This is a genomic window from Herbihabitans rhizosphaerae (assembly GCF_004216555.1).
Classification (GTDB): Bacteria; Actinomycetota; Actinomycetes; order Mycobacteriales; family Pseudonocardiaceae; genus Herbihabitans; species Herbihabitans rhizosphaerae.
In genome coordinates this window covers 672645-728968 of the sequence record NZ_SGWQ01000003.1, presented here as the reverse complement: position 1 = coordinate 728968, position 56324 = coordinate 672645, and the positions used below count along the sequence as shown (strand labels likewise).

General features: G+C 70.1%; 59 protein-coding genes and 1 pseudogene (1 of these 60 only partly in view). 43 read left to right on the top strand and 17 right to left on the bottom strand.

The window, feature by feature from the left end; genetic code table 11:
• Window positions 1–226: 226 nt before the first annotated feature.
• Both EV193_RS33265 and EV193_RS13215 read left to right on the top strand, forming a co-directional pair.
• Complete coding sequence (locus tag EV193_RS33265; protein ID WP_165401335.1) at window positions 227–397, top strand: hypothetical protein; 171 nt, start codon at window positions 227–229, stop codon at window positions 395–397.
• 71 nt (window positions 398–468) lie between these two features.
• Window positions 469–1335: a potassium channel family protein gene (locus EV193_RS13215; protein ID WP_130344321.1), complete on the top strand. Its 867-nt coding sequence runs from the start codon at window positions 469–471 to the stop codon at window positions 1333–1335.
• Here EV193_RS13215 and EV193_RS34740 read toward each other — a convergent pair.
• Together EV193_RS34740 and EV193_RS13205 are read right to left on the bottom strand one after the other, a co-directional pair.
• Window positions 1282–1410: pseudogene (locus tag EV193_RS34740) on the bottom strand (arginase family protein); the annotation flags it as partial. The gene EV193_RS13215 and the pseudogene EV193_RS34740 overlap by 54 nt on opposite strands.
• Window positions 1411–1656: 246 nt before the next feature.
• Window positions 1657–2667 carry a threonine aldolase family protein gene (locus EV193_RS13205; RefSeq protein WP_165401334.1) on the bottom strand — a complete coding sequence of 337 codons (1011 nt, stop codon included), beginning with the start codon at window positions 2665–2667 and terminating at the stop codon, window positions 1657–1659.
• A gap of 187 nt (window positions 2668–2854) precedes the next feature.
• Here EV193_RS13205 and EV193_RS13200 point away from each other — a divergent pair, with 187 nt between their 5' ends.
• The 9 genes from EV193_RS13200 to purB all read left to right on the top strand — a co-directional run bounded on the left by EV193_RS13200 (window position 2855) and on the right by purB (window position 9907).
• Entirely contained in the window at window positions 2855–3385 is a 531-nt protein-coding gene (locus EV193_RS13200; protein WP_130344319.1) for a SigE family RNA polymerase sigma factor, read from the top strand.
• Between the two features lie 556 nt (window positions 3386–3941).
• Window positions 3942–4193, top strand: coding sequence for a hypothetical protein (locus EV193_RS13195; RefSeq protein WP_130344318.1), 252 nt, complete (start codon window positions 3942–3944; stop codon window positions 4191–4193).
• 22 nt (window positions 4194–4215) lie between these two features.
• A complete protein-coding gene (locus tag EV193_RS13190) occupies window positions 4216–4794 on the top strand; it encodes a TetR/AcrR family transcriptional regulator (protein ID WP_130344317.1) in 579 nt (192 codons plus the stop codon).
• 58 nt (window positions 4795–4852) lie between these two features.
• Window positions 4853–5401: an RNA polymerase sigma factor gene (locus EV193_RS13185; RefSeq protein WP_130344316.1), complete on the top strand. Its 549-nt coding sequence runs from the start codon at window positions 4853–4855 to the stop codon at window positions 5399–5401.
• A complete protein-coding gene (locus EV193_RS13180) occupies window positions 5398–6201 on the top strand; it encodes a hypothetical protein (RefSeq protein WP_130344315.1) in 804 nt (267 codons plus the stop codon). The genes EV193_RS13185 and EV193_RS13180 overlap by 4 nt, the downstream gene beginning before the upstream one ends.
• A gap of 58 nt (window positions 6202–6259) precedes the next feature.
• The gene (locus tag EV193_RS13175) at window positions 6260–6805 is read left to right on the top strand and encodes an RNA polymerase sigma factor (protein WP_130344314.1); all 546 of its coding nucleotides are present in this window, start codon (window positions 6260–6262) and stop codon (window positions 6803–6805) included.
• On the top strand, window positions 6802–7593 hold the full coding sequence (locus EV193_RS13170; protein WP_130344313.1) for a hypothetical protein: 792 nt from the start codon (window positions 6802–6804) through the stop codon (window positions 7591–7593). Before EV193_RS13175 ends, EV193_RS13170 begins: the two co-directional genes overlap by 4 nt.
• A gap of 60 nt (window positions 7594–7653) precedes the next feature.
• Window positions 7654–8403 carry a sigma factor gene (locus EV193_RS34735; protein ID WP_130344312.1) on the top strand — a complete coding sequence of 250 codons (750 nt, stop codon included), beginning with the start codon at window positions 7654–7656 and terminating at the stop codon, window positions 8401–8403.
• A gap of 58 nt (window positions 8404–8461) precedes the next feature.
• The gene (purB, locus tag EV193_RS13160) at window positions 8462–9907 is read left to right on the top strand and encodes an adenylosuccinate lyase (protein ID WP_242613340.1); all 1446 of its coding nucleotides are present in this window, start codon (window positions 8462–8464) and stop codon (window positions 9905–9907) included.
• Between the two features lie 164 nt (window positions 9908–10071).
• On the opposite strand, the gene EV193_RS13155 is transcribed toward purB, so the two are convergent.
• Complete coding sequence (locus EV193_RS13155) at window positions 10072–10899, bottom strand: sigma-70 family RNA polymerase sigma factor (RefSeq protein WP_130344310.1); 828 nt, start codon at window positions 10897–10899, stop codon at window positions 10072–10074.
• Between the two features lie 72 nt (window positions 10900–10971).
• Here EV193_RS13155 and EV193_RS13150 point away from each other — a divergent pair, with 72 nt between their 5' ends.
• The 5 genes from EV193_RS13150 to EV193_RS13130 all read left to right on the top strand — a co-directional run bounded on the left by EV193_RS13150 (window position 10972) and on the right by EV193_RS13130 (window position 14707).
• Window positions 10972–11415 (top strand): SRPBCC family protein, encoded by a 444-nt coding sequence (locus EV193_RS13150; protein ID WP_130344309.1) that lies wholly within the window; start codon window positions 10972–10974, stop codon window positions 11413–11415.
• A 146-nt stretch (window positions 11416–11561) separates the two neighbouring features.
• Window positions 11562–12368, top strand: coding sequence for an ABC transporter substrate-binding protein (locus tag EV193_RS13145; protein WP_130344308.1), 807 nt, complete (start codon window positions 11562–11564; stop codon window positions 12366–12368).
• Window positions 12365–13153 carry an amino acid ABC transporter permease gene (locus EV193_RS13140; RefSeq protein WP_130344307.1) on the top strand — a complete coding sequence of 263 codons (789 nt, stop codon included), beginning with the start codon at window positions 12365–12367 and terminating at the stop codon, window positions 13151–13153. The genes EV193_RS13145 and EV193_RS13140 overlap by 4 nt, the downstream gene beginning before the upstream one ends.
• On the top strand, window positions 13137–13862 hold the full coding sequence (locus EV193_RS13135) for an amino acid ABC transporter ATP-binding protein (protein WP_278044175.1): 726 nt from the start codon (window positions 13137–13139) through the stop codon (window positions 13860–13862). The genes EV193_RS13140 and EV193_RS13135 overlap by 17 nt, the downstream gene beginning before the upstream one ends.
• Window positions 13863–13879: 17 nt before the next feature.
• The gene (locus tag EV193_RS13130; RefSeq protein ID WP_130344305.1) at window positions 13880–14707 is read left to right on the top strand and encodes an MOSC domain-containing protein; all 828 of its coding nucleotides are present in this window, start codon (window positions 13880–13882) and stop codon (window positions 14705–14707) included.
• A gap of 67 nt (window positions 14708–14774) precedes the next feature.
• Here the strand turns inward: EV193_RS13130 and EV193_RS13125 are convergent, their stop codons facing one another.
• A complete protein-coding gene (locus EV193_RS13125; RefSeq protein ID WP_130344304.1) occupies window positions 14775–15569 on the bottom strand; it encodes an SAM hydrolase/SAM-dependent halogenase family protein in 795 nt (264 codons plus the stop codon).
• 202 nt (window positions 15570–15771) lie between these two features.
• Between EV193_RS13125 and EV193_RS13120 the strand changes: the two genes are divergently transcribed.
• On the top strand, window positions 15772–16662 hold the full coding sequence (locus EV193_RS13120; protein WP_130344303.1) for a phosphoribosylaminoimidazolesuccinocarboxamide synthase: 891 nt from the start codon (window positions 15772–15774) through the stop codon (window positions 16660–16662).
• Between the two features lie 109 nt (window positions 16663–16771).
• On the opposite strand, the gene EV193_RS13115 is transcribed toward EV193_RS13120, so the two are convergent.
• Window positions 16772–18529, bottom strand: coding sequence for a S8 family peptidase (locus EV193_RS13115; protein WP_242613339.1), 1758 nt, complete (start codon window positions 18527–18529; stop codon window positions 16772–16774).
• 200 nt (window positions 18530–18729) lie between these two features.
• Between EV193_RS13115 and EV193_RS13110 the strand changes: the two genes are divergently transcribed.
• Window positions 18730–19485 carry a DUF2334 domain-containing protein gene (locus tag EV193_RS13110; RefSeq protein WP_130344302.1) on the top strand — a complete coding sequence of 252 codons (756 nt, stop codon included), beginning with the start codon at window positions 18730–18732 and terminating at the stop codon, window positions 19483–19485.
• On the opposite strand, the gene EV193_RS13105 is transcribed toward EV193_RS13110, so the two are convergent.
• Window positions 19407–20048 (bottom strand): MBL fold metallo-hydrolase, encoded by a 642-nt coding sequence (locus EV193_RS13105; protein WP_130344301.1) that lies wholly within the window; start codon window positions 20046–20048, stop codon window positions 19407–19409. The two genes, EV193_RS13110 and EV193_RS13105, sit on opposite strands and share 79 nt — an antisense overlap.
• A gap of 149 nt (window positions 20049–20197) precedes the next feature.
• Here EV193_RS13105 and EV193_RS13100 point away from each other — a divergent pair, with 149 nt between their 5' ends.
• Entirely contained in the window at window positions 20198–21709 is a 1512-nt protein-coding gene (locus tag EV193_RS13100) for an aldehyde dehydrogenase family protein (RefSeq protein WP_130344300.1), read from the top strand.
• A 92-nt stretch (window positions 21710–21801) separates the two neighbouring features.
• On the opposite strand, the gene EV193_RS13095 is transcribed toward EV193_RS13100, so the two are convergent.
• Window positions 21802–23376, bottom strand: a complete 1575-nt coding sequence (locus EV193_RS13095; protein ID WP_130344299.1) for a GMC family oxidoreductase — start codon at window positions 23374–23376, stop codon at window positions 21802–21804.
• A 65-nt stretch (window positions 23377–23441) separates the two neighbouring features.
• On the opposite strand from EV193_RS13095, the gene EV193_RS13090 reads away from it, so the two are divergent.
• Entirely contained in the window at window positions 23442–24686 is a 1245-nt protein-coding gene (locus tag EV193_RS13090) for a YeeE/YedE family protein (protein ID WP_242613338.1), read from the top strand.
• 60 nt (window positions 24687–24746) lie between these two features.
• Here EV193_RS13090 and EV193_RS13085 read toward each other — a convergent pair whose 3' ends face one another.
• Window positions 24747–25733, bottom strand: a complete 987-nt coding sequence (locus tag EV193_RS13085; protein ID WP_130344297.1) for an NAD-dependent epimerase/dehydratase family protein — start codon at window positions 25731–25733, stop codon at window positions 24747–24749.
• Window positions 25734–25858: 125 nt separating this feature from the next.
• Between EV193_RS13085 and purS the strand changes: the two genes are divergently transcribed.
• Window positions 25859–26098, top strand: a complete 240-nt coding sequence (purS, locus tag EV193_RS13080; protein WP_130344296.1) for a phosphoribosylformylglycinamidine synthase subunit PurS — start codon at window positions 25859–25861, stop codon at window positions 26096–26098.
• Window positions 26095–26769, top strand: a complete 675-nt coding sequence (gene purQ / locus EV193_RS13075; RefSeq protein WP_130344295.1) for a phosphoribosylformylglycinamidine synthase subunit PurQ — start codon at window positions 26095–26097, stop codon at window positions 26767–26769. The genes purS and purQ overlap by 4 nt, the downstream gene beginning before the upstream one ends.
• Window positions 26770–26911: 142 nt before the next feature.
• On the opposite strand, the gene EV193_RS13070 is transcribed toward purQ, so the two are convergent.
• The gene (locus EV193_RS13070) at window positions 26912–28609 is read right to left on the bottom strand and encodes an ABC transporter ATP-binding protein (protein WP_130344417.1); all 1698 of its coding nucleotides are present in this window, start codon (window positions 28607–28609) and stop codon (window positions 26912–26914) included.
• Window positions 28610–28647: 38 nt separating this feature from the next.
• The gene (locus EV193_RS13065; RefSeq protein WP_130344294.1) at window positions 28648–30264 is read right to left on the bottom strand and encodes an ABC transporter transmembrane domain-containing protein; all 1617 of its coding nucleotides are present in this window, start codon (window positions 30262–30264) and stop codon (window positions 28648–28650) included.
• 94 nt (window positions 30265–30358) lie between these two features.
• On the opposite strand from EV193_RS13065, the gene purL reads away from it, so the two are divergent.
• The 5 genes from purL to EV193_RS13040 all read left to right on the top strand — a co-directional run bounded on the left by purL (window position 30359) and on the right by EV193_RS13040 (window position 35902).
• Window positions 30359–32686 (top strand): phosphoribosylformylglycinamidine synthase subunit PurL, encoded by a 2328-nt coding sequence (gene purL / locus EV193_RS13060; RefSeq protein ID WP_130344293.1) that lies wholly within the window; start codon window positions 30359–30361, stop codon window positions 32684–32686.
• Window positions 32687–32802: 116 nt separating this feature from the next.
• On the top strand, window positions 32803–33198 hold the full coding sequence (locus tag EV193_RS13055) for a hypothetical protein (protein ID WP_130344292.1): 396 nt from the start codon (window positions 32803–32805) through the stop codon (window positions 33196–33198).
• Entirely contained in the window at window positions 33198–33830 is a 633-nt protein-coding gene (locus EV193_RS13050) for a DUF3558 family protein (protein ID WP_130344291.1), read from the top strand. The genes EV193_RS13055 and EV193_RS13050 overlap by 1 nt, the downstream gene beginning before the upstream one ends.
• 692 nt (window positions 33831–34522) lie before the next feature.
• A complete protein-coding gene (locus EV193_RS33260; protein ID WP_165401332.1) occupies window positions 34523–35125 on the top strand; it encodes a hypothetical protein in 603 nt (200 codons plus the stop codon).
• Window positions 35126–35134: 9 nt separating this feature from the next.
• Window positions 35135–35902, top strand: coding sequence for an ESX secretion-associated protein EspG (locus EV193_RS13040; protein WP_130344290.1), 768 nt, complete (start codon window positions 35135–35137; stop codon window positions 35900–35902).
• A 14-nt stretch (window positions 35903–35916) separates the two neighbouring features.
• Here the strand turns inward: EV193_RS13040 and EV193_RS13035 are convergent, their stop codons facing one another.
• Entirely contained in the window at window positions 35917–36186 is a 270-nt protein-coding gene (locus tag EV193_RS13035) for a hypothetical protein (RefSeq protein WP_130344289.1), read from the bottom strand.
• Between the two features lie 90 nt (window positions 36187–36276).
• On the opposite strand from EV193_RS13035, the gene EV193_RS13030 reads away from it, so the two are divergent.
• The 3 genes from EV193_RS13030 to EV193_RS13020 all read left to right on the top strand — a co-directional run bounded on the left by EV193_RS13030 (window position 36277) and on the right by EV193_RS13020 (window position 37864).
• The gene (locus tag EV193_RS13030) at window positions 36277–37125 is read left to right on the top strand and encodes a helix-turn-helix domain-containing protein (protein WP_130344288.1); all 849 of its coding nucleotides are present in this window, start codon (window positions 36277–36279) and stop codon (window positions 37123–37125) included.
• A gap of 8 nt (window positions 37126–37133) precedes the next feature.
• On the top strand, window positions 37134–37313 hold the full coding sequence (locus EV193_RS13025; protein ID WP_130344287.1) for a DUF397 domain-containing protein: 180 nt from the start codon (window positions 37134–37136) through the stop codon (window positions 37311–37313).
• 146 nt (window positions 37314–37459) lie between these two features.
• Complete coding sequence (locus tag EV193_RS13020) at window positions 37460–37864, top strand: hypothetical protein (RefSeq protein WP_130344286.1); 405 nt, start codon at window positions 37460–37462, stop codon at window positions 37862–37864.
• A 12-nt stretch (window positions 37865–37876) separates the two neighbouring features.
• On the opposite strand, the gene EV193_RS13015 is transcribed toward EV193_RS13020, so the two are convergent.
• From EV193_RS13015 to EV193_RS13000, 4 genes are read right to left on the bottom strand one after another with little or no spacing between them, the layout of a single operon-like run.
• The gene (locus tag EV193_RS13015) at window positions 37877–38704 is read right to left on the bottom strand and encodes an alpha/beta hydrolase (protein WP_130344285.1); all 828 of its coding nucleotides are present in this window, start codon (window positions 38702–38704) and stop codon (window positions 37877–37879) included.
• Entirely contained in the window at window positions 38701–39399 is a 699-nt protein-coding gene (locus EV193_RS13010) for a hypothetical protein (protein ID WP_130344284.1), read from the bottom strand. Before EV193_RS13010 ends, EV193_RS13015 begins: the two co-directional genes overlap by 4 nt.
• A 41-nt stretch (window positions 39400–39440) precedes the next feature.
• Window positions 39441–40595 carry a pentapeptide repeat-containing protein gene (locus EV193_RS13005; protein ID WP_423202161.1) on the bottom strand — a complete coding sequence of 385 codons (1155 nt, stop codon included), beginning with the start codon at window positions 40593–40595 and terminating at the stop codon, window positions 39441–39443.
• Between the two features lie 27 nt (window positions 40596–40622).
• Window positions 40623–41519 carry a lysozyme gene (locus tag EV193_RS13000; protein ID WP_207222601.1) on the bottom strand — a complete coding sequence of 299 codons (897 nt, stop codon included), beginning with the start codon at window positions 41517–41519 and terminating at the stop codon, window positions 40623–40625.
• 302 nt (window positions 41520–41821) lie between these two features.
• Between EV193_RS13000 and EV193_RS12995 the strand changes: the two genes are divergently transcribed.
• Complete coding sequence (locus EV193_RS12995; RefSeq protein WP_242613336.1) at window positions 41822–43948, top strand: putative bifunctional diguanylate cyclase/phosphodiesterase; 2127 nt, start codon at window positions 41822–41824, stop codon at window positions 43946–43948.
• Between the two features lie 173 nt (window positions 43949–44121).
• Here EV193_RS12995 and EV193_RS12990 read toward each other — a convergent pair whose 3' ends face one another.
• Window positions 44122–44682, bottom strand: a complete 561-nt coding sequence (locus EV193_RS12990; RefSeq protein WP_130344281.1) for a type VII secretion system-associated protein — start codon at window positions 44680–44682, stop codon at window positions 44122–44124.
• A gap of 137 nt (window positions 44683–44819) precedes the next feature.
• Here EV193_RS12990 and EV193_RS12985 point away from each other — a divergent pair, with 137 nt between their 5' ends.
• The 5 genes from EV193_RS12985 (at window position 44820) to EV193_RS12965 (ending at window position 48492) form a co-directional block, all read left to right on the top strand.
• A complete protein-coding gene (locus tag EV193_RS12985) occupies window positions 44820–45467 on the top strand; it encodes a DUF3558 family protein (protein ID WP_130344280.1) in 648 nt (215 codons plus the stop codon).
• 135 nt (window positions 45468–45602) lie between these two features.
• Window positions 45603–45977 carry a hypothetical protein gene (locus tag EV193_RS12980; RefSeq protein WP_130344279.1) on the top strand — a complete coding sequence of 125 codons (375 nt, stop codon included), beginning with the start codon at window positions 45603–45605 and terminating at the stop codon, window positions 45975–45977.
• A 27-nt stretch (window positions 45978–46004) separates the two neighbouring features.
• Window positions 46005–47306 carry a PPE domain-containing protein gene (locus EV193_RS12975; protein WP_130344278.1) on the top strand — a complete coding sequence of 434 codons (1302 nt, stop codon included), beginning with the start codon at window positions 46005–46007 and terminating at the stop codon, window positions 47304–47306.
• Window positions 47303–48112 (top strand): ESX secretion-associated protein EspG, encoded by an 810-nt coding sequence (locus tag EV193_RS12970; protein ID WP_130344277.1) that lies wholly within the window; start codon window positions 47303–47305, stop codon window positions 48110–48112. Before EV193_RS12975 ends, EV193_RS12970 begins: the two co-directional genes overlap by 4 nt.
• Before the next feature lie 50 nt (window positions 48113–48162).
• Window positions 48163–48492, top strand: a complete 330-nt coding sequence (locus EV193_RS12965) for a sterol carrier family protein (protein ID WP_207222626.1) — start codon at window positions 48163–48165, stop codon at window positions 48490–48492.
• A 206-nt stretch (window positions 48493–48698) separates the two neighbouring features.
• Here the strand turns inward: EV193_RS12965 and EV193_RS33255 are convergent, their stop codons facing one another.
• Entirely contained in the window at window positions 48699–49523 is an 825-nt protein-coding gene (locus EV193_RS33255; protein ID WP_165401331.1) for a helix-turn-helix transcriptional regulator, read from the bottom strand.
• Between EV193_RS33255 and EV193_RS33250 the strand changes: the two genes are divergently transcribed.
• The 7 genes from EV193_RS33250 to arfB form a co-directional block, all read left to right on the top strand.
• Window positions 49499–50308 (top strand): Lrp/AsnC ligand binding domain-containing protein, encoded by an 810-nt coding sequence (locus EV193_RS33250; protein ID WP_165401330.1) that lies wholly within the window; start codon window positions 49499–49501, stop codon window positions 50306–50308. The genes EV193_RS33255 and EV193_RS33250 overlap by 25 nt on opposite strands.
• 91 nt (window positions 50309–50399) lie before the next feature.
• Window positions 50400–51860 (top strand): peptide MFS transporter, encoded by a 1461-nt coding sequence (locus EV193_RS12950; protein WP_130344273.1) that lies wholly within the window; start codon window positions 50400–50402, stop codon window positions 51858–51860.
• Window positions 51861–51984: 124 nt separating this feature from the next.
• Entirely contained in the window at window positions 51985–53547 is a 1563-nt protein-coding gene (gene purF, locus EV193_RS12945) for an amidophosphoribosyltransferase (protein ID WP_130344272.1), read from the top strand.
• 33 nt (window positions 53548–53580) lie between these two features.
• Window positions 53581–54660, top strand: coding sequence for a phosphoribosylformylglycinamidine cyclo-ligase (gene purM / locus EV193_RS12940; RefSeq protein ID WP_242613333.1), 1080 nt, complete (start codon window positions 53581–53583; stop codon window positions 54658–54660).
• Window positions 54661–54803: 143 nt separating this feature from the next.
• Window positions 54804–55310: a SigE family RNA polymerase sigma factor gene (locus EV193_RS12935; protein WP_130344271.1), complete on the top strand. Its 507-nt coding sequence runs from the start codon at window positions 54804–54806 to the stop codon at window positions 55308–55310.
• A complete protein-coding gene (locus EV193_RS12930; protein WP_130344270.1) occupies window positions 55307–56017 on the top strand; it encodes a hypothetical protein in 711 nt (236 codons plus the stop codon). The genes EV193_RS12935 and EV193_RS12930 overlap by 4 nt, the downstream gene beginning before the upstream one ends.
• Before the next feature lie 17 nt (window positions 56018–56034).
• Window positions 56035–56324: the 5' portion of an alternative ribosome rescue aminoacyl-tRNA hydrolase ArfB gene (gene arfB, locus EV193_RS12925; RefSeq protein ID WP_242613332.1), read on the top strand. It continues 136 nt past the right edge of the window; only the first 290 of its 426 coding nucleotides appear in the window; the start codon lies at window positions 56035–56037; its stop codon lies beyond the right edge, outside the window.

The window sequence follows — 56324 nt, the reverse complement described above, 5'->3', positions numbered from 1 at the left end:
TCAACTCACCTTCACCGGTAGGGGACGATGGGTCGAGGGTGCTTTCTGTCTGGTTGGGCAGACACCGACGTTCGTCGGGACGCGTCACCTACTTTTGCGGACCCGGCGGCTACCTAGTGAAACCCTTACCGCTGAGCCGGCAGGCCGACACCGATACAGTCCGCCTGGAACCCGGTGCGCGGGTTGATCGTTGAAGGGCCAGAGTTTCGCTAGCCGGGGAGGTTCGATGCTCATCAAGATCATTGGGGCGCTGGTCGTGGTCTGGCTGGCGTTCATGCTCATCGGCTGGGTGGTGAAGGCGATCGGCACACTGGTGATCATCGGCGTGGTGGTCACCGCCGGTGTGGTCGCCTACGGCGCGATCAAGGGCAAGAGCAACAAGCAAATCCGCTCCTAGCCTCCGTTCGGGTGAGACCGGTTCGTCCGAACCGGTGGAAGATCGCGGCTTGACGCGTCACGATTGCGCCCATGTCCCAGGGACTACTGGCAGATCGCCTCCGCGACGACCCCGACGAGCCGCGCCTGTCCGCGTGGGAACGGCGCACGGACTGGCCGCTGACCGGCCTCGCCATCGCGTTCCTGTTCGCCTACGGGTGGCAGGTGCTCGACACGGCCAAGTCACAGGGCGTGCACCAGTTCCTCGAGCTGGTGATGTGGGCCGTCTGGGCGCTGTTCTCGGTCGACTACCTGATCAGGTTCTACCTGTCCCGCCGCAAGGGCCGGTTCCTCTGGACGCACCTGTTCGATTTGCTGATCGTGCTGCTGCCGTGGGTGCGCCAGCTTCGGGTGCTGCGCCTGGTGACCGTGGTCCGGGTGCTCAACCGGCGAGTGGCGACGTCCGTGCGCGGGCAGGTCGGGGTGTACGTGGCCGGCGTGACGCTGCTGGTCGGCCTGTGCGCGTCGCTGGCCGTACTGGACGCCGAGCGGCACAACCCGGACGCGAGCATCACCAGCTTCGGGGAGGCGATGTGGTGGACCATCACCACGATCTCCACGGTCGGTTACGGCGACCGGTACCCGACGACGGCCGAGGGGCGAATGGTCGCCGCGGGTCTGATGATCGGCGGGATCGCGTTGCTCGGTGTGGTCACCGGTGTGATCGCGTCCTGGTTCGTGGAGAAGATCCAGGGGGTCGAGCAGTCCATCGAGCACATCACGCGCGAAGAGGTGCGGGCGTTGCGCGGGGACCTGGCGGCGCTGCGCGATCAGCTAGCCACCGATCGCGGCCCCCAGACGACGAATCACGTCGGCCTCTCCGGCGGTGGGCGCGTACTCGGTGATGGCCCCGCCGACCACGTCGTCCGGCCCGGAGATCAGCTCGGCGAGCAGAAGTGACGACGCGCCGCCCGGCACCGGATAGCCGACCGACGAGAACTCCCCCGGATCGAGTACGTCCAGGTCGACGTGCACGTACACCGGCCGGCGACACAGTCACGCCCGCCTCGAACTTGACAACCGCACAACCCCGCTTCGCGTACTTTAGCCCGCTAAAGTCTCCGAGCGGCTGTAAAAGTGCAGGTCAGAGAGGTTGCGTGGGTCGCGGAGAACATGAGGGTGTTCCGCGTACGGGGTGCGCGCGATGGTGGGTCACCCTGACGCGCCGGTTGCTCAGGTGCGCCATCGATCCCTGCCACTGGGGTACGGACAGCACTGTCGTCACGTCGCCACCGTGGCTCCGATCCGCTCGAGCACCGTGCGAATGTCCACTGTGGACACGTCGCGGTGGGTCACGAACCGGATGCCGGTGCCGGACGGGCTGGCCAGCACTCCGGCGCGGGCAAGCGATTCCAGTGTGGCGGCCGCGTCCGGAACCTCGGCGCGCACGATGTTGGTCTCCGGCGGTGTCACCCGCCAGCCACGCTCGACGAGCCCGTCGGCCAGGAGCCGGGCGTTCTCGTGATCGACTGCCAGGTCCGGGATTCGTTGTAGCGCAACGATTCCGGCTGCGGCGAGCACGCCACCCTGGCGCACCCCGCCGCCGAGCATCTTGCGCAGCCGGCGCGCCCGCGTGACGAACTCCGTGGTACCGGCGACCACCGAGCCGACCGGCGCGCCGAGCCCCTTGCTGAGGCACACCTGTGCGGTGTCCACGCCGACGGTGAGCGCCGCCGGTGGCACGTCGAGCCGCACCGACGCGTTCCACAGCCGCGCGCCGTCCAGGTGCACCCGCAGCCCGGCGGCGCGTGCCGCGGCGACGAGCCGGGCGTGCCGGTCCGGCGCGGTGACCGTGCCGCCGGACGCGTTGTGGGTGTTCTCCAGACACAGCAGCGTGGTGCGCAGGTCGAAGTACGGCCGGGTGCCGCCGGCCGCCGCGCGCACGGCGTCCTCGGTGATCGGCGTCGGCAGCGGGTGCGGCATGCCGCCGGCGAGCCACGCGGGCGCGCCGAGCTCGTCGCTGAGCACGTGCGCGCCGGCCGGCGCGAGGAACTCGTCGCCGCGCTCCAGGTGCGCGCACAGCGCGATCACGTTGCCCATGGAGGCGGTCGGCACCCACAGGGCGGCGTCGAGGCCGAGCAGATCGGCGACCCGCTCCTCGAGCCGGCGCATGGTCGGGTCGTGGTCGAGTACGTCGTCGGCGACCTCCGCGGCGGCCATGGCCGCTCGCATGACGTCATCCGGTCGGGTGATCGTGTCGGAGCGGAGGTCCACGGGAGGTGAGGTGGTCACGATCCGATCACATCACAGTGGGTAGTGGTGCGCACGTGAGGGCGCACCTTCGTGTGTCCCCGGCGGGGGCCAAGGCCACCTTCGCCCCGCTCGAAGCGTCTATCGGGTGATGGCGTAGAAACTCGGCAGCGGTTCGTGCAACCGTGGCGGCCAGTCGTTCCGTCTTGCCAACGAAGAGAGAGTCCGCGTGGATCAGCGCCACGAACAGGAGTTCGCGGAATACTTCGCCGCACGCCGGGACGCGGTGCGGCGAACCGCCTTCCTGATGTGTGGCGACTGGCACCGGGCGGACGATCTCGCACAGACCGCGTTCATCGCACTGCACCGCAGATGGCGAAAGATCCGGGACAAGGGAGCCCTGGACGCTTACGTACGCAGGACCGTGGTGCGGTCGATGATCGACGAGTCCCGCCGTCCCTGGCGGCGGGAGCGGTACGTCGAGCAGATGCCGGAGTCGGCGCACAGTGACGGCTCCGGTGGTGATCGGGTCGCCGACTCGGTCGCCACCAGGTCCACCCTGGTGGAGGCGCTGCGCGAGGTGCCGCCACGGCAGCGGGCCGTGCTCGTGCTGCGGTTCCTGGAGGGCTTGGACGTCACGGCCACCGCCGAGGCGCTCAAGTGCTCGGAGGGGACCGTGAAGAGCCAGACCGCGCGCGGGCTCGCGGCGCTGCGGGATGTGCTCGGCGATGCGCTGGACGACCTGAGGTCGCCGTCGTGATCGTGGTACTGGTTGAGAAGAAGAGGAGGTGGCCGTGATGGACGAGCAGAAGATCTCTGATGTGTTCCGGGATGCAGTGCGTGACGTGCCACCCGCCTCATTCACCCAGTCGGATGTGGCCGCCGCATCACACCGCGCGACTATTCGGCGCAGGAACGGTATCGTGGCGGCGTCGGCATTCGGGGTCGCGCTACTTGCCGGTGGTGTGGTGGTAGGCACTACCGTCTGGGGTGACGGCTCGAACGGCAGTGGTGACAGTGCCGCTGTCGCCGCGGCACCGAGCGTTACGACGAGTAACAAGTTCTCGCCGCGTGGCGAGAACAGTGGCAAACCCCCGGGGCAGACCCGGGCGGTTCCCGAAGGACTCCCGCAGTCGTCGCCTAAGCAGGGAGGCGACGGAAGCGGGACCGCCGGCCCCTCGGCCGGCAGCACCCTTAGCGGGTGCGACCAGGCGGCGGACGGTGAGCTTGCTGCAGCCCTCGCGGGCGAGCTCCCGTCCGTCGCCGGTTCCCAGCCTCTCCGCGCGGACATCTCCTGTCCGCTCGGCTCCCGGTCCGTGGCGCTGGCCGTCGGCGACGACGGCACCGGCGCGCGCGGCACGGTCTCCGTCGTGGTCACCCGCCCCGGCACCGCGCTCGGCGCGCCGCCGTGGGAGGGCGCGCTCAGCCCCGGCTCGACGACCGCCCAGGCCAGGACACACTCTGGTGGCAACGTGTTCATCGCCAGCGAGCCGATGAAGGGCACCAACCGCGCGCCGTTCGCCGGCCAGGTGACGGCCGTCGCACAGCGTCTCGGCGCGAAGCTCTGAGCCACCTGTCACCATTTCTCGCATGACCACGGCGAGCACTCCCAAGGGCGAACGACGCCGCAAGGCACTCGTGGACGCCGCCGCAGAGCTGCTCGTGGAGGGCGGGTTCGACGCGATCAGGCATCGCGCGATCGCCGAGCGCGCCGGCCTGCCGCTCGCCTCGACCACCTACTACTTCGACTCGCTCGACGATCTGATCACCGCCGCCGCCGAGGCACAGGGCCGCGCCGAACTGGCCGACGGGCGGCGCAAGCTCGAGGAGCTGGCCACCCGGCAGCGCGGCGTGGACACCCTCGTCGACCTCGTGCTGGACCAGTTGCTCGGCGAGGACAGCGATGCCGAGGCCGTGCTGCTGCGCTACGAGCGGCTCGTCGCCACCGGCCGCAGGCCCTATCTCCGTCCGCTGATGCGCACGTTGGGCGCCGAACTGCGCGGGCTGCTGCGCGACGTCTTCGAACGCTCCGGCATGCCGATGGACGCCACGCGCCTCGAGCAGATCATCGCGCTCGTGGACGGCGCCGTGGTGAACGCGTTGATCGAGGTGAACCCCGATCCCCGCGCGGCGGCCGCCCGCATGTTGCGCGACGCGCTGGTGGACTGACGCAACCGTTCCGGTCCGCTCGTCGTGTGTAGACGGCGACGAGCGGAAGGAGGGCCACGTGGATTCCGCTGACGAAGAGTCCTACAAGGCGTTCGCGTCGACCAACGCGCTGAGCCTGCGTCGCTGTGCGTACTTGTTCTGCGGCGACTGGCATCTCGCGGAGGACCTGATGCAGGCGGCCTTGATCAAGATTTACCGGGCTTGGCCGAAGATGAAGCACCGGCACGCGGTGGGCGCCTACGCCCGCACGGTGCTGCTGCGTACCTGGATGGACGAACGGCGCCGGCCGTGGCGGCGTTCGGAGACCCAGCACGCGGACGTGCCGGACATCGAGCAGGTGGGTGCCGACCCGGCCGACGCGGCAGGGCGTGCGTGGACACGCGACACCGTGCACCGGGCGCTGCTCATCCTGCCGGCGAGGCAGCGGGCGGCACTGGTGCTGCGGTACTTCGAGGAGCTGTCGGTCGCCGAGACGGCCGAGGTGATGCGCTGCTCGGAGGGCAACGTCAAGAGCCAGACCGCACGCGGGCTGGCGTCGCTGCGCAAGGCCGTCGGTGCGATCGCGCCACGTTCCGGTCCGAACAGTTTGGGAACGGTGACATTGTGAACGAGTTCGACGTGAAGGAAGGCTTGCGGCACGCCGTGCTGACCGAGCCGCCGCTGGCGTTCGACGCGGACCGGCTGGTGACCACCGCGCGCAAGCAGACCGCGCGCCGGCGCGCCATGATCGGCGCGACACTGACCACCGTGGCGATCGCGGCCAGCGCGGTGGCCGTCACGAGCGCGATGCCAAGCGGCGCAACGGATTCCGTCGCGCCCGCCAAGCCGCGACCGAAGGAGCCGGTGCCGATCATCGGTACGAAGCCGGTGCGGCAGCAGAACGGGTGGCCACCGGCCGGCACCATGCCGCGCGGCTACAACGAGGCGGACCTCTACACGATCGCGGAGCGGCTGCGCCCCGTGCTCAAGCGCGCGTTCGAGCGGGCCGGCGCCACCAACGTGGAGGTGTCGCCGCTGTCCAAGGAGACCTACGACTCCGGCAAGGACGTGCAGCACATGCTGCAGGGCTTCGTCGGCCTCACCAAGGACGACCACCGATACGAGGTGCGCAAAGCCGCGTCCGACCAGAACGCCGGGCCACAATTCATTCTCGGCTCGCCCGGCGTCGAGGGGCCCAGCGGTCCGTGTGTGAAGGGTGGCCTTGGCTGCAAGCGGATCGAGCGGCCGGACGGTGTCGTGACCGTGGACACCATCACCGAGAGCGGCCCGGCCATGTCACACGTCGTCCACTACCGCAACGACGGCGTGGTCGTGCAATTGTCGCTCTACGCTGGTGCGGAAGCTCCGATGCCGCTGACCGAGGAGCAGGTCGTGGCCATCGTGACCAGCCCGGAGCTGACCATGTGACGGTGGTGCAACCGCCAGGGACGCGGCGTCGTGGGCAGTCTGTGGAAGGGAGAAAACCATGGGCAGTGCCGACGACGCCGCGTTTCGCGATTTCGCCAGCTCGCAGGCGATCCCGTTGCGCCGCAACGCTTTCCTGCTCTGCGGCGACTGGCACCTGGCCGACGACCTGATGCAGCGCACGCTGATCAAGGTCTACCGGTCGTGGTCCAGGATCGACGAGCGGGAGCACCTCGGCAGCTACGCGCGCACCGTGCTGTTGCGCACCTGGCTGGACGAGAGGCGAAGACCGTGGCGGCGACGCGAGCGGTCCGAGCGCGACGTGCCGGACACGGCCGACCCCGGGCCCGACCCGGACGCGCTGGCCGGTCGCCGTGCCGAGCACCAGCGGGTGTACCGGGCGCTTCGGGAGGTGCCGCCGCGTCAGCGCGCCGTGTTGGTGCTGCGCTACCTCGAGGAGCTGTCGGTCGCCGAGACTGCCGAGGCGATGCGCTGCTCCGAGGGAACCGTCAAGAGTCAGACCGCGCGCGGGCTCGCCGCCATGCGCCAGCACCTCGCTGGCGACGACGTGATGTGGCCCGCCGAACCCGAAGGGATGAGCAGATGATCGAGCAACGGATGAGGAACGCGTTCGATGCCGTCGGAGACTACGAGCCGGCACTGCCGTTCGACGCGGATCGCCTGATCACCAAGGCACACAAGGAAACCACGCGCCGGCGCGCGTTGGTGGGCGCAGGTGTCGGCGTGGTGGCGATCGCCGCTGGCGCGGTCATGGTCACCGGTTCCGGCACGCCGGCCGGTGGCGGCTCGATCGACGTCGGCAGTTCGTCGCCGACGCCGCCAGGCCTCCGCCCGATCGGCGGCGGTGACGGGCCGCGCCGCGAGCCGATCAAGGACTGGCCACCGGCCGGTGTTCGACCCAAGCATTACACCGCCGAGCAGTTGCGTGCGATCAGTGAGCGGACCAGGGCGTACTTCGGGACCAGGCTGGGCACGATCGTGCCGGGTGCCACCCAGGTGTCGGCCACTTCGTTCGGCACCAACCGGGTGCCCTACGGCCAGGTGATCGACGGCCAGCGGCACCTGATCGGGTTCGTCGATCTCACGGTGGACGGCCGGCGGTACGAGCACGGCCTGCAGGTCCTGCTCAACGGACCGGGTGATCCGGCGCAGGGTCTCGACTGCGGCATGGACCGGTCGACGTGCACGCGGATCGCCCGGCCGGACGGCAGCTTCGTGACCGTCGAGCGCGAGGGCGGGATGATGTTCGTGACGCACTACCGCAACGACGGCGTCCAGGTGCGCGTGTGCGGGTACGTCAAGCAGCACGGAACCCCACCGCTCACCGAAGGGCAGGCGATCGCCGTCGCGACCGATCCCATGCTCACCATGTGACCGTCGTGCAACCCTTTTCGCGCGGGCACCGTAGGTATCGGCAGTGCGAAGGCGGTGCCGATGCGGCAGGCCGACGAGGACCGGTTCAGGGAGTTCGCCGCGGAGCAGGCGCGGCCGCTACGGCGTGCCGCGTACCTGCTCTGCGGTGACTGGCATCTGGCCGACGATCTCACCCAGACCGCGCTGGTCAAGCTGTACGGCGCGTGGCACAAGGTGGCGTGCGCCGCAGGAAACCGTGGCGCCGCAAGGAAAGTCGAACGACGCGGTGCCGGAGCCGTTGGACACCGGAGCCGATCCGGCCGAGATGCACCTGCACGGCGACCTGCGTGCCGAGTTGTTCACCGCGTTGCGGTACCGGAACGACTTCCACAGCTCAGCCTGCCGCAGGTGTGGGTCAATCCCGCGACCACCTCGGAGACGGTTCGCTGGAACACGTTCGTGGTACGAATTGTCGGCTATGACTCGGTCGGCAAGGCGCTGGTCGAAATGAGCACCACCACAGTCGATCCGGCGATCGACAACCCGGATACGGCATGCGCCTCGAACAGAGTCGGCGAGAACGTCACGTGCGTCCGGATGACACCCCGGCCGGACGGTTCGACGGTCGTCATCCTGGAGATCGACTACCGGCCGGAGCACACGATCAGGTACCTCACGAGGTTCGCGGTGCACTACCGCACCGACGGCACGATGGTGTCGGTGTGGACCGACCGCCTGAGGAGCACCGACGGCGTGCCGGACCGGCCGACGTTCGCCCTCACCGACGACCAACTCATCGCCCTCGCGACCGACCCGCAGGTACACCCCTGAAGAGGTCACGCGGACTGGGCAAATGCCTGCATCCGCGCAACCTCTAAGCTGGGCAAACGTGACCGGTTCTGAGAAGCCCTCCATTCCGAACGTGCTCGCCGGGCGGTACGCGTCCGCCGATCTGGTGACCGTGTGGTCGCCAGAGCACAAGGTGATCGCCGAGCGGCGGCTGTGGCTGGCCGTGCTGCGTGCGCAGACCGAGCTGGGCGTGCCCGTCGGTGACGCCGACGCGGTGCTCGCCGACTACGAGCGCGTGGTGGAAACCGTTGACCTGCAAGGGATCGCGGCGCGCGAGCGGGTAACCCGGCACGACGTGAAGGCGCGCATCGAGGAGTTCAACGCGCTGGCCGGCCACGAGCACGTGCACAAGGGCATGACCTCCCGCGACCTCACCGAGAACGTCGAGCAGCTCCAGGTGCGTGGCTCGCTGGAGCTGATCCGCGAGCGCGTGGTGGCCGTGCTGGCGCGCCTGGCGAACCTCGCCGCGCAGCACGCCGACCTGGTGATCACCGGGCGCTCGCACAACGTCGCCGCGCAGGCCACCACGCTCGGCAAGCGGTTCGCCACGGCCGCCGACGAGCTGCTGGTCGCGTTCCGGCGGCTGGACGAGCTGATCGAGCGGTACCCGCTGCGCGGGATCAAGGGGCCGGTCGGCACCGGGCAGGACATGCTGGACCTGCTCGGCGGCGATCCGTCCACTTCGGACTCGCTGGAGCGGAAGGTGGCCGGCCACCTCGGGTTCTCCACCGTGCTGACCAGCGTCGGCCAGGTGTACCCGCGGTCGCTGGACTTCGACGTGGTGTCCGCACTGGTGCAGATCGCCGCCGCGCCGTCCAGCCTGGCCAAGACGATCAGGCTGATGGCCGGCCACGAGCTGGTGACCGAGGGTTTCAAGCCCGGCCAGGTCGGCTCCAGCGCGATGCCGCACAAGATGAACACGCGCTCCTGCGAGCGGGTGAACGGGCTCGCGGTGATCCTGCGCGGATACGCCTCGATGACCGGCGAGCTGGCCGGCGACCAGTGGAACGAGGGCGACGTGTCCTGCTCGGTGGTGCGCCGGGTCGCCCTGCCGGACGCGTTCTTCGCGCTGGACGGCCTGCTGGAGACGCTGCTGACCGTGCTGGACGAGTTCGGCGCGTACCCGGCGGTCGTGGCTCGCGAACTGGACCGGTACCTGCCGTTCCTGGCCACCACGAAGATCCTGATGGCCGCCGTGCGCGCCGGCGTCGGGCGGGAGACGGCGCACGAGGTGATCAAGGAGCACGCGGTCGCGGTCGCGCTGGCCATGCGTGAGCAGGGCATCGAGCGCAACGACCTGTTCGACCGGCTCGCCGCCGACGACCGGCTGCCACTGGGCAAGTCCACTTTGGACGGTCTGCTGGCCGATCGGTTGACCTTCACCGGGGTAGCCGGCGCGCAGGTCGCGGCCGTGGTCAAGCGGGTCGAGGACATCGCCGCCCGGTTTCCCGACGCCGCCAAGTACACACCCGCCCCCATCCTCTGAGCCACCGAAGCTTGACAAACCGCGCCGCTACCCCATGCGTACTTTAGCCCGCTAAAGTCCCACGGGCCGGACAAAGGCGCAGGTCAGAGGGGTGCGGCGGGACGTCGAAAACGTGAAGGTGGTGCACGAAAGGCACTGTGCGCCGGCGAGGTCACTCTCACGGGCTAGGCGATCTCCAGTGTGCGCAGGCGATCAGGGTCGGCGCACACGTCGATGTGCGCGATCTTGTCGCCGGCGATCGTGAACAGCAGCGCGATCACCGGCGTGCCCTGCGGCTCGACCACGATCCCCGGCGCGCCGTCCACCATCGCGGTCCGCGCGGCGCTGGCGCGCGTCATGAAGGTGAGCGCCTGCCGCGCGACCGCCTCGGCGCCACGAATCACCAGCGAGTCGGCCCGCACCACGGCGTCTGGGGCGAGCACCGCGAGCAGCGCTTCGAACTCGCCGTCCCTCGTGGCTGCCAGGAATGCCTCGACGAGTGCCCGCCGGCGACCCGAATCGGTGAGGGGGATCTCGGCGGCCTCCCGCACCCGCCGGCGCGCCCGGCTGGCCAGCATCTTCGCCGCGTTCGGCGAACGGTCCACGATCGTGGCGATCTGCTCGAACGGCACCCCGAACGTGTCGTGCAGCACGAACGCCAGGCGCTCGGCCGGGGTGAGCGTGTCCAGCACGATGAGCAGCGCGATGCCCACCGAGTCGGCCAGCACGGCCTCCCGCTCCGGGTCGGCGCGGTCCTCGGGGTCGTGCTCGCCGAGCGGCTCCTCGCGCCGGGATCGCTTGGTGCGCAACATGTCCAGGCACACGCGGCCGATCACCGTGGTGAGCCACGCGCCCAGACTGCGCACGTCGGCGGCCCCGGCGCGGCTCAGCCGCAGCCACGCCTCCTGCACGGCGTCCTCGGCCTCGGCGGTCGACCCGAGCATCCGGTAGGCCACCGCGCGCAGGTGCCCTCGGTGCTCCTCGAACCGCCGGGCCAACCACTGGTCGTCCATGGTTACCTTCCCGCCCTCGAATCCGTCATAGCAATGACGAACCACAACCGGCAGACGTAACGAGGAGCAGTCATGGCACCCATCGTGACCACGATCGAGATCGCCCGCTCGCCGCGCGAGGTGTTCGCCTTCGTCGCCGATCCGACGCTGTTCGCGGAGTGGCAGGACGACGTGGTGAGCGTGCGCATGGAGGACGGCGCATCGCCGGGCGTCGGTGCGCGGTTCGCCACCACGCGGCGCATGGGCGGGGCGGAGCGCACCACCGTCCAGGAGATCACCTCGTTCGAGGAGCCGACGACCTGGAGGGCTCGCGGCGTCGACGGGCCGATCAGGCCGGATGCCGCCATCACCGTCGAGCCGGTGAACGGCGGCGCGGGCTCGCGGATCACCTTCTCGCTGGACTTCCAGGGCACCGGGCCCGGCGTCGCGCTGGTGCCGCTGGTTCGCCGGCAGGCCAGGAAGTCGGCGCCGGTCAGCTACGAGCACCTGCGGCGGCTGCTCGAGGGTGGTGCCTGAGATCCGTCAAGCCGTCTCACGATTCGGGAGAATCGTCGGCGATTAGCGAGCATGCCCATGTTTTCGTAGCCTCGATCGCGTACACGCCGAACGACTGTGGTCCAGTCCAGTCCAGTCGTGGCGTGCTCATCGAGAGGTTTCGGAACATGAACAGGTCATTGCGTCGTACGTTCGCGCTCGCGCTGGCGGGTGCCGCCACCGCCATGCTCGCCGCGTGCGGCAGCGGTGACGCGGCCGGCGGCTCCGGCGACGTGCTCAAGGTCGGCACGCTGACCGACGCGCCCCCGGTGGTCTACCTCAAGGACGGGCGGTTCACCGGGTTCGACAACGAGCTGCTGCGCGCCGTGGCCGACCGGCAGGGCATCAAGCTGGAGTTCGTCGGCGTCGAGTTCTCCACGCTGCTGTCCAAGGTGGCCAACAACCAGGTGGACATCGGCAGCTCGCAGATCTCGGCCACCGACAAGCGCCGGCAGACCGTTGACTTCACCAACGGCTACGAGATCAGCTACACCTCGATCGTGGGCAAGGCGGACACCTCGATCTCCGGCATCGAGGGGCTGGCCGGCAAGCGGGTCGGCGTGGTCCAGGCGACCGTGCAGGACGAGTACGCCAGCGGCAAGATCCCCGGCGCGAACGTCGTCCGCTTCCCCGACTACAACTCCGCGTTCGCCCAGTTGCGCAACGGAAACCTGGACGTGTGGATCGTGCCGCTGGACATCGCGGACAAGTACATCAAGAACACGCTGGACTTCCCGCAGAAGGTGGTCGTCCAGCGTGCCGACCGGGAGTCGCCCGCCGCGTGGGCGGTGCGCAAGGGCAACGGCGCGCTGCGGGACAAGCTGAACACCGGGCTGGTGTCGGTGATCGAGGACGGCACGTACGCCAAGCTGCACCAACAGCACCTGCCGGGTAGTCCGCTGGACGACTCGTTCAAACCGAAGACGGCGAAGTGAACGGCGTCGGCGACACGTTCTTCGACTGGCAGCACATTCGGGACGTCCTGCCCGAGCTGATCGGCACCGGGCTCGCCAACACGCTGATCCTGGCCGTCTCCTCGGCCCTGATCGGCACCGTGCTCGGGCTCGGGCTGGCGATGATGGGCCTGTCCCGGCGGCGGTGGCTGCGCTGGCCGGCCCGGGTGTACACGGACATCTTCCGCGGCCTGCCCGCGATCGTGACGATCCTGCTGATCGGGCAGGGCCTGGTGATCGTGGCGCGGCCGGTGGTCGGCACCGATCCGTACCCGCTCGGGATCCTGGCGCTGAGCCTGATCGCGTCCGCCTACATCGGCGAGATCTTCCGCTCGGGCATCCAGAGCGTGGAGGCCGGCCAGTTCGAGGCGGGCCGTGCGCTCGGCATGAGCCACCTGGCCACGATGCGCAAAGTCGTTGTGCCACAAGGGATCCGGCGAGTGCTGCCGGCGCTGGTGAACCAGTTCATCACGCTGGTGAAGGAATCCAGCCTGGTGTACTTCCTCGGCCTGCTGGTCGACCAGCGCGACCTGTTCCGCATCGGCCAGGACGCGGCGGCCAACTCCGGCAACCTGTCGCCGCTGGTCGCCGCCGGCCTGGTGTACCTGCTGATCACCGTGCCGCTGACCCATCTGGTGAACCACATCGATCGCCGGTTGCGCACCGGCCGCGAGGTTCGAGGAGGTGACGATGATCTTGGAGACGACTTCGACGAGCCAACCGTCGACCGGCGAGCCGACTCACCCGTCCGTGTCGCAGGGTCTTGAACTGCGTGAGCTGAGGCTGTCCTACGGCACTACGGAGGTGCTCCGCGGCGCCGACCTGTCCGTCCCGAGTGGACAGACGGCGTGCGTGATCGGCCCGTCCGGTTCCGGCAAGTCGACGCTGCTGCGGTGCGTGAACCGGTTGGCCGAGCCCGAATCCGGCGAGGTGCTGCTGGACGGCGAGAGCATCCTGCACGCGAACCCCGACCGGGTGCGGCAGCGGATCGGCATGGTGTTCCAGCACTTCAACCTGTTCGGCCACCGCACGGTCCTGGACAACATCACGATGCCGCTGCGCACCGTGCGCGGATTGTCGAAGGTGGACGCTCACCACACCGCACTCGCTCGATTGGGTGAAGTCGGCCTCGCCCACAAGGCGCAGTACCGGCCCTCGGCGCTGTCCGGCGGCCAGCGGCAGCGGGTGGCGATCGCCCGCGCGCTGGCCATGGAGCCCGAGGTGATGCTGTTCGACGAGGCGACCAGCGCGCTGGACCCCGAGCTGGTCAAGGGCGTGCTCGAACTGATCGCCGAGCTGGCCGAAGGCGGCATGACGATGATCGTGGTGACCCACGAGATGGGCTTCGCGCGGCGGGTCGCCGACCAGGTCGCGTTCATGGATCGCGGGCGCGTGCTGGAGGTCGGCACCCCCGAGCAGATCTTCGACTCGCCGGAAACCCTTCGCCTGCAACGGTTTCTGGATCAAGTGCGCTGATCGGGTAACTTGGCGGCATGGCTGAGGTGGTCGAGCTGACCTACTACCCGATCAAGGGCTGCACCGGTGTGCCGGTCGAGCGCGCGACGGTCACCGAGACCGGCCTGCGGCACGACCGGTCGTTCATGCTCGTGGACGGCGACGGCGCGTTCGTCAGTCAGCGGGGCGTGCCGGCGATGGCGGCGATCCGGGTCGCGGTGCACGACGGCGGCGCGCGGCTGGCGCTGTCCGCGCTCGGCGCCGACGACGCGTCGCTGGACGTGCTGACCGACGGTCCGCGGCGGGACGTGAGCATCTTCAACAAGTGGTTCGGGTCCGGGGTCGACCAGGGTGACGTGATCGCCAAGTGGTTCTCCTCGGTGCTCGACGCGCCCTACCGGCTGGTGCGCGTGCCGCCCGAGCATGACCGGGACGGCTGGGGCGTGCACCCCGGCAAGGTGGGTTTCGCCGACGCGCACGCTGTCCTCACCACCTCGGTGTCGTCCTTGGACGGGTTGAACGCGCGGATGGCCGAGACGGGTGGGAAACCGTTGCCGATGAACAGGTTCCGGCCGAACATCGTGGTCTCCGGCTGGGCCGAGCCGCACCTGGAGGACCGGGTGCGCGGCTTCTCGGCCGGCACCGTCCACTTGGGACACAGCACCCGCGCGGCCAGGTGCGCGGTGCCGACCGTGGATCAGGCGACCGGCCTCAAGGACGGCCCAGAGCCGACCAGGACGCTGGCCGGCTACCGGCGTGACCCCGACTTGAAGAACAAGGTCACCTTCGGCGTGAAGATGGCCGTGCTGCGCGGCGGCGAGATCGCCGTGGGTGACGAGATCACCGTGCACGACTGGCTGGACTAGTTTGGTGGTCTTCAAGACCGGCAAACCCGGGGCCGGCGCGTCTCCAATGACGGCAAACCCGTGGCGCCTAGCTGATCGTGATCTTCTTCGGGTCACCGAGGAGCTTGGTGGCCGAGCCGCCGTTGACCGCGATCGCCACGTGGCCGGCCGAGTCGGTGATCACCACCGGATCGCCGTCCGGCACGTCGGCGAACGTGTCGCCGAGGTAGGCGATCTTCTCGATGGTGCCGGCCCGGATGGCCAGCCGGTCGCCGTCGTGGAAGCCGGCCTTGGTGAGATCGGCCGGGCGCGCGGCGAGCTGGACGTTGCCGAACCGGTCGGTCGCCACCACCTCGCTCACCAGTTTGCCTTGGGCCACAACGACTTCCAGGCTGGGTAGCCGTTTCAGCGCGCGGATGTCGAGCGCCTGTCCGAGCTTGGACGGCGCGACGCCGGTGGCCAGGTGTGCGGCGGCCGGCGCGAAGATGTCGCGGCCGTGGAAGGTCGAGGACACGGTCGCCAGCCGGTACTCCGGGGTGGACAGCTCGTAGGCCTCGCGCACGCCGCCCAGGGTCTCGGCGGCGGGGAGCAGCACGCCGTTGTCCGGGCCGACCAGCAGCCCGTCGTCCACCACGACGGCGATCGCCCGGCGGGCGGTGCCGACGCCGGGATCGACGACCGCGAGGTGCACCGCCGGCGGGAGGTAGGCGACCGTCTGCGCGAGCGTGGTGGCGGCCTTGCGGACGTCGCCGGGCGTGACGGTGTGGGTGACGTCGAGGACCCGCACGTGCGGCGCGATCTTCGCCATCACGCCGTGGCAGGCCGCCACGAACCCGTCGTCCAGGCCATAGTCCGTGGTGAAGCTGATGCAGTCGAACCACACGCGCTCAGTGTGCCGCCCCGCCACCAGCGCGGCGCGCCACCCCCGTGGTTATCCACAACCGCCGTTTCATCCACAAGTCGATCTTCACCACCCCACCGCGCCCGCTGCCTCGGTACGCTGGACTCGGGGCCGCCCCCGGGATCGGGTGGGGGTTGGGGTGCGGGCGTGGCGAGATCGCCGTCAGGACGTAGGCTCGCCAGACGTGGTGACTCTCGCTGACTATCCCAAGATCGCGGCCGGCAAGGTGCGCGAGCTGTACGCCGTGGACGACGAGCATCTGCTGCTCGTCGCGTCGGACCGGATCTCCGCGTTCGATCATGTGCTCACCACGCCGATCCCGGACAAGGGCCGCGTGCTCACCGCGATGAGCGTGTTCTGGTTCGAGTGGCTCGCGCGCACCGCCGGGGTCGATCACCACATGGTCGCCGCGGACGACGGCCGCATCCCCGCCGACGTGCGCGGCCGGGCCCTGCTCGTGCGGCGGCTGACCATGCTGCAGGTCGAGGCCGTCGCGCGCGGATACCTTGCCGGATCGGCGTTCTCCGACTACCAGCGCGCCGGTTCGGTGTGCGGTGTGCCGCTGCCGGACGGGCTCACCCAGTCGGCGCGGCTGCCGGAGCCGATCTTCACCCCGGCCAGCAAGGCGCCGATCGGCGAGCACGACGAGAACATCGATTTCGCCGCCGTGCAAGGGAAACTGGGCGAACGGGACGCCGAACGGGTGCGCGAGGCGACGCTGCGGATCTACTCCACGGCCGCCGAGCACGCCGAGCGTCGCGGCATGATCCTGGCCGACACCAAGTTCGAGTTCGGGCTGGACGCGGAGCACAACCTCGTGCTCGGCGACGAAGTGCTCACACCCGACTCGTCGCGCTACTGGCCGGCCGACGGGTACGCACCGGGCAAGCCGCAGCCGGCGTTCGACAAGCAGTACGTGCGCGACTGGCTCACCTCCCCGGCCTCAGGGTGGGACCGTGCGTCGGATACGCCACCCCCACCACTTCCGGATGACGTCATTCGGGCGACCCGCGACCGGTACGTGCAGGCCTACGAGCTGATCACCGGCCTGTCCATGGACGACTGGATCCGCTGAACCCGTTGTCACACAAGAGAAAAGGCCGCCTCTCGCCGAGGCAGGGTTCTCGGCGAGAGGCGGCCACTCACCCGCGCTCCCCAGGGGCGCGGCCCAGGCCCGGACCTCCTCAGAAGGAGAGGTTCCAGGCGTCCACGTACCCGGTGTCCGCGCGGTACACGTCCTGTACTCGCAGCTTCCACGTGCCGGCCGCGGTCTCGGCACTCGCGTTCACCGTGTACGTGGTGATCACGTTGTCCACCGAGTCGCCGCTGCTGGCGTTCTTCAACCGATAGGCCGTCCCGTCCGGCGCGACCAGGTCGATCACCAGGTCACCTCGGTAGGTGTGCTTGATGTCCACACCCACCTTGAGCGTCGCCGGGGCACTGCCGGTGATCCCGGTGACGCCCAGCGACGAGGTCACCGTCGCGCCGGCGTCCGGGATGTTCACGTTGTCCGTGCTCTCGAAGAACTTCGACGGCGGCGGGGTCGTCCCGCTCACCGCCTCCAGCGCGTCGGCCTGGCCCTCGCCGTAGAACGAGTTGCGGGCCGCCGTGCCGGTGCACCGGCTGTCGCCGCTCGGGCAGGCGAGGTCGTTCGCCTGGACCGCGAGCTTCTCCGCCAGCTGTGCCGGCGTCGCGTCCGGGTTGGTCGACGCCAGCAGCGCCGCGACTCCCGCCACGTGCGGGGACGCCATCGACGTGCCGTTCTTGTTCCCGTACCCGCCACCCGGCACGGTCGAGTACACGCCGGTGTCCTGGGCCGAGTCGCCGCCAGGCGCGGCGATGTCGATCTTGTCCGCGCCGAAGTTCGAGTACCCGGACTTGCGGTCCTGGTCACCCACGGCCGCCACGGTCACCACGCCCGGCAGTTCGGCCGGCACGTCGACGCAGTCGTTGGTGATCTGTCGGCTCACCGGCGTCGAGTCGTTCGGGCTCGTCGTGTCGGTGGTCTTGTTCGCCAGGTCGTAGTTCTCGTTGCCGGCGGCCGCCACGTGCAGCACGCCTTTGCCCTCGGCGTACGCGGTGGCGCGCTTGACGCCCTCGACGATCGCGGCCTGGTCCGGGTCGCTCGGGCAGTTGAACAGCCACGGATCCGTGTAGTAGCTGTTGTTGGTCACCTTGAAACCCTTGTCGCCCGCGAAGACGAACGCGCACACCGTGTTCTCCGCGAAGAACAGGCCGCTCGGGTTCTCGGCGACGCGCACCGACGCGATCTTCACGCCCGTCGCGACACCGACCATGCCCTTGTTGTTCTTGGTCGCCGCGATCGTGCCGGCCACGTGCGTGCCGTGCGTGCCGGTGTCCCGCCACGAGCCCTCGCGGATGTCGAGCTTGCCGTAGGCGCACGACCCGGACTTGCTCGCGTCGAAGTTCGCCGCCAGGTCGGCGTGCTTGTCGTCCACGCCGGTGTCGAGCACGCCGACCGTGACCGACGCCGAGCCCGGGTTGACCGCCCATGCCTTGTCCGCGCCGATCTGCGCCATGTCCCAGCGGACCGTCTCGGCCACGTTGCTCGGGTTCTGGGTCGGCGACGGCGGGATCGGCGGGTTGTTCACCTGAGACGGAAGATCCGACGTCCGGGTCGCGCCGACCTGCTGCACGCCGGCCACCTTGCGCACGTCCGCGGCGAACGTCGCCGACGCCGAGTGCGCCACGACCACGCCGATCGCGTCGTAGGAGGTGTACACCGTGCCGTTGTTGTCCGTGACGCCCTTCTTGGCCGCCGCGGTGTCGTTCGGCGCGCTGATCACCAGGTAGGAACGCAGTCCCGTGAAGTCGGCCGACGGTGGCGCGGCGGTCGCGGTGACGGCGGGGCCGGCGATGGCCAGCCCGGTGCCGACGGCGACCGCGATCGCGGCACGCCGCACTGACAGGCGTCTGGACACGTGTCCTCCGATGGTCCGAGGGGCGGGTGCGCCGGTTCGGCGCGGTGCAGGGAGAGCCCCGGTGCATTGAGAAGAGGGCCGCGACGGCGATTCGGGACGCGTGGGCGAGAAAATGCCGTAGTCGAATCCTTCGCGGTATGGGCGTCCACACGTCACCTCGCGGTCAGGCCACTGTCATGCCGGTGCCGTCCCATAGAGTCGTGAACGCTCGACTGGTGGTGTCGCTGTCCGGGACCAACGCCCGGACCTTGGACCGGTGCGCCGAACTCGCCGCGGACCTCGATCAGCGCGGAGTTCCGTTGTCGCTGCTGGTCGCGCCGAGGGCTGAGACCGAGGCCGTCCTCGACTGGGTGCGCGAGCGCGCCGGCCGGGGCGACGCGCTGCTGCTGCACGGCTACGACCACACCGCCGAGCCGCGCATGCGCACGGTGGCGTTCGGCCGCAAGGCGGAGTTCGCGGCACTGCCCGCACACGAGGCCGGACTGCGCCTGACCGCGGCCACCCGGGCGTTCGAGCGGCTCGGGCTGACCGCGGACGCGTTCGCACCGCCGCGCTGGCTCGCCTCACAGGGCACGCTGACAGCCTTGCGGCGCAAGGGTTTCTCGGTCTGCGCCGATCTGCTCGCGGTGCGCGATCTGCGATTCGACACCGTCCACAAAGGACGGGTGCTCGGCTTCGGCAGCAGCGACCGGGCCGAGCCGTGGTGGTGCTTCACGGTCGTACTCGGCGCCGCGCGCCTGGCCCGCCGCGGCGGGTTGATCCGGCTCGCCGTGGACGCGGCCGATCTGGCCAGGCCCGGGCCGAGGCAGGCGGTGCTGGACGCCGTGGACGTCGCGCTGCACCACGGCGCCGAGGCGATCACCTACCGGCGGTTCGGTCAGACCTCGACCGGGATGGCCGTCTCCAGCGGGCGCACCGAGGTGCCCTTCGGCGCCAGCCGCTCGAACCAGGCGTAGGTGCCCTTTCGGCCGACGTCGCTGAGCAGTGCCTCGTGGATCGGCACGGACACCCGCGGATTGACCGAGCGCTGGAACTCGATCGCCTCGCCGGTCTTCAGCCACGGCGCGCCGGCCGGCAGTCCGAGTACGTCGATTCGTTGTTGTGGCAGGAAAAGCGAGTCGCCGGGGTGGTAGAAGGCGCCGTCGTCCACCAGGTATCCGACGTTCGGCACGATCGGGTAGTCGGGATGGATCACCGCGTGGTCGCCGCCGACCACCTCCACCCGCGCGCCGCCCAGCTCCAGCGTCTCGCCGGGGCGCACGGTGCGCGCGGTGAGCTGGTGGTCGATGATCTCGTCCTCGGAGCCCGGATCGATGATCAGCTCGGCGTCGGGGTTCGCGGCGAGCAGCGTGGGCAGCCGCTCGAGGTCGAGGTGGTCGAAGTGCTGGTGCGTGATCAGCACAGCGTCGAGGTCGGTCACCGACTCGAAGCCCGAGGCGAAGGTGCCGGGATCGATCAGCAGCCGGGCCGATCCGGTGTCGATCAGCACGCACGCGTGTCCGAAGTGGACGATCTGCATTGGTCGCCCTCCGAGAGAGTGGTTTCGAGGTTTCCCAACCTACGCCGGTTCGGTCGGTAAACACTGTTAACGAAAGTCCGCGTACCCCTCGCGTCAGGCGTTACTCCTGGGTAGCGTGCTAAAGGCAGTCGACCTCGGAGGAGACCCGAATGACCACCGTGGAACAGCGGAAGACCGGGGGCGCCACCGGCACCGCGAAGACGTTCGACTCGCTGAACCCGGCGACCGACGAGGTGGTCGGCACCCATCCCGTGCACTCCGCCGACGACGTGGACAACGCCGTCGTGCGCGCCCGTGCCGCCGCCGTCTGGTGGGCCGACCTGGACTTCTCCGGGCGCGCCGACGTGCTGGCGCGCTGGAAAGGTGTGATCACCCGGCGGGCCGGCCAGCTCGCCGAGGTGGTGCACGCGGAGACCGGCAAGCCGCACAGCGACGCGATGCTGGAGATCGTCCTGGCGATCGACCACCTCGCCTGGGCGGCGAAGAACGCGCGCAAGGTGCTCGGTCCGCAGCGCCGCGCCGCCGGCCTGCTGATGTCGAACCAGGCCGCCACGGTCGAGTATCAGCCGTTCGGGGTAGTCGGGGTGATCGGGCCGTGGAACTACCCCGTGTACACCCCGATGGGGTCGATCGCCTACGCGCTCGCGGCCGGGAACGCGGTGGTGTTCAAGCCGAGCGAGTACACCCCGGGCGTGGGCAAATGGCTCGCGGACACGTTCGCCGAGGTGGTGCCGGAGCACCCGGTGTTCCAGTTGATCACCGGATTCGGTGAAACGGGTGCGGCGCTGTGCCGAGCGGGTGTCGGAAAGATCGCCTTCACCGGATCGCCCGGCACCGGCAAGAAGATCATGGCGGCGTGCGCGGACACGCTCACGCCGGTGGTGATCGAGGGCGGCGGCAAGGACGTCCTGCTGGTCGACTCGGACGCCGACGTCGAGGCGGCCGCGGACGCCGCGGTGTGGGGCGGCATGGCCAACGCCGGGCAGACCTGCACCGGCACCGAGCGGGTGTACGTGCACGAGAAGGTGTACGACGAGTTCGTCGCCACGGTGGTGGACAAGGCCAAGGCGCTGCGCCCCGGATTCGACGGCGAGGCGAGCTACGGGCCGGCCACGATGCCCAAGCAGCTCGCGATCATCAAGCGGCACATCGACGACGCGTTGAGGCGTGGCGGCCGGGCGCTGCTCGGCGGCAAGGACGCGGTCGGTGAGCGGTACGTGCAGCCGACCGTGCTGGTGGACGTGCCGGAGGACTCGGTGGCCGTGCGCGAGGAGACCTTCGGGCCGACGCTGGTGATCGCGAAGGTGCGTGACATGGACGAGGCGATCGCGAAGTCGAACGACTCGACCTACGCGCTCGCCTCCGCGGTGTTCGCGAAGAAGCGGGGCATGGAGCTGGCGCGGCGGATCAGGTCCGGCATGACGTCGGTGAACTCGGTGATCAGCTTCGCGGCGATCCCGTCACTGCCGTTCGGCGGTTCGGGCGACTCCGGGTTCGGCCGCATCCACGGGCCGGAGGGCTTGCGGGAGTTCGGCCGGGCGAAGGCGATCGCGCGGCAGCGGTTCCGCCCGCCGATGCTGCTCACCACGTTCAGCCGCACCGCCAAGACCGACGCCCGCGTGGCCAAGCTGATCACCCTGCTGCACGGCAAGCGCTCCTGATTTCGCGAGTCCCGCGCCCTGCACCGGTGAGTCCCGCGCCCTGCACGTGCCTGAGCGCGGGACTCGCTGAGGCACAGCGCGGAACTCGCGCGTTAACCACGGATCAGGTCGGCGGCTTTCTCGGCGATCATGATGGTCGGGGCGTTGGTGTTGCCCCGGGCGATGGTCGGCATCACCGAGGCGTCGACCACCCGCAGGCCCTCGGCGCCGTGCACCCGCAGCTCGGGGTCGACGACGGTGCCCATGGCGCACGTGCCGACCGGGTGGTACAGCGTCTGCGTCATCGCGCGGATGTGATCGGCCAGCTCGTCGTCGCTGAGGTTGTCCACTGTGGACGGTAGGTAGGGCTTGTCCAGGAACCGCGCGATCGCCGGCATGCCGGCGATCTCCAGCAGCGTGCGGCAGCCGGCCACCATACTGTCCATATCGGACTGTTCGGCGTAGTATGCGGGGTCGATCTCGGGGCGCCACAAGGGATTCGCCGACCGAAGCCGCAGCCGGCCGCGGCTCGCCGGGCTCACCAGCGTCGCCGCCGAGGTGAACCCCGGCACGTTCGGCTCGTGCAACCCGTTGTCGTAGAAGATCGTCGGCGCGACGTGGAACTGCATGTCCGGCGCGGCCAGCCCGTCGCGCGTGCGCGTGAATCCGCCGGCCTCGCCCACATTGGACGCGAACGGCCCGCCGCCGGTGAGCTTCCAGCGCAGCATGTTCGGCACGGTCGCCAGATCCACCAGATCGGTGGTGTCCTTGGTGGTCCAGATGATCCCGGCAGCCGGGTGGTCGTGCAGGTTCTCGCCGACGCCCGGCAGATTCACCGCCACGTCGATGCCGTGCTCGCGCAGGTGCTCGGCGGGCCCGATGCCGGACAGCATCAGCAGTTGCGGCGAGTTCACCGCGCCACCGGCCAGGATCACCTCACCGTCCACTGTGGACACGTGCGCCTCGCCGCGGTGGAGATAGCCCACACCGGTCGCCCGCGTGCCGTCCATGATCACCGCGTACGCCTGGCAATGCGTGCGCACGGTCAGGTTCGGCCGGTCCATCGCCGGGCGCAGGTACGCGTCCGCGGTCGACCATCGGTTTCCTCGGTAACAGGTGACCTGATAGTGCCCGGCGCCCTCCTGCGAGGCGCCGTTGAAGTCGTCGGTCTGCTTGAGCCCCGCGGCCACCGCGGCGTCCACCCACGCGGTGCTCAACTCGTGAGTGTAGCGCCGGTCCTCTACCCGCAACGGGCCGTCGGCGCCGTGATAGCGCCCGGTCAGCCGCGTGTTGCCCTCGGCGCGCATGAAATACGGCAGCACGTCGTCGTAACCCCAGCCGGTCGCGCCGTGCTCGTCGCGCCAGCCGTCGTAGTCCACGGCGTTGCCCCGGATGTAGATCATCGCGTTCATCGACGAGCAGCCGCCGAGCGCCTTCATCCTCGGCCAGTACGCGGTCCGTCCGCCCATGTGCTTCTGCTCGACGGTCTCGTAGTCCCAGTCCCACCGGGTCTTGAACAGTGCGGAGAACGCGGCCGGCATGCGGATCTCGTCGGCGTCGTCCTCGCCGCCCGCCTCGAGCAGCAGCACCGTGGTTCCGGGGTTCTCGGTCAGCCGGGCGGCCAGCACGCATCCCGCGCTGCCGGCACCGACCACGATGTAGTCGAACGTGTCCCGTTCTGCCGCCATCGTGAAATCGTCGCACATTCTGGGAGCCGGTGCGCCGTCGTCGATCGCCGCTCTACCGTCGGCGCGTGGCCGATTTCCCGCAGCGATCACCGACCTCGTGCGCACCCCCGCCGGCGGCACCCGAGCAGCCCGTGCGGGTGGTGCCGCTGGCCGTCGCCGGCGCGCTGGGCGCGGTGCTGACCTGGTACGTCTGGTCGCGCTACGGCAACACATCGGGCGCCCTGCTCGCGGTCGGACTCGGCCTCGGGTTCGCCTTGTTCCACTCGCGGTTCGGGTTCACCTCGGCGTGGCGGCAGCTGATCTCGGTCGGCAACGGCGAGGGGCTCCGGGCGCACGCGCTGCTGCTCGGCACGGCCGCCACGCTGGTCGCGCTGATCGCGTCCGGTGGGCTCGGGCTGTTCGGCGCGACACCGCAGATCAGCGCCGGCCCGATCGGCCTCGGCCTGTTCGCCGGCGCGATCGTGTTCGCGATCGGCATGCAACTCGGCGGGGCGTGCGCGTCCGGCACGCTGTTCGCCGTGGGCGCCGGTCAGTCGACGATCGTGTTGACGCTCGGCGGGTTCATCGCCGGCTCGGTGCTCTACACCGGTGCGTTCCCGATCTTCGACGGCTGGCCGCAGGTGCCGGGCGTGCTGCTGTCCGCGCACGTCGGCTGGCTCGGCTCGCTGGCGATCACGCTCGCGGTGCTGTTCGGCGTGGTGCTGCTGACCAGGATCGTGCAGGCGCGCCGCACCCCGCCGCCGGTCGGTACGGTGCCGACCGCGCGCGGGCTCGCCCGGATCGTGCGCGGCTCGTGGCCGCTGCTCGCCGGCGCGGTGGTGCTCGGCGTGCTGGCCGCCGCCGTGCTGCTGGTGTCGGGTACGACGTGGGGCGTCACCTACGCGTTCGGGCTGTGGGGCGCGAAGCTGCTCCAACTGTTCGGCCTGCACCCGGAGACCTGGGAGTTCTGGACGGCGCCGCGCAACGCGAAGGCGCTCGCCGGTTCGGTGTGGACGGACAAGACCACGCTGACCAACGTCGGCATCATGATCGGCGCGGCCGTCGCCGCCTCGGCCGCCGGCGCGTGGAAGATCCGCGCCGAGATTCCGTGGCGCACCGCCGTGGCCGCGGTCCTCGGCGGGGTGCTCATGGGCATCGGCGCGCGGCTGGCCGGCGGGTGCAACATCGGCGCCTACCTTGCCGGGATCTCCACCGGCAGCCTGCACGGCTGGCTGTGGGGAATCTTCGCGCTGGGTGGCACGTGGATCGGCCTGAAACTGCGGCCGCTGTTCGGCCTGGCCAACCCGAAACCGTCGGACAGCGCGTGCTGAGCGCGGGGTTCACCGGTGCACAGCGCGGGACTCGCGGGTGCAGGGCGCGGGACTCGCGAGTCAGCCGAGCACCTCGGCCTCCTCGTCCGGGGTGAGGCCGGCCTTGCGCTCGCGGTCGAGCCCGAGGGCGCGTTCGTGGTCCAGCGCGCCGGCCACCGCGTCGGCGAGCGGGCGCACCTTGAGGCCGGCGGCGAGCGCGGGCTCCGGGTCGTGCGCGCACATGCCGAGGTGTGTCTCGGGCAGCCACAGCGGCAGTGACTTCGGGCCGGCCCACGGTGAGACACCTTGTGCCACAAGGGTTTCCGGTGACACCGGGACAAGCTCGTGGTCGACGCCGACCGCTTCGCCGATCTCCGCCAGCAGATCGGGCAGCGGCTGTGCGGGGCCGATCGCGTCCAGCGTGCCGGTGAGCCGCCGCTGTGCCGCGTCCACGATCCACGCCGCGAAGTCGCGCACGTCGATGTAGTTCGCGAGCTGGCCGACCTCGGGCACCAGCACCCGCCCGCCGCGGGCGAACCGGGCCGGCCAGTAGCCGAACCGGTCGGACAGGTCGCCCGGTCCGGTGATCAGGCCCGGCCTCGGGATGAACGCACGCTCGCCAAGCCGGTTGCGCACCGCGTTCTCGCTGGCCACCTTGATCGCGCCGTACAGGTCCGGGTCGACCATCCGGTTGTCCAGATCGCCGTGCTCGGCGCGCGGCGCGAGTGTCGGCGCGTCGGCGGTCTGACCGAGCGTCGCCGTGTCGGAGTACACGCTGATCGTGGACACGAACGTCCAGTGCTCGATCTCGTCGGCCAGCGTGCCGAGCGCGTGCTCCACCCACGAGTGCGACATCGGCGCGATGTCCACCAGGGCGTCGAAACCCTTGCCCAGCAACGGGTTCAGCCCGTCCGGCTGATCCCGGTCCACCTTGACCAGGGTGGCGCCATCCGGCACCGCGCCGGAGGCCCCTCGGGCCGCGCACACCACCTCGTGCCCGCGCCGCACCGCGTCGGCCGCGACCGCGTGGCCGACGAACTTCGTTCCACCGAGAACCAGGATTCGCATGCGTTCCACAGTGGCGTGACCCGGCTCTCCCCGCCAGTACATCGGCCGGCCTTCCGCGCAGGGCGAACACGCAGCTCAGGTACGCTGCCGTCGTACCGCCGACCCCTCGCTTCCGGAGCGCACCAGTGCCTCGAGTCGTTGTCGACGTCATGCCCAAACCGGAGATCCTCGACCCGCAGGGCCAGGCCGTCGCGCGCGCCCTGCCGCGGCTCGGGTTCGCCGGCGTGTCCGATGTCCGCCAGGGCAAGCACTTCGAGCTGGAGGTGGACGACTCGGTCGATGACGAGACGCTCGCCAAGATCGCCGAGGGCTTCCTGTCCAACCCGGTGATCGAGGACTTCGTGGTGCGGCGGGTGGACTCGTGAAGATCGGCGTCGTGACGTTCCCCGGCACGCTGGACGACGTGGACGCCGCCCGTGCGGTCACCCACGCCGGCGCCGAGGCCGTGGCGCTCTGGCACGCCGACGCCGACCTGCGCGGAGTGGACGCCGTGGTGGTCCCCGGCGGCTTCTCCTACGGCGACTACCTGCGCGCCGGCGCGATCGCCCGGTTCGCCCCGGTGATGGGCGAGGTGGTCGACGCGGCGCGCGGCGGGATGCCGATTCTGGGGATCTGCAACGGTTTCCAGGTGCTCTGCGAGGCCGGCCTGCTGCCCGGCGCGATGCTGCGCAACGCCGGCCTGCACTTCGTGTGCCGCGACCAGTGGCTGCGCGTGGACAACTCCGCCACGGCGTGGACGACCCGGTTCGACACCGGCGCGGAGATCCTCGTCCCGGTGAAGAACATCGACGGCCGGTACACCGCGAGTCAGTCCACTGTGGACGAACTCGAGGCGGAGGGGCGCGTGGTGTTCCGCTACGTCGGGCGCAATCCGAACGGCTCGCTGAACGACATCGCCGGGATCACCGACCCGACGGGCCGGATCGTCGGCCTGATGCCGCACCCCGAGCACGCCATCGACGCGCTCACCGGACCGTCGGACGACGGGCTGGGCCTGTTCCTCTCGGTGATCGACTCCCGCGTCACGGCTGCCTGATCACCCCACCGTCGCGCACCTACGCTCCGTAGCGCACTTTCCCGTACTTTCGCGGGCTTAAGTACGCCAAGGTGAAGCTGGGACGCGGGCGGCGGCACCTCGATCATGGCGGTGTCACTCGGGAGTGCACCTGGACGGGTGATCAGCCGCCAGTGGCTGCGCGAACGAGCTTCGCGTACGGGCCGTCCGCGGCGAGCAGTTCGGCGTGGCTGCCGAGTTCGGTGATCCGCCCGCCTTCGATCACGGCGACCCGATCGGCGGCGGCCGCGGTGTGCAGCCGGTGCGCGATCGCGATCACCGTCCGGCCGGCGAGCACCCGGTCCAGCGACCGCTCCAACTGCCGCGCCGAGCCGGTGTCCAGCAGTGACGTCGCCTCGTCCAGCACCAGGGTGTGCGGGTTGGCCAGCACCACGCGGGCCAGCGCGAGCTGCTGAGCCACCGCAGGCGGCACTGGTTCCGCCGCCGCGCCGAGCTTGGTTTCCAACCCGGACGGCAGGCCGGCGAGCCAGCCGCGCGCGCCCACCGCGTCCAGCGCGGCGTGCACCTCGTCGTCGGACCACTCGCCGCCACCGGGCCGGGCCGGCAGTGTCAGGTTCTCCCGCACGGTGCCGGCGAACACGTGCTGCTCCTGGGTCAGCAGCAGCACCTCGCCGCGCAGCACGTCGTCGGACAGCGCGGACACCTCGACGCCGCCGATGGTCACCGAACCCATTGTGGGAGAAGCGATCCCGGCCAGCAGCCGGCCCAGCGTGGACTTGCCGGCACCGGACGGGCCGACGATCGCCAGCCGTTCGCCCGGCGGGATCCGCAGGTCGATGCCGTGCAACACCTCGCGGTCGGCCGAGTACCCGAACCGCGCGCCGCGCACCACGATGTCCTGCTCGACCGGGGCCTTGGCACCCCCAGCACGGATCGGCGCCTGTACGCCGAGCACTCGTCGCAGCGCGGTGCCGGCCACCATCATGTCCTCGACCAGCCACAGCATCGTGTCCACCGGATCGGCCAGCGCCTGCACGTACAGCACCATCACGATGATCGTGCCCAGCGAGGCGAGCCCCTCCGCGTACGCCCAGCCGCCGAGCAGCAGCATCGCGGCGATCGGCAGCAGGTGTGACAGCTCCAGGAACGGCAGCCAGGAGACCACGACGGCGCGCAGCGATCGCTCGCTGGCGGCCGCGCCGTCCACCGCCCGCTCGCCGTGCCGGATCAGGCGGCGCACCAGCCGCAGCGCCTCGGCCGTGCGCGCGCCCTCCACCGACTCGTGCGTCGAGGACTGCACGTCCGACCAACTGTCCATCATCCGCTCGAGCGCCTTGGGCGCGCGCCGCCAGTGTCGCCTGGTCGGGCCGACCAGCACGGGCACCGCCACCAGCAGGCCCAGCGACAGCGGCGAGGTGAACAGCATCGCGCCGATCGTGAGCAGCACGGTGATGATCGAGGTGATCGTCTCCGGCACGGCGTTGCGGATCACGCCGTCCACCCGGTCCACGTCGCGCGTCGCCCTGGTCAGCAGGTCACCCGTGCCGGCCGCCTCCACGGTGCCCAGCGGCAGCCGCAGCGACTCGGCGACGAACGACTCTCGCGTCTCAGCGAGCACCCGCTCGCCGAGCACACCGGTGGCGATCCGCGCCACGCGTTGGATCGCGGCTTCGATGAGCAGCACCGCGACGAACGCCAGCGCCAGCACGTTGATCACCGTCGCGGTGGCCGACCTGCCGGCGACCGCGTCCACCAGGTGGCCGAGCAGCTGCGGCCCGACCAGGCCGGCGATCGTGGCCAGCATGTGCAGCCCGAGTACGGCGCCGAACGCCCGGCGGTTGGCGCGCATGGTGTCGCGCATCCACTCTCGGGCTTGCCGGCCGGTCGCCAGCGGCAGCTTCACCGGCACGGCGGCACCTCCTCGTTCGGCCGCACGGTCTCGTCCGCCACCACTGTCCACAGTGGACTCTGGGCGAACACCACGGTCGTCTTCCCTCTGCGCAGGGCCGCCACCCGCTCGGTGATCCGCGCCTCGGTGTGCGCGTCCACGGCCGAGGTCGGCTCGTCCAGCAGCAGTACGTCGGCGTCCAGCGCGAGCGCGCGGGCCAGGCTCAGCCGCTGGCGCTGGCCACCGGACACCTCACGGCCACGCTCGCCGATCAGCTCGTCGAGCCCGTTCGGCAGGCCGTCCACGATGTCGTCCGCGTCGGCCGCGGTGATCGCGGTCGGTACGTCCACAGCGGACGCGTGATCGGGTGCCACCTGCTCGCGCAGCACGCCGGAGAACCACAGGTCCTGGTTGTGCGCGTACACCACGCGGCGCCGCAACGCGTCCAGCGCGACCCGGTCGGCCGGCACGCCGGACACCAGCACCCGGTGCCCGTCCTCGGGGTCGGCGAACCGGGCCAGCCGCGCGGCCAGTGCCTCCGCGCCCGCGCCCACGTCGACCACGGTCAGCTTGCCGGCCACCGCGGTGAACCCGGTCGCGGTGTCGTGCAACTCCAGCGCGCCCGCCGGCAGCGGCACCGGCGAGTCCGGCTCGGCGATCAGCGGCCGCAGCCGCAGCAGCCGGCACACCTTCTTGCCGGCGACCAGGGCGGCGGTGACCGCCTCGGCCGACTCGGTGGCCGTACTCACCGGGATCACCAGGAAAGCTGCCGCGCCGTAGAACGCGAGCAACTCGCCGACCGTGATCGAACCGGACATGGCCAGATGCGCGCCGAGCCAGGTGATCACGACGGTGACCAGACCGGGCAGCAGCACGTGCGCCGCCTCCAGCCACGAGTCACTGCGGGCCACCGCGACACCGGCGTGCCGGGCACGCCGGCTGGCGTCGGTGAACCGGCGCAGGAACTGGCGTTCGCCGCCGATCCCGCGCAGGATGCGCAGCCCGGACACGATGTCCGAGCCGATCGAGTTGATCTCCGACAGCCGATCGCGGTGCGCTTCCTGCCTGCGGTGCAGCGGCGCCAGCAGCGGCCCCATGCCGAGCACCACCAGCGGCACGGCGATCAACGCGACCGTGCCGAGCAACGGCGACGAGTCGATCAGCGTGACGCCGACGACCAGGAACGCGGTGAGCGCGCCGACCAGTCGGCCGGCCCCTTCCACGACGTTGCCGATCTCGTCCAGGTCCGACGACGGGATCGCCAGCACCTCGCCGGTGTCGATCTGCGGCCGCAGTGACGCGCCCAGCCGGGAGATGTGCTCGGACACCAGCCGCTGGGTCGTCGTGGCGGCGTCGATCCACATGCCGATCGCGACGTGGAACAGCAGGCCACCGAACACGGCCTGGGCGATTCCGATGGCCGCGACCGCTGCCGCCAGCCAGATCAACGTGCGCCACTCGCCGCCGGCGATGCCGCGGTCGACCGCCTCGCCGACCACGAACGGCAGCAACGCGCCTGGCACGAGCCACAGCGCGCCGAGCAGGCCGGAGGCGAGCGCGAGCCACGGGCGTCTGCGCAGGAGTGTGAACAGGAAACGCGCCGGCGTCAGCTTCGCCGGCAAGGTCATGAGCTAATCGGGGGAAAGACTGCGGTGATCCCTCATGAGGTTCAGAGTATGGGGCCGCTCACGCGGGCGGCCACCGATTTTCTGACCAGGTGCGATGGTCCTTATAGTTCAGGTCGTGGCGCATTCCCCCGCAGAGGTTCCCACCGTGACCGCTGACACCGTCGAGGCCGCACTGTCCACTCCGGACACCGCGCAGCCGTACCGCGAACTCGGGCTCAAGGAAGACGAGTACGCGCGCATCCGGGAGATCCTCGGCCGCCGCCCGACCGATGCCGAGCTGGCCATGTACTCGGTGATGTGGAGCGAGCACTGCTCCTACAAGTCCTCGAAGGTGCACTGGAAGCACTGGAAGACCAACACCACGCCGGAGATGCAGGCCAAGATGCTCGCCGGCATCGGGGAGAACGCCGGCGTGGTCGACGTCGGCGACGGCTGGGCCGTCACGTTCAAGATCGAGTCGCACAACCACCCGTCGTACGTGGAGCCCTACCAGGGTGCCGCGACCGGTGTCGGCGGCATCGTGCGGGACATCATGGCGATGGGCGCGCGGCCGCTCGCGGTGCTCGACTCGCTGCGCTTCGGCGACCCGGAACACGGTGACACCAAACGGGTTCTGCCCGGTGTGGTGGCCGGCGTCGGCGGCTACGGCAACTGCCTCGGGCTGCCCAACGTGGGTGGCGAGGTCGTGTTCGACCCGTGCTACCAGGGCAATCCGCTGGTGAACGCGCTGTGCGTCGGCGCGATGCGGGTCGAGGACCTGCACCTCGCGCACGCCTCCGGCACGGGCAACAAGGTGATCCTGTTCGGCGCACGCACCGGGCTGGACGGCATCGGTGGTGTGTCAGTGCTCGCGTCGGAGACGTTCTCCGGCGACGAGTCGGGCAGCGGTCGCAAGAAGCTGCCCAGCGTGCAGGTCGGCGACCCGTTCACCGAGAAGGTGCTGATCGAGTGCTGTCTCGAGCTGTTCCGCGAGGGCATCGTGGTCGGCATCCAGGACCTCGGCGGTGCCGGATTGTCCTGTGCCACAAGCGAACTCGCGTCCGCTGGGGACGGCGGGATGCACGTCTGGCTGGACCGGGTGCCGCTGCGCGCGACCGGGATGACGCCGGCGGAGATCCTGTCCAGTGAGTCGCAGGAGCGCATGTGCGCGGTGGTCGAACCGTCCAATGTGGACGCGTTCATGCGGGTGTGCGCGAAGTGGGACGTGCTGGCCACCGAGATCGGCGAGGTCACCGACACCGGCCGGCTCGTGATCACCTGGAACGGTTCGACGGTGGTCGACGTCCCGCCGGGTACGGTCGCGCACGAGGGGCCGGAGTACCACCGTCCGATCGAGCGGCCGTCGGCGCAGGATTCTTTGCGCGCCAACGATCCTGGCACTCTGGCTCGTCCGTCCACATCGGACGGTCTGCGGGAGACCCTGCTGCGGATGACGGCCTCGCCGAACCTGGCTTCGCGCGAATGGGTCACCGAGCAGTACGACCGGTACGTGCGCGGCGGCACGGTGCTCGCGCAGCCGTCCGACGCCGGCATGATCCGCGTGGACGAGTCGACCGGGCGGGGTGTGGCGGTGTCCACCGACTGCAACTCGCGGTTCGTGAAGCTGGACCCGTACGCCGGCACGCAGCTCGCGCTCGCCGAGGCGTACCGGAACGTGGCGGTCACCGGTGCCACCCCGCTCGCGGTCACCAACTGCCTCAACTTCGGCTCGCCCGAGGACCCCGGCGTGATGTGGCAGTTCGAGCAGGCCGTGCGCGGGCTCGCCGAAGGCTGCCGTGAGCTGGGCATTCCGGTCACCGGCGGGAACGTCAGCTTCTACAACCAGACCGGCGAGACCGCGATCCACCCGACGCCGGTGGTCGGGGTGCTCGGCGTGATCGACGACGTGCGGCGGCGGATTCCGACCGGGATCGGCGCCGAGGCCGGTGACACCCTGATCCTGCTCGGCGAGACGCGTGACGAGTTCGGCGGCTCGGAGTGGGCGCACGTCGTGCACGGGCACCTCGGCGGCACGCCGCCGGTCGTGGACCTGGCACGGGAGAAGCTCCTCGCCGAGATCCTGCTGGCCGGTTCGCGGGACGGGATGCTGTCCGCCGCGCACGATCTCTCCGAGGGTGGGCTGGCGCAGGCGCTGGTCGAGGCGTGTCTGATCGGCGAGACGGGCGCGCGGGTGCTGCTCGATCCGGATCAGGATCAGTTCGTCCAGCTGTTCTCCGAGTCGGCCGGGCGGGTGCTGGTGTCGGTGCCGCGTTCCGAGGAGCTGCGGTTCACCGAGATGTGCACGGCGCGCGGTCTGCCGTGGCGGCGAGCGGGTGTCGTGGATCCGGAATCCGGCGCGCTGGAGATCGTCGACGTGACGACTCTCGGGCTGGCCGAACTTCGTGCTGCCTGGGAGAACACGCTTCCTAGCCTGTTCGGGTGACGTTTGTCGTGCGGTAGCGCACAGTTCCTTCGTACCTTGTGACGGTCTGAGTGCGTTCGGCTACCGTGCTCAGTCGAGTGCCGCGTGTGGGGCCGGCACGCCTGGGGAGGACTGGGATGGGTTTCGAAGAGACACCGCAAGAGCGGGACGATCGGATCAACCACCGCAACGTCGTGGCGCCGCCGGTGCCCACGGACGGCAGCGGTGGCGGTTACGAGTTCGACCTGCCCACCATCGACGCCGCCATCCGCGAATGGACCGACTTCCACGGTGATCTGATGTACGACGCCCGCATCGCGGAGGCGTTCCTGCGCGTGGAGGGGCCAGGTAACGAGCCTGCCAGCAACGGGTGGGCGGCCAACGCAAGGAACTCGGGAGAGCTGTTCATGAAGGGCAACCTCACGGTGCAGGAGTACGCGAAGAAGCACATCGACGCGCTCACCGCCGCTCGGCAGGCATATCTGGCGCAGGACGAGGCCAACAGGGCTCGGTTCCGGGGCGGGCGGCACTGATGGGCCGCGTACGCCACCTCGCGGGCACGATGGTGGCCGTGGCAGCAATCGTGGCGAGTTGCACGACCAACGGGTCGGCTCAGCCCGCACCGGACACCGCCTCACCACAAGCGAGTAGGCCAACGAGCAGTGGTGCTACGACGAGTGTGCGACAGAGTGCGCCAAGGGTGCCGAACCCGATCGAATCGGCGTCCTATTTGGCTGACCCATGCCGGGCTCTGAGTGTGGAGCGGGCCACGGCCTTGGGCCTGCCCGCAGCAGGCAAGCGGCTCGACGCCGGCTCGATGCCTGGGTGTGATTGGTATGTTCCTCCAACTTCCCCGGTCGGTATGAGCGTCGGGATCACCTTTATCACAATGAACAAGAACGGTCTGGAAGATATCTACTCCGGCGGCCAAAAAGGGCGCTACCGGTACTTCGAACCGACCGTGGTCGCCGGTCATCCAGCGGTGTTCTCGGGTATCGCAGATCTGCGGTTGCAAGGCGATTGTTCGATTGCGGTCGGTCTGACCGATCAGCTTGTGGCGACAGCAAAGGTTCAGATTAGTAACGGCTCAGAAAAGGGGAACCCGTGTCCGGTGGCGGCACGAGCCGCTGAGGCGATGATCGCGACGATGAGAGGGGGGTCGTGATGGTTTTTCAGAATTTGTTGATTGGTTTGACCGAGGTCTCGCCGCCGAAGGTAGAGGTCAATGGGGAATCGCTCGCCGCGCACGAGATCTACGATCGAGTGCGCAACGGGCCTGGGACCGGCCCATTGGAGGCTTATCGTGAAGCTTCCAGGAAGTTGGCGGAGCGGCATCACCAGCGGTTGGAGCGCATTCGCGCGTTGAATGGGCGGATGAGTGGCGGTTGGAAAGGTGGCGCCGCCGGCGCTGCCGAGGGGCATTCGACGCCACTGTCCCAGGCGATGGACCAGTATGCGGCGCTGCTGCGGGATACGGATACGCCCGTTGGTGATCAGGGTGGCGCGTTTACGCACACGTACAACAGTGTGGAGCCGGTGCCGGCGAATCCTCCGCGACTTGATGCGGCGAATGTGTCCATGCCGTTCGCGATGGATGTCGAGAAGCAGATAACCGAGTACCAGAACAAGGCGAACCGGAACGTCGAGATTTACAGCGGATACAATTGGAATTCGGGTTGTAGCAGCGCTGGGATGCCGACGGACTTTCCGAACTTGATGGCGGGTTCCGTGCCACCGGTGGCCGTCAAGGCTCCTGGGCCGGCCGTTCCGCCGGGTTCGCCTCCACCGTCGAGGCCGGGTGGTGGTGATCCGCGGGACGGCACTTCCACGCCGGGTACTCGTGACGGCGGGTCGCACGTGCAGCAGGTACCGGTCATCGCCGGCACGCCTCCGCCTGGTGGTGGCACGAACATGCTGCCGCCGATCGGCGGGCCGGTCCCGCCTGGCGGCGAGATTCGGCCGCCGGGGCACGGCGGGCCAGGGCTCACCCCCATCCAGGAGTGGAACCCGACGACGCCGACGCCGATCACCAGTGATCCGCGCCCGATTCAGCCGACGCCCGGACCAGGTGGGCAGGGGCTGGGGCCGATGGTCGGGCCACTGGCCGGATCGGGTGGCGGGCCAGGTGGATCGGGTTCCGGCTCGGGCAGGCCCGGTGCCGGCGGTGTTCCCGGAAGCGGCGGGCTCGGCCGTGGTGGTCAGCCGGGTATGGGCGGTCAGGTCGGCGCGGGTCCGCACGGTGCACGCGAGCCGCACGGGCCGGCCGGGCGTCCGGTCGCGGGTATGGCGGGCCGTGGTGGCTCGGCCATGGGCGGCATGCCGATGGCTCCCGGTGCCGGCGCGCGTGGCGACGAGGACGAAGAGCACGAGTACAAGGTTCCGCTGAACGCGGGCGATCCGGAGGACGTCTTCGGCACAGACCAGGTGACCGCGCCCGCCACCATCGGCGAGGAAGACTGAGCCGCGACCATGCTGCGTGACACGATCACGCTGCGCGTCGACACCGTGCTTGCCATGATCAGGTGGCGGGAAGCCGAGCCGCACCCGGTCTTGGCGAGCGTGCCGACCTGGCACGACGACGACGCGCTGCGCTCCCTCGATCAGCATGCCCGCGCGGAACTCGCCGGGCTCGGTCTCACCGACGACCCCGACCTGGACGACGCCGTCGGTCTGCTCGTCCGGCCTGATCGCGAGCTGTACGGCTGGATCGACACCACCTTCGACGGGCGCCGGCGCGAGTACGGCGTGCTCGCCGTGTCCGGCTACGGCGGCGCGCTGCTCGCGGTGCATGAGTTCGACAACGGCGTGGTGGCGCTGCTCGGCGCGCGCCCCGAGGAACTGCTGGCCGCGTTCCTCGCGCAGTTGCCGGACGCGCCGGCAGCTGACGGTGAGTCGGTCACCATGCCGTACGACGAACTCGAAGCGGCCACCGCGCCGCGCGGCGAAGGGTTCGGCGGGTTCTCCAGGCGCCCGGTGAACCCGAACGTCCGCGCGGCGCTGCGGATACTGGCCAGGCCACGCTGGGGCGGCGGAAACCTCTACGCCGCAAGGAAAACCGCCAACGGCCACCGGGTGCGCGCGGAGTCGCCGGTCACCTTCATCGACACCGACGACGGGCGCTGGCTGACCATGGTGTCCGGCAGGGACGGACAGCGGTGGGCGACCGCCGCGCCGGCGACACCGCAGCTGATCGCGGACCGGTTGCGGGAGCAGGAATCCCTGATCGTGACCGGGTAGTCCACAGTGGACGGTCACAGCCAGTCGAGGTGTGCGACGCCGGCGAGTTCGTAGATCTTGTGGATCTGTTCCGCCGACTCACCTGTGTGTGTCGTGTTGTCGTGAGGTTGCCAGTAGAGTGCGCCGATCTTGGGTCCGAAGTCCATTCCCCAGCCGATGAGCGGGGATCCGGTGACCTCGTCGGCGCCGTAGATCGTGAACAGTCGCGGTGCGCAGCGGTGGACGGTGTCGCGTATCAGTGGCAGGGCTTCGGAAAGGGCGATTGTGTCCCCGTCAGTCGTCATGCCCTGACGCTGGCATGTTGCCGGGGGCGACAGCAACGCACCCGATCGTGTAATTGTCGGGTCCGCGCCGCGCCGCGAGGATCTGGTGGCATGACAGACAATCCCCATCCGAGCGCGCGCTCGCGGCAGGTGTCGACCGAGTTGCGCCGGCTCCGAGAAGAGGCCGGGCTCACCGGCGCGGCGGTGGCCAAGCAACTCGGCATGTCGCCGAGCAAGATCAGCCGGATCGAGACCGGCCAGCGTGGGCTGCACGCCGACGACGTGGCGGCACTGCTGGGGCTGTACAAGGTTCCCGAGCGCCGGCGCGACGAAATCCTCGACCAGGTAAGGAAATCCGGGCAGCGCGGCTGGTGGCACAGCCACGGTCTCGATCTTCCCGAGCTGTGGCGAGCACTGATCGACTTCGAGTCGCGGGCCACCCGAATCCAGAACTATCAGGCACTCGTCGTGCCCGGTCTGCTCCAGACCGCCGAGTACGCCGGCTCGATCATCCAAGGGGCGAGCAGCACTCTGACCGACGCGGACGTGAACAATCTCGTTGCCTCGCGCATGGCGCGCCAGGCCCTGTTGCGCCGCTTCGATCTCCAGTACGTAGCGGTGCTCGATGAGGGCGTGCTGCGCCGGCCGATGACCGAGAGTGGAGTGATGCGCCGGCAGTTGCGCCATCTGGTGGACGAATCCGAGCGGCAGAACGTCACGATTCGTGTCGTGCCTTGGCGTGGGGTGACACACGCGGGCGTACGCGGGCCGTTCACAACGCTGGATTTCGCCGAGGAGCCCAGTCTGGTCTACGTGGAGAACCACCACGTCGGGCTGTTCCTGGACGAAAAGGAGGACATCGCCGCCTACCGTGTCGCCCTTGGCAATATCCTGAGCGTGGCACTGAACAAGGCGGACTCGGCGGAGCTGATCTCGTCGCTGATCGCCGAACACGAGTAGGAGGCGCCATGGACGCGCTGGACCTGAACGGCGCACGGTGGCGCAAGAGCAGCCGCAGCACCGACAACGCCGACTGTGTCGAGGTGGCGTTCGCCGGTCAGGCTGTCGGCGTTCGCGACTCGAAGAACTCGGCCGGACCGATCCTCGCCTTCCCTCCGGCGGCGTGGCGTGCACTCCTACTCGACTGACCGCCGCGTCCCGGTTATCCACAGGGCCGAGTTATCCACAGATCGCCATTCGTCGCGTTTCCCCGGCCGGTCATCGGTAGATGCTTGGTGCAAGACACCTCGCGCCGGCACAGTGAAGGCCGGTGCGCGACTGAGGGGGAGACCTCGTGCCCAACAGGACAGAGAGTGAGCGGGTGGTGAACCAGCTCCGCAACGACGTGGCCGGCGTGTACGAGCTGGTCAGCCAACTGGACCGGAAGGTCGATCGCAGGTTCGGGAAACTGGACCAGAAGTTCAACCAACTGGACCAGAAGTTCAACCAACTGGACCAGAAGGTCGATGGCAAGTTCGGGGCACTGGACCAGAAGATCGATGACAGGGTCGGGGAGCTGGACCAGAAGTTCAACCAACTGGACCAGAAGGTCGATCGCAAGTTCGGGGAGCTGGACCAGAAGATCGACGACAAGGTCGACGGGCTCAGAGCAACCATGGACTGCCGGTTCGACTCGATGGAGCGACAGATGGGAACGGTGCTGGAGCTGTTGCGCGACAAGGGATCTGGCATGACCTGACCGCTTCAGCCGCTATGCCCCCAGCCACTCGAGGAGCGCATTGGTGGCCGACTCCGACTCGGCGAGGCTGTGACCGGCGTCCGGCACCAGTCGCACGGCGATCTCCGTGCCGGCCGGGAAGTAGTCGCGCTCGAAGGCGAGCAGCGCCGCCTCGGTCCCCCGTGCCCGGTGGAACAGCCGATCGTCGCTGCCGGCGAGCATCAGGACCGGCGGGCACGGCACGGTCAGCGGCGTGGCCCACATCGCCTCGTTCTCCGCCGTCTCGGCGGCGCACACCGTGCTCTTGGCCGGCTCCTCCCACTGTGGCAGCTCGCCGGGCGGGTAGAACACGCCGCGGGTGCCGGGAACCGTGGTGATCCACCCGCCGTCCAGCGAGGCGAACCGCTCCTCCTCGCGCGCCGGGTGCATGTGCTCGGGAAAGGCGATCTCGTCGCGGCTGAGCACGTGCGTCATGCCGGTGAGCACCAGCGCGTCCACCACACCGGGGTGGTGCTGGGCGAAGTAGAGAACCGCCGCCGCGCCCGAGGAGTGCCCGGCGAGCGCCACCCGCGCGAACTCGCCGCGCAGGTCGGTGATCAGCCCGGCCAGCAGTGTCGCCAGCATCGGCGCGCTCGGCTGATCGGATCGCAGCGGAGTGGAGCGCCCGTGGCCGGGGCGGTCCAGCGCGAGCGTCGCCCAGCCCGCGCCATGCGCCCGTTCCGCGTACGGCGACCAGTACTCGTGCGTGTACGTCGCGCCGTGCACCAGGACCTGCACGCCTCGCGGATGGTCCGGCACGCACAGGCGCCCCCATGCGGTGGCTCCGTCGATGCCCGGTACCGGAACGGTGATCTCGTTCATATCAGTGAGAAGACTGTCATGTGCTCGCCGGCGCGGACCTTGTACCCGTGGCGCGCCATGAGGAACGTGACCACCGGGCGCACGTGCGCCGCGCCGTACACCACGGCGACGTCGATCTTCTCCTGCGCGCGCTCGGTGTGGATCTTGTCGAGCGCCTCGGCGAGCAGCGCGTCGCGCTTGTCCTCGATCAGCTTGTCCATCGGCAGCTCGGGGTCCCACGTCCGCCGGTGATCGATGATGTCGTCGTTCAGCTCGAGGTATCCGGCGATCGCGCCGCGGGTACCGAACCAGCGCAGGTACAGCCCGAAGACCGGCGCGGCGGTCGAGGCGAGGATCCGGTGCGTCAGCGGAATGTCCTGCCAGTGCTTGCCGAACTCGGTGCTCGTCATGTCCGCCCAGATCAGCGGCACACCCACCTCGACCATGCTCTTCGGCTGCACGACCAGCCCGAGCCGGTCGTTGCCGGCGGCGTACCGGTAGGCGGAGGTGATCATCCGCCCGCGCCGGTCCGAGCCGCGAATCCCTTCCGCCACAACGAGATCGTGCCCGGCGAGCTTGTGCGACACCGCGTCGTAGAACTCGCGCGCGGCGAGGTGGATCATCGGATACAGCGTGAACACCAGCGGCGTGCCGGCCCGCCGCAGCGTGACCACGCTGGTGCGCAGGCCCATCGGCCCGACATCGATGATGTCCACGACTCCAGACACGCGCGCGGACCGGCGGCCGTTGCCCCGGATCAGCGTTGTGGGACAACGACTCCCACGCCGCCGTCGCGCCGCTCGACGACGCAGTGCGACGGCAGCCGCGTCTCCCGGCCGAGCGCCACGGTCATGCCGGCGGCCTTGTCCGCGTCCAGTCCGGTGGCCGTCAGGTCCAGGTCGCCGCGCACCGAGACCTCCGACAGGTCCGGCGGCACCGCGAAGGTGGCACCGCCCAGTTTCAGCGCGTCGTGGAAGGTCGCCCCGGAGAACTTGTGGTCACCGCGGAAGGTCGCCCCGGTCAGGTCCACCTGCCAGTTCGCCTCGAAGCCGCTGAACCACACCCGGGCGTGGCAGTCCAGGCCGGCCGCGTTGAACCAGCCCCACACCTTCGCGCCGGTGAACCACGCCGACCCGAGAACCCGGCAGCCCGACAGCGAGGTCGAGCGGTACAGCTTGGCCCAGCGCAGCGTCAGCGTGCCGATCGTCTTGCCGGAGAAGTTCACGTACTCGAGCACCGCGCCGGTCAGGTCCAGGTCGTAGGCGGGGGCGTCCTCGCCGGACGGCAGCAGGTCGGTGATCAGGCGCAGCGCGGTCAGGCGCACCTGCAGCTCGTGGTCGTTCTCGTCGCCGTCCAGCGCCCACTTCGGACGCTGGCCGCTCTCGACAAGGTTGTAGCGCGTGTGCTTGAACGGCTGGCGCAGACAGGAGCACAGCACGTCGAGCACGGTCTGGGTGTACTCCGGCCGGCTGCGCGCCAGCCCGACCAGCGCCAGCAGCGCGCCCACCCGGACCTGCGACGTCTCGTGCCCGAGCAGCTCGACCGCCCGCGCGAACCGCTCGTCGGACACTCGCTCGCGATCGTGCTCGGTGCGGGCCGACTCCAGCTCGTGCCGGTCGCGCTCCACCCGCTGCCGCTGCTCCTCGACCCGCCGCCGCCGGTCGTTGAGCCACAGCGCGTACAGCGCCACGATCGCGCCGGCCGCGATGCCGCCGGTCTTGAGCGCCTCGACCTTCGAGGTCTTCGGGTCGGTCAGCAGCATCCCGGTCACCACGCCCAGCACGCCGAGCGACAACAGGAACGTGCCGGTGAGCGCGAACGCCGGCTTGCGCCGCCGCCAGTTGAGCAGGAAGGTCGTCGCGCCCGCCACGACGAGCAGGGCGCCGACGATGACCCACACGGTGCTGTTCATCGCCGGCAACCCTAGAGGTCGCGCTCGTCAGTCGTGGTTGGTCGCGAACACCTGCAGCCGGTCGTAGGACCCGTTGAAGCTGTTCTGGTCGATCGGGGACGACGAGTACTGCCACACCGTGTACGTGCCCCAGCCGATCGGCAACTGGCCGACCGAGGACGCGTACCGCGCGACCCACAGCGGGTTGGTGGAGCCGAAGTCCGCGCCGACACACTGATTCCACCAGTTGGTGGTGGTGTAGATCGCCGGGTACTTGTTCCACCGCGCCTTGTAGGTGTTGCTGAAGTCGCGGATCCAGTTGGTCATCGAGGCCTTGGACAAGCCGTAGCAGGTGGCGCCGTACGGGTTGTACTCGATGTCCAGCGCGCCGGGCAGCGTCTTGCCGTCACCGGACCAGCCACCGCCGTTGCTGGAGAAGAAGTTCGCCTGCGTGGCGCCGCTGGACCGGTCCGGCAGCGCGAAGTGGTACGCGCCGCGGATGAAGCCCTGGTTGTAGGAGCCGTTGTACTGCTGGCCGAAGTACGGGTTCTTGTAGCCCGTTCCCTCGGTCGCCTTGGCCCACACGAACCGCTTGCCCGCGTTCCACTGGGCCGCCCAGTTCACATTGCCTTGGTGACCGCTGACGTCGATGCCCGGGACGGTGGCCATCACGCCGACTTCAGGCTGCGGCGCGAGCGCGCGAGCCTTGGTCTCCTCGTTGGACGGGTCGCCACCCTCGTGCTTGCGGATCTGCGAGCCCATCGGGGTGTCTTGGGTACGGATCATCTCGGCGACCGCGGGGTCGGAGGCCGGATCGAAGACTCCGCCTTCCGCCGCCGGCTCAGCCGTGGCGGTGACGGACGTTAACAGCAGGGCGCTTGCTGACAGCGAGACACACACAACGACAAGTCTGCGCCATCTTCCTTTCGATGCCAGGGACTTCATGCCTGTCCTTTCGTTGCCCTCGCGACGGCTTCACGGGCCGTAGCCGTACGGATGACGATTGTGTTCGCCCAAGTACCGATTTGTCACGCTTTTGTGTGAATTTGTCACCGAGACTTGGGTATCAGGCAGGGTGGAGACGGGCCCCGGACGGGGACCCCGGCGGAGAGGGGTGAATCGGCGCTGGTGAGATGGCTGCCGGTGACTAGAGTCAACCGTGCGGGTGACCGAACGTACGCTGCGTGTGTGCCCGACCTCGGTGCCACGGGGCGAGCTGAACGCGCGATCTGAGGGGTCTGATGGTCGTGAGCCTGAGCGCGGGCGCGGCGAGGGAGTCCACCGACAGGGGCTCGTTCGCCGCATCCTGGGCGGCCGCGCTGATCGAGAGCACGTTCGTTCCGCTCGACCGGGGCACCGTGGTCGAGCGGCTGCGGCCGTTCGTCGACGAGCTGGCCACGTGCCTGCTCGCCGTGGACTTCGCCGCCGAGCCGGCCGCCAGGGTCGGCGCCGAGCTGGTCCGGATGCGCTGCCACGGTCCCGGCGCGCTCGGCGCGTCGATCAACCTGCTGGGCGACTCGCTCGCGCTGGCAGCCGGCGCGCCGGCGGACTCGGAGTGCCGGCGCAGGACGGCAGCGCTGCAGGCGGCGTTCGCCACCGGCTTCACCGAGGCGATGACCGACCGCATTCTGGAGCAGCAGGAGGCGATCAGGCAGGCCGCGTTCGACGCGCGGGACGGCGCCGAGGCGGCACTGCGGGCCAGCGAGGCACGTTTCCGCGCGATGTTCACCGAGTCCGCGATCGGCATCGGGCTGTCCAGCATCGAGGGCACGGTGATCGACGCCAACCAGGCGATGGCCGACATGTTCGGCTACCGGCGCGCCGAGGTCCGCGGCAAGAGCATCGAGGACTTCCGGTACCCGGGCGACGCGGTGCTGCACCCCAAGGGCTACCTCGACCTGATCGCCGGCAAGCGTGATCACTTCCACATGGAACGCTGCCTGCGCCGGTGCTCGGGCGACCCGGTGTGGGTGCACATGACGGTCTCGCTGGTGCGCGACGACGACGGCGCGCCGGACTACCTGGTGACCATGGTCGAGGACATCACCGACCGCAAGCACCTGCAGGACCGGCTGCACCATCAGGCGACCCACGACCCGCTGACCGGCCTGCCCAACCGGGCGCTGTTCCAGGACCGGCTCGGCGCCGCGTTCATCGACTCGCCCGGCTCCCGCGTCGGCCTGTGCTACCTGGACCTCGACGGGTTCAAGGTGATCAACGACAGCCTCGGCCACGACGTCGGCGACCAGCTCCTGGTCGCGGTCGCCGAGCGGCTGGACCAACTGGTGTCCGGGACCGGCAAGCTGGCCGCGCGGATGGGCGGCGACGAGTTCGTGGTGCTCGTCGAGGGCAGCACCGGCCGCGACGAGGTCGTGGACCTGGCCGACAAGATCCTGTGCGTGCTGGACGACCCGGTGCGGATCAGGGGCCACCAGCTGTCCGTGTCGGCCAGCATCGGCATCGTGGAGCGGGCCGTCCGAGGGTCCTCGCCCGCGGAGATCATGCGCGACGCCGACGTGACGCTGTACTGGGCGAAGGCGGACGGGAAGAACCGCTGGGCGCATTACGACCCGGAGCGCAACGCCAGGGAGGTCGCGCGGTTCACGTTGTCCGCGCGCATGCCGGCGGCACTGGAGCGGGACGAGTTCTACGTGGACTACCAGCCGCTGGTCTCGCTCTGCGACGACTCGCTGACCGGGGTCGAGGCGCTGGTCCGCTGGCGGCACCCGGAGTTCGGGCGGCTCCCGCCGGACCGGTTCATCGGGCTGGCCGAGGAGACCGGGTTGATCGTCCCGCTGGGACGGTGGGTGCTGCACGCGGCGTGCCGGCAGGCCAGGGCGTGGCTGGACCGGTTCGGCGACCGCGCGCCCATGATCAGCGTGAACCTGGCGGCCAGGCAGATCCAGGACCCGGGGCTCGTCGGCGACATCAAGTCGATCTTGGCCAGCGCCGACGTGCCGCCGTCGATGGTGCAGCTGGAGCTGACCGAGTCGGCCATCATGGGCACCACCGGTGAGCCGCTGGCCGTGCTGCACTCGTTGGCGCACATGGGTTTGCGGATCGCCATCGACGACTTCGGCACCGGGTACTCCAACCTCGCCTACCTGCGCACGCTGCCCGTGCACACGTTGAAGGTGGCCGGCTCGTTCATGGAGGGCCTGCGCGACCACGGCACGCACGAGCCGGTCGACTACAAGATCGTCGAGACGCTGGTGTCACTGGCGCACACGCTCGGGCTGGAGGTCACCGCGGAGGGCGTGGAGACCACGGCGCAGGCCGACCGGCTGCGGCGGATCGGCTGCGACTCGGCTCAGGGCTGGCTGTACGCCAAGGCGGGCCCGCCCGAGTCGGTCGACGCGATGCTGTCGCGCTAGCTCGGGCAAGGTCGCCGAGTCGGCTCCGCCGACGGCCGGTGGTGACGTTGATTGGTTGGTTGCGAGGCCGGTGTGGGTCCGTCACCGTAAGGGCGATCGCCCTCGTAGAAGCGTGCGACCCCAGCGTGGCTTTGTGGACATTCGGCCAAGTTGCCCGGAAGGGATGGCTGGCGCTAGCGGGTGACGGCCGCGATCAGGTGCGCGGCGGGGATCACGGCGGCCACCGGTCCGATCGGGTTGATCACCAGTGGATGGCCGCGCAGCAGCGGCGCCAGTTCGCGCCCGAGCACCGGACGCCAGCCGGGCCAGGCGCGCGGGATCGCGTCCGGTGAGGTGCACGCCGGCACCATGAGCCGCCCGTCGCGGTTGGGGAACGCGGTGATCGAGCGGTCGGTGCGGCCGGCGGCGTAGATCAGCAGGATCGTGTCGAGCACCACGGGCGGGAGCACGTCGGGACGGTGCTTGCCGGCGCGGATCTCCTCCAAGAGCCGCCCGAGGTCGTCGACGCGCTGGGGCGCGGCGGGCCTGGCATGGCGGCCCCGGCCGTACTCGGGGTTGCCGTGGAAGGTCTCCTCGATCTCGCCCCGCTCGTCGACCGGGTAGGCGCCCACGATGGCGGCCTGGCTCGGCTGGTCACCGTCGTCCATTTCGTGGTCGATGACGTACAGCCAGCTGTTCGGGTGTGCCTTGGCGTTGTCCCGCATTTCCTGTGTGATCTCGGGCTGTTCTGCCATGTCCCGCCCCCTGCCTTCCACCTGGGGCCCATGCTAAGGAGGGCGACCCCGTCGCGCAGAATCGCTAACCCCCCACGGGGGTGTCACTCGAACGGTCTATCGAGTCGGCGAGTGGCGAAGTTCGGTACCTTCGCGGCATGAAGATCTCTCGGCGCGTCACGGCGGCGGTGCTCGCCGGGACCGCGCTCACCCTGGGGGCATGTTCGGACGACAAGGGCGGCACCGGGTCGCCCTCGCCGACCTCGCCGACCTCGGCGACCGGCGGCGCGACCTCGGCCACCGATCCGACCACGTCCGGCGCCCCGACCAGCGCGAACCCGCCGGTCAACCGCCCGAAACCGCTGGACATGCGCGCCGTTGACCCGTGCCGAGTCCTCGCCGCGACGCCACTGCGCGAGCTCGGTATCGACAAGGCGCCGGAGACCAGGGAGTCGGTCCAGCCGTTCCCACAGGCGAAGGCGTGTGCCGCGCAGGCTTCCGCGGGAACCCCGAAATTCGGACTCGGACTCATGGTCCTGCCGGTGACCGACCGGAGTGCGGCCGACTACGTGAAGTACACCAGGGAGGCCGGTGCGGAGGTCCAGCCGATGCAGGTCGCCGGCTACCCCGGCTACCTGATCAAGCCGACCAATCGGATTCGGTGCGACGTGGTGGTGGACGTCGCCGACGGTCAGTTGCTCTACGTCCAGCACACGGACGTCAGCGTGCCGCAGAAGGTCCCGCAGGCGACGCTGTGTCAGAGCGTCGTGCCGAACGCGGAGGCGGCGGTACGGGCGGCCGGGTGACGTCATGGTTGCCCGAGTAGCACGTCTTAGGAAAGAATCCAACGGTAAGGCGTCTGGTTTGGGGAACCGGACGTGGCGGTCGCTCGTCAGAGCTAGGATCGTCGCGAACGCACATGGATGTAGGGAGGCATTGCAGTGCTGATTGACTCGGGTGGTGGCGGCGGTTCGACCCCTCCGCCGTACGCAGGTCCGCAGCGCCTGAGGGTTGAGCCCTCGGCGATTCCCGCGGTCCGGGAGGCGTTCCGCAAGGCACAGGAAGCCGTGGCGAAGGAGACGCAGAACCTCAGCGCCCTCGACCGTCCGTACTGGGCCGGCGACCAGATCAGCAGGGCCACGGCGGAGAAGATCATCGTGCGCACCTACGGCGAGAACACGTCCGGCGCGCACACGCTGGCCGAGTACGCCGGCCAGCTTCAGGGCGTCTGGGAGGCGCTGGACGCGTCGTACAAGGCCTACGAGCGCGTCGAGGGCAGCAACACCGCCATGTGGGGCAAGCACCACAAGGCCTGACCACAAACTTCTGAGGGGTGAACCCACATGGTGGACGTGCGCTGGGACGGTGTGTCCCACGAGCAGATTCACACTGACATCAACAACGGGCAGGGCGCTTCGGCGTCCTCGGCCCACGCCCAGGCATGGGACGGCGTGGCCAAGTCGCTCGAGAGGATCAACGGCGACCTGCAGGCCGAGCTGAGCCGGCTGGGCGCCGTCTGGGAGGGCAAGGCCGCCGACAACACCAAGGCCGGCAGCACGCCGCTGGTGCAGTGGTCGGAGACCACGAACGGCCACGCCACGAACATGAAGACGACGGCGGAGTGGCAGGGCAACTTCATCGGCGAGGCGCGCTCGGGCGTGCCGAAGCCGGTGCAGGTGACCACGCCGGAGCCGTCGACCGGTGACTACATGAACGCCTACGCCAACCCGTTCTCGTCGAAGACGGTGGCCGGCGTCGAGCAGCAGGCTCGCGACCACGAGGCGCAGGAGAAGGCGCGCCGCGAGGCCGAGCAGAAGGCTCGCCAGGCGATGACGAGCTACCAGTCCAGCAGCGACATGAACGTCAACACGATGGCGACGTTCGAGACTCCGCCGCAGGTCGTGGTGGGTGTTCCCGAGCCGCAGCCGCGCGGCGGCCAGGTCGGCCCGCCCGGGGTCGGCGTGGACGGTCCGAACGGCAGCACCAACACCAGCAGCGCTCCGACGCTGACCGGCGCCGGCGGCAGCGTGCCCGGCGCTCCCGGTACCGGCGGTGGCGGCACCGGTCCCGGGGGTCACGTGCCCGGTGCTCCCGGTACGGGTGGCCCTGGCGGCCCCGGCCCCGGCGGTTACCCCGGTGCTCCCGGTACCACCAATCCGGGTGGCTGGTCGCCGATCAGGCCGCAGAACACCGGCAAGCCGCCGACCACCAACACCCCGCCGAACCTGGGCCCGAACAGCGGCCAGGAGTACGGCATGCCAGGCCCCTTCGGCCCCGGTGGCACCAGCTTCGGCGACGACGAGGCGGCCCGCCGCGGCGGCCCCGGCTCGCGTGGTGTCGGCGGCCCCGGTGGTCTCGGCGGCGCGAACGCCGACGGCCAGCGTGCCGGCAAGGGCGGCCCGGGTGGCTTCGGTGGCATGGGCGGCGCCGACGACATGGCGCACCGTGCCGGTGGCGCGGGCGGCCCTGGTGGTCGCGGTGCCGGTGGCATGGGCGGCGGCATGCCGATGGGCGGCGCCCGTGGTCAGGGCGAGGAGGACGAGGAGCACGAGACTCCCGACTACCTGATCGGTGCCTCCGATGTCTGGGGCGACGACCGCAAGGTCGCACCGCCGGTCATCGGTGAGAAGCCACAGCAGAAGTGACGATCGAGTCCGGACTCAGGGCGGGCAGGGAGCCGATCTCCCTGTCCGCCCTTGAGTTCGACGTGGTGTGGAAGCACCTCGACCTGTCCGAGATCCCGCTCATCCTCGACGTGCCGTCGCCCGGCGCGACGTGGGAGGAGCGGGCCAAGCTCGAGCAGCAGGTGTGGTTCGACCTCGAGCAGCGCGGGCTCGGCCGGCAGGTCGCGATCGATCCCGAGTTGGAGGAGATCCTCGGCATCCTGGCCAGGCCGGAGCGCGAGGTCGACGGCCGGGTGTGGGTCGGCAAGATCACCCGCTTCGTGGTGGCGGCCGTCCGTGACCACGCGGTGCTCGCCGTGCTGTCCGACGACCAGTTGACCTTCCATCGCGTCCCGATCACCGGTCTGCCTGGCGTGGCGGTGGGCGTGCTGCCGCCGGCGCCGGCCGGCCCCGGGCATTCGGTCAGCCTCCGCAGCGACGACTTCACCGCCGCGGCGAACGACGCCAACGACGTGAACTCGTTCAAGGCGGGGCTCGTCTCGGCCGGGCTGCGCCCCGACGACGCCAACACACTGGCGACCGTGTTCGACGCGAAGCTCACCGGCAACGGGAACTTCGGCGTCGCCGCGCGGGACAAGCTCAGCCGGCGGGTGCGCGGCAACCGCGTGGTGGCGTTCTTCGACACCGAGGCCGGTCGCTACGTGCAGCTGCGCAAGCAGGCCCCGGACGGCACGCCGTGGACGACGATCGCGCCGGCCGACGGTGCCAAGCTCGCCAGGCACATCGACGAGGTGCTCACCGAGGTGCTGCGCGAGGTCGAGGACTGACCGTGCCGGCACGGCGCCGGGTGGTCGATCCGGGTGAGCTGCGGGCCGCGATGGCCGAGGTCGTGTCGTGGCTGGACGGCGGCGACCAACCCGACCGGGCCACGCTGGCCGCCGCCGTGCGCGCGAGCCTGCGCACGCTCGCGCAGGGCGCGCCCGGTCGCAGTGTCGAGGTCCGGGTGCCGCCGTTCGCCGCCGAGCAGTGCGTCGCCGGCCCCACGCACACCCGGGGCACTCCGCCGAACGTGGTGGAGACCGATCCGCGCACCTGGCTCGAACTGGCCACCGGCCGGCTGGCCTGGGCCGAGGCCGTGGACACCGGTCGGGTCATCGCGTCCGGCACCCGCGCCGACGACATCGCCGAATATCTTCCGGTGGTTTAGTTTCGGACAAAGGGTGCCCCGCCCCTGGTTGGTCCGGACCAGAGGCGGGGCGGCGGGAAGAGCTTCATCGCTAGTACAAATCCTGGCGTATTCGATTCTCGCCGGCAACCAGGGTGGCGACCCGTAGTTACACGGGTTTCGGCACATTCCCGCAAGCCGTGGATCCACCTGCGGGAACAGCGGTGCGAGGTGCGGGATCGTCCGGGCTATTTCTGCTCGATCAGGAGTTGGCGGCGGGAACGCACGTTGTTCTTTCGCAGAACGTTTCCGACGTGCTCCTCGACCGTTCGGCGCGACAGAAAGAGAATGTCCGCGATTTCCTGATTGGTGTGGCCGGCCATGACCAGCCTGGCCACTTCGCGTTCCCGAGGTGACATCTGCTCGCCGTATCCGCGACCATTGCGCGCCGACGGTTTGCGAATTCCGTGCTGGCGCAGCCGATGGCGGCACCGTGCCGCGTCGCGCACGGCACCGATGTGCTCGAACTGATCGGCCAGGGTGCCGATCGTGGTGGACGCGCCGGCGTGGTCCTCGTCCCACCGGCACACCGCCGCCTGCTCGGCGAGCTGTGCCGCGCGGTACCGGAACCCGAGTCGCGCGTGCAGCTGACGCGCCTGGTCGAACAACGGCGTGGCGTCCTCGCCGGAGTGCCTGGCCAGTTTGGCGCGGCAGCCCAGCAGTGCCGCCGCCGCCAGTGGCGCGTCCAGCTCCGTCACCGCCTCGGCCAGCCGGTCGGTCAGGCGCGCCGCCTCGTCGACGCGGTCCGCCCCGCAGTACGCCTCGACCGCGTACGGCACCAGCTCACCGGCCCACGCCCAGCCGCCCTTGCGCACCAGCGCGTCGACGCCCCGGTCGGCGCGCGTGCACGCGGCGGCCAGTTCGCCCTTCTCCAGCAGCATCCGGATCGCCCCGCCGGCCGCGCCCAGCATCACCGGGAACACCTCGTTGCCCGGCTCGGCCGTGCTCAGCCGGGACAGATACGTCTGCGCCTCGTGCCAGTCGCCGCGTGCCACCGCCAGCCACGCCCGCACCAGCCGTGCTGAACGCGATCACCGAGGAGCTGTGCACCTGGCCGTGGGTGTTCAGCCTGGACCGCACGACCGGCCGCTACCAGCTGTTCCTCGGGGTGGACGCGGTCGATCTCGCCGGCCTGGACGGACTGCTCGCCGCCCGGCTGGGACGGCTGGACGGCGTGACCGCGATGCGCATTGCGGTGGCAGCGCAGGTGCACCGGGAGGGCGGCGACTGGCTGGCCAGGGCGCTCACCCCGGTACAGCGCGCGATGCTGGCCGACGGGCCGCCGGCGATCCGGGCGCCGGGGCCGACGCGGTGGGACCTGGCCGACGCGGCGATCGCGCGGGCGGTGGCCGTCGACCCGCGCCGGCGTTCGTCGGATCTCGCGGACGACTGCGGGATCAGCGAGTCGACCGTGCGCCGGCGTCTGTCCAGGATGCTGCGCAACCGGGAGCTGCTGTTCCGGTGCGACGTGGCGAACCCGCTGGCCGGCTGGCCGGTGACCGCGCTGTACCGGGTCGAGGTGCGCGCCGACCGGCTGGCCGAGTCGGCCCGGGCGCTGGCCACCCTGCGCGAGACGCGTCTGTGTGTGACCGTTGTCGGTGATCACAACCTGCTGCTGATCGCGTGGCTGCACTCGCCGGCGGAGTGCGCCGAGTTCGAGGCGCGGATGTCGGCGGCCGCGCCGGTGGCCCGGGTGATGGAGCGCAACATCAGCACCTGGGTGGTCAAGCGGATGGGCCGGCTGCTCGATTCGCGGGGACGAGCGGTGGGCAGCGTCCCGATGACGCCGGATACGTAGAAATACGGGACGGTCGACGGGTTGTCCCCCGGGGCCGGTCATACCAACGTTTCGTTGATCAAACCTCCACGACAGAAGGTGTGAGCGAGCTGTGGACTCCACGACAGAGGCACGGCCGAGGAAAGGGTTCTTCGGGCACCCACGAGGGCTGATGAACCTTTTCGGCGTCGAGATGTGGGAGCGGTTCTCCTACTACGGACTGACCGGCATCGTCGGGCTGTACATGTGGTACTCCGCCCAGGACGGGGGCCTCGGCCAGTCGAAGGCGGCGGCGATGAGCATCGTCGGCGCGTACGGCGGTCTGATCTACGTATCCGCCATCGTCGGTTCGTGGATCGCGGACCGGCTGCTCGGCGCCGAGCGGACAGTGTTCTACGGCGCCGTGGTCGTGGTGATCGGGCACCTGAGCCTGGCGATCCTGCCCGGCCTGGTGGGTCTCGGTGTCGGCCTGTTCTGCGTCGCGGTCGGCGGCGGCGCGCTCAAGGGCAACGCCAGCGTCATCGTCGGAATGCTCTACGAGGAGAAGGACGGGCGGCGGGACGCCGGCTTCTCGATCTTCTACATGGGCATCAACATCGGCGGTCTGGCCGGCACGATCTTCACCGGTGCCGTCGGCGAGAAGATCGCGTTCCACTACGGGTTCGGGCTCGCCGCGATCGGCATGATCATCGGCCTGATCCAGTACACCCTCGGCCGGCGCAACCTGCCCGAGTCGGCCAGTTCCGTGCCGAATCCGCTGCCGCCGTCCGAGCGGACGAAGTACCTGGTGGCGTGGCTCGGCCTGGTCGTGGTGATCGTGTTGGCGGTGGCCCTCGGCGTGATCACCGCGCTCAACCTGTCCGATGTCGTCGCGGTGGTGGCCGGCGTCGCCGCGGTCGCCTACTTCGTGCTGATGCTGACCAGCGACAAGGTCACGCCGGTGGAGAAGAGCCGGGTGCGCGCGTTCATCCCGCTGCTGGTGGCGAGTGTGGCGTTCTGGTCGCTGTTCCAGCAGCTCTACACGGTGATGCCGGTCTACGCCGAGGGCCGGATCGACCGGATGCTGTTCGGTTGGGAGATGCCGGTCTCCTGGGTGGCCAATGCGATCAACCCGGTGTTCATCATCCTGCTCGCGGGCGTGTTCGCCGTGCTGTGGACCAAGCTCGGCCCCCGCCAGCCGTCCACCCCGACCAAGATCGCACTGGGCCCCATTCTGGTGGGCGTCGGGTTCCTGTTGTTCCTGACGGTGGCCGGCGGCGGGGCCGGCTCGGTGCCGCTGCTGGCGTTCTTCGGGTTCCTGCTGGTGTTCACGATCGCCGAGTTGTTCATCTCGCCCGTGGGACTCTCGACGGCGACGAAGCTGGCGCCGGAGGCGTTCCGCAGCCAGATGATGGGGCTGTGGTTCCTGTCGGTGGCGATGGGCTCCTCGCTCGCCGGCACGATCGGCCAGTACTACCACGAGGACAGCGAGGCGAGTTACTTCGGCATCGTCGGCGCCGGGGCGATCGTGGTGGGCCTGGCGGTGTTGGCGCTGCGGCCGTGGATCTCCAAGCAGATGAGCGGCGTGCGCTGAGCGCGACGGCGTGGTCGCGCCCCGCGATACCAGTGTGGGGCGCGCCACGTCGCAATGGTCCGGAGCTGCCTGAGCAGGACATACACTTGGGTGCAGCCTGACGCCGTCCCTTGGGAGCGCTTCAGTGGCCACCGTCCAGCCCACTGGCACAGGATCCGTTCACCCCGACACTGACGTCCCGGAGAGAGAGCCGCGCGAGGAATGCGGCGTCTTCGGCGTGTGGGCCCCTGGTGAAGAGGTCGCCAAGCTGACCTACTACGGCCTCTACGCGCTGCAGCACCGCGGCCAGGAGGCGGCCGGCATCTCGGTCGGCGACGGCTCTCAGGTCGTGGTGTTCAAGGACCTCGGGCTGGTCTCGCAGGTGTTCGACGAGCAGGTGTTGACCTCGCTGCTCGGACACGTCGCGGTCGGGCACTGCCGCTACTCCACGACCGGTTCCAGCACCTGGGAGAACGCCCAGCCGACGTTCCGCACCACCGCGGCCGGCTCCGGGCTTTCCTTGGGGCACAACGGAAATCTCGTGAACACCGGCGACCTGCTGGACCGTGCGCACGAGCTGGGCGTGGTCACCAAGAACGGCTCGACCACCGACTCCGACCTGATCACCGGCCTGCTCGCGGCGGCGGCCGCGGACAAGGGCATCGAGCAGGCCGCGCTGGAGCTGCTGCCCACCCTGCGCGGCGCCTACTGCCTGGTGTTCTCCGACGAGTCGACGCTGTACGCGGCGCGCGACCCGCACGGCGTGCGCCCGCTGGTGCTCGGCCGGCTGGAGCGCGGCTGGGTGGTGGCCAGCGAGACGGCCGCGCTGGACATCGTGGGCGCGTCGTTCGTGCGCGAGGTCGAGCCGGGCGAGCTGCTCGCGATCGACGCGGACGGCCTGCGGTCGAGCCGGTTCGCCACGCCCGAGCCGAAGGGCTGCATCTTCGAGTACGTCTACCTCGCCCGCCCGGACACCACGATCGCCGGGCGCAGCGTGCACGCCACCCGCGTCGAGATCGGCCGGCGGCTGGCCGGCGAGCACCCGGCCGAGGGCGATCTGGTGATCCCGGTGCCCGAGTCCGGCACCCCGGCGGCGATCGGGTTCGCCCAGGGCTCCGGCATCCCGTACGGCTCAGGGCTGGTGAAGAACGCCTACGTCGGCCGCACGTTCATCCAGCCGTCCCAGACGATCCGGCAGCTCGGCATCCGGCTCAAGCTGAACCCGCTGCGCGAGGTGATCCGCGGCAAGCGGCTGGTCGTTGTGGACGACTCGATCGTGCGCGGCAACACCCAGCGCGCGCTGGTGCGGATGCTGCGCGAGGCCGGCGCGGTCGAGGTGCACGTGCGGATCGCGTCGCCGCCGGTGCGCTGGCCGTGCTTCTACGGCATCGACTTCGCCTCCCGTGCCGAGCTGGTCGCCAACGGGCTGGACCTGGACGGGATCCGCCGCTCGATCGGCGCGGACTCGCTTGGCTACGTGTCCCAGGACGCGCTGATCGCGGCCAGCGAGCAGCCGAAGACCCGGCTGTGCTGCGCCTGCTTCGACGGCAGCTACCCGATCGCGCTGCCGGACGACGCGCGGATCGGCAAGCACCTGCTGGAGGGCATCAAGAGCGCGGAGAAGGGCCTGGAGAAGGGCATCGCGGGCTCAGCCGCACCCGTGCTTCCCACCGGGTACGGTGCCGAGGACGCGCTGCGGCGTCCGTAACCATGACTCCCCATCCGTGACGGAGATCCACACGTGAGCACGCCAATCGACGCGTCGAAGGCCACCTACGCCGGGGCGGGGGTGGACATCGCGGCCGGCGAGGAGGCCGTAGAGCTGCTCAAGCCGTACGCGGACAAGGCGTCGCGGCCCGAGGTGCTCGGCGGGATCGGCGGGTTCGCCGGCCTGTTCAAGCTGCGGCTGGACCGGTGGAAGGAGCCGGTGCTCGCCTCCTCCACCGACGGCGTCGGCACCAAGATCGCCGTGGCGCAGGCGCTGGACGTGCACGACACGATCGGCCTCGACCTGGTCGCGATGGTGGTCGACGACCTGGTGGTGTGCGGCGCCGAGCCACTGTTCCTGCAGGACTACATCGCGGTCGGCAAGGTCGTGCCGGAGAAGATCGCCGCGCTGGTCAAGGGCATCGCCGACGGTTGCCAGCAGGCCGGGTGCGCGCTGCTCGGCGGCGAGACGGCCGAGCACCCAGGGCTGATGACCGACGGCGTCTACGACGTGTCCGCGACCGGCGTCGGCGTGGTCGAGGCGGACAAGCTGCTCGGGCCGGACCGGGTGCGCCCCGGTGACGTGCTGATCGCCATGGGCTCCTCCGGCCTGCACTCCAACGGGTACTCGCTGGCCCGGCACGTGCTGCTGGACATCGCGCGGATGCCGCTGTCCGGGCAGGTGGAGGAGTTCGGCCACACGCTCGGCGAGGAGCTGCTGGTGCCGACCCGGATCTACGCCAAGGACTGTCTCGCGCTGGCCGCCGAGGCCGAGGTGCGCACGTTCGCGCACATCACCGGCGGCGGGCTGGCCGACAATCTGGCCAGGGTGATCCCGCGCGGGCTGGCCGCGAAGGTCAACCGCGACACGTGGACGCCGGCGCCGGTGTTCGCGCTGATCGCGCAGCGCGGGCGGGTCGAGCGCGAGGAGATGGAGCGCACGTTCAACATGGGCGTCGGCATGATCGCCGTGGTCGCGCCCGAGGACGTCGACCGGGCGCTGGCCGTGCTCACCGCCCGGCACGTGCCGGCCTGGGTGGCCGGTGAGGTGAGCCCGGCCGAGGACACCGACAGCGCCCGCGCCCACCTGTCCGGCGACTACCTGCGGTTCTGACCCCGTTTGTAGGTCTTCAAGACCAGCAAACCCCGGTCAGGAGCGTCGCCAAGTACGGCAAACGTCGGGGTGGCTTGGTGGGGCGGGCAACCTTTCGGTGCGCTGGTTCCGTTTAACTCGGTGACGCGGGAAGGACGGGACGGGTGAGTGGTCGGGACGGCGAGTTCGCCGAATACGTCGACACACGCCTGCCCGTCATGCGCAGAACCGCGTACCTGCTGTGCGGGGACTGGCACCGGGCGGAGGACCTGGTGCAGACCGCGCTCAGCAAGCTTTACGTGGTGTGGCCTCGGCTGCGGGCCAGCGCCGGCATCGACGCGTACGCGCGCACGGTGCTGGTGCGGACCTCGATCGACGAGTCGCGGAAGGCCTTTCGCCGCAGGGAGAGCACGACGTCGGAACCGCCCGAGCTGAGCGTGCCGCCGTCCGGTGTGGAGGACGCCGTGGACGTGCGGCGGGCGCTCGGGCAGCTCCCGGCCGGTCAGCGGGCGGTCGTGGTGCTCCGATATTGGGAGGACCTGTCGATCACCGAGACGGCCAGGGTGCTCGGGCGGACCGAGGGGACAGTGAAGAGCCAGGCGGCGAAGGGTCTGGCCGCGCTGCGGGAGTTGCTCGCGGCCGGCCGGACCGTACTGGAGGGGCAGTCGTGAACGAGGTGACGTCGCTGCTGGCGCGGGCGCTGGACGGGGAGCCGCCGCCCGAGCTGACCACCGACGACGTGCTGCGTGCCGGCCGAGGCCGGTTGCGCGGGCGGCGGATCGCCGCGGGTGGCGGGGTGGCCGCCGCGGTGATGGCGGTGGCGCTCGGCGCGGCGGCGCTGACCGGGGACGGCAGTGGCGGCCCGGACCCGACGCAGGCCGCCCAGCCGACCCTGCCGCCGTCCACTGTGGACAGCGCGCCGCCGGGGCCGTCGCTGCCACTACCACCGTCCACGACGGCCGACCCGCGGTACGTGCCGCATCCGTCCCGCGCCACACAGCTGACCAAGACGATCACCGGTGCGGCCCTGCTGCCCGGCACGATCAACCAGGACCTGGTGTTCCAGCCGTACAACTTCGGCTACACGGCCGCCGTCGAGGTGCCGGCCGGCGGTGGACGGGTGAACATCTCGATCTATCAGCCCGGCGGGCAACCACCGTCCTCGTGCCTGATGCCGTCCCCGGACGCGGTGTGCGACACCCGCGTGCGGGACGGGTTGACCGTGTACGTGGGAATCGCCGGGCCGGGGTCGGTCAGCGCGCGCACGGTCCGCCCGGACGGCACCTGGGTCGCCGCGCTGGCCGAGCGCACCTCGCCGGCGGTCACCGTGGACGCGCTCGTCGAACTCGTCACCCTGCCGGGACTTGCCCTGCGCTGACCGGGCACCCTGGAGTCGTGGACGACCTCGTGGTGACCCGCGCGCTGGTGATCCCGGCCGGCGAGCTGACCGAGCGCTTCTCCCGCTCGTCCGGCCCTGGTGGGCAGGGCGTGAACACCGCCGACTCGCGGGTGGAGCTGTCCTTCGACATAGCGAACTCGCCGTCGGTGCCGGCGCACCTGCGTGACCGCATGCTGGCTCGACTGGCGCGCAGGCTCACCGACGGGATCATCACGATCGCCGCCAGCGAGCACCGCGCCCAGCTCGCCAACCGCAACGCCGCACGGCAACGGCTCGCCGCTGCGCT

Coding starts and splice junctions, on each gene's coding strand:
- EV193_RS33265 (WP_165401335.1), top strand. CDS start 227: ATGCTCATCAAGATCATTGGGGCGCTGGTCGTGGTCTGGCTGGCGTTC.
- EV193_RS13215 (WP_130344321.1), top strand. CDS start 469: ATGTCCCAGGGACTACTGGCAGATCGCCTCCGCGACGACCCCGACGAG.
- EV193_RS13190 (WP_130344317.1), top strand. CDS start 4,216: ATGACCACGGCGAGCACTCCCAAGGGCGAACGACGCCGCAAGGCACTC.
- EV193_RS13175 (WP_130344314.1), top strand. CDS start 6,260: ATGGGCAGTGCCGACGACGCCGCGTTTCGCGATTTCGCCAGCTCGCAG.
- EV193_RS13170 (WP_130344313.1), top strand. CDS start 6,802: ATGATCGAGCAACGGATGAGGAACGCGTTCGATGCCGTCGGAGACTAC.
- EV193_RS34735 (WP_130344312.1), top strand. CDS start 7,654: ATGCGGCAGGCCGACGAGGACCGGTTCAGGGAGTTCGCCGCGGAGCAG.
- EV193_RS13155 (WP_130344310.1), bottom strand. CDS start 10,899: ATGGACGACCAGTGGTTGGCCCGGCGGTTCGAGGAGCACCGAGGGCAC.
- EV193_RS13150 (WP_130344309.1), top strand. CDS start 10,972: ATGGCACCCATCGTGACCACGATCGAGATCGCCCGCTCGCCGCGCGAG.
- EV193_RS13145 (WP_130344308.1), top strand. CDS start 11,562: ATGAACAGGTCATTGCGTCGTACGTTCGCGCTCGCGCTGGCGGGTGCC.
- EV193_RS13130 (WP_130344305.1), top strand. CDS start 13,880: ATGGCTGAGGTGGTCGAGCTGACCTACTACCCGATCAAGGGCTGCACC.
- EV193_RS13105 (WP_130344301.1), bottom strand. CDS start 20,048: ATGCAGATCGTCCACTTCGGACACGCGTGCGTGCTGATCGACACCGGA.
- EV193_RS13100 (WP_130344300.1), top strand. CDS start 20,198: ATGACCACCGTGGAACAGCGGAAGACCGGGGGCGCCACCGGCACCGCG.
- EV193_RS13095 (WP_130344299.1), bottom strand. CDS start 23,376: ATGGCGGCAGAACGGGACACGTTCGACTACATCGTGGTCGGTGCCGGC.
- EV193_RS13085 (WP_130344297.1), bottom strand. CDS start 25,733: ATGCGAATCCTGGTTCTCGGTGGAACGAAGTTCGTCGGCCACGCGGTC.
- EV193_RS13070 (WP_130344417.1), bottom strand. CDS start 28,609: ATGCGCGACACCATGCGCGCCAACCGCCGGGCGTTCGGCGCCGTACTC.
- EV193_RS13065 (WP_130344294.1), bottom strand. CDS start 30,264: ATGACCTTGCCGGCGAAGCTGACGCCGGCGCGTTTCCTGTTCACACTC.
- purL (WP_130344293.1), top strand. CDS start 30,359: ATGGTCCTTATAGTTCAGGTCGTGGCGCATTCCCCCGCAGAGGTTCCC.
- EV193_RS13055 (WP_130344292.1), top strand. CDS start 32,803: ATGGGTTTCGAAGAGACACCGCAAGAGCGGGACGATCGGATCAACCAC.
- EV193_RS13050 (WP_130344291.1), top strand. CDS start 33,198: ATGGGCCGCGTACGCCACCTCGCGGGCACGATGGTGGCCGTGGCAGCA.
- EV193_RS13040 (WP_130344290.1), top strand. CDS start 35,135: ATGCTGCGTGACACGATCACGCTGCGCGTCGACACCGTGCTTGCCATG.
- EV193_RS13035 (WP_130344289.1), bottom strand. CDS start 36,186: ATGACGACTGACGGGGACACAATCGCCCTTTCCGAAGCCCTGCCACTG.
- EV193_RS13030 (WP_130344288.1), top strand. CDS start 36,277: ATGACAGACAATCCCCATCCGAGCGCGCGCTCGCGGCAGGTGTCGACC.
- EV193_RS13025 (WP_130344287.1), top strand. CDS start 37,134: ATGGACGCGCTGGACCTGAACGGCGCACGGTGGCGCAAGAGCAGCCGC.
- EV193_RS13015 (WP_130344285.1), bottom strand. CDS start 38,704: ATGAACGAGATCACCGTTCCGGTACCGGGCATCGACGGAGCCACCGCA.
- EV193_RS13005 (WP_423202161.1), bottom strand. CDS start 40,595: ATGAACAGCACCGTGTGGGTCATCGTCGGCGCCCTGCTCGTCGTGGCG.
- EV193_RS13000 (WP_207222601.1), bottom strand. CDS start 41,519: ATGAAGTCCCTGGCATCGAAAGGAAGATGGCGCAGACTTGTCGTTGTG.
- EV193_RS12990 (WP_130344281.1), bottom strand. CDS start 44,682: ATGGCAGAACAGCCCGAGATCACACAGGAAATGCGGGACAACGCCAAG.
- EV193_RS12985 (WP_130344280.1), top strand. CDS start 44,820: ATGAAGATCTCTCGGCGCGTCACGGCGGCGGTGCTCGCCGGGACCGCG.
- EV193_RS12975 (WP_130344278.1), top strand. CDS start 46,005: ATGGTGGACGTGCGCTGGGACGGTGTGTCCCACGAGCAGATTCACACT.
- EV193_RS12965 (WP_207222626.1), top strand. CDS start 48,163: ATGGCCGAGGTCGTGTCGTGGCTGGACGGCGGCGACCAACCCGACCGG.